Source organism: Kribbella sp. NPDC051936 (genome assembly GCF_040680955.1).
GTDB lineage: Bacteria > Actinomycetota > Actinomycetes > Propionibacteriales > Kribbellaceae > Kribbella.
This window is the reverse complement of sequence record NZ_JBFAXS010000005.1, coordinates 621,688-676,952: the sequence shown is the minus strand read 5'-3', so window position 1 is coordinate 676,952 and position 55,265 is coordinate 621,688. Positions and strand designations below refer to the sequence as shown.

General features: G+C 69.5%; 57 protein-coding genes (2 of these 57 only partly in view). 26 read left to right on the top strand and 31 right to left on the bottom strand.

Features of this window, described 5'->3' with window-relative positions; all coding sequences use genetic code 11:
• Positions 1–971 carry the 5' end (the start) of a M64 family metallopeptidase gene (locus AB0L64_RS20940; RefSeq protein ID WP_363712325.1) on the bottom strand. 1,267 nt of this gene lie to the left of the window's left edge, so only the first 971 of its 2,238 coding nucleotides appear in the window; its start codon is at positions 969–971; its stop codon lies off the left edge, out of view.
• A gap of 167 nt (positions 972–1,138) precedes the next feature.
• Between AB0L64_RS20940 and AB0L64_RS20935 the strand changes: the two genes are divergently transcribed.
• Together AB0L64_RS20935 and AB0L64_RS20930 are read left to right on the top strand one after the other, a co-directional pair.
• On the top strand, positions 1,139–1,936 hold the full coding sequence (locus AB0L64_RS20935) for a lysophospholipid acyltransferase family protein (RefSeq protein WP_359937830.1): 798 nt from the start codon (positions 1,139–1,141) through the stop codon (positions 1,934–1,936).
• A 39-nt stretch (positions 1,937–1,975) separates the two neighbouring features.
• Positions 1,976–2,854, top strand: coding sequence for a prephenate dehydratase (locus tag AB0L64_RS20930; RefSeq protein ID WP_355689308.1), 879 nt, complete (start codon positions 1,976–1,978; stop codon positions 2,852–2,854).
• A 244-nt stretch (positions 2,855–3,098) separates the two neighbouring features.
• Here the strand turns inward: AB0L64_RS20930 and AB0L64_RS20925 are convergent, their stop codons facing one another.
• Complete coding sequence (locus tag AB0L64_RS20925; protein ID WP_363712322.1) at positions 3,099–3,527, bottom strand: NUDIX domain-containing protein; 429 nt, start codon at positions 3,525–3,527, stop codon at positions 3,099–3,101.
• Positions 3,528–3,760: 233 nt separating this feature from the next.
• On the opposite strand from AB0L64_RS20925, the gene AB0L64_RS20920 reads away from it, so the two are divergent.
• On the top strand, positions 3,761–4,684 hold the full coding sequence (locus AB0L64_RS20920; protein ID WP_363712319.1) for a GNAT family N-acetyltransferase: 924 nt from the start codon (positions 3,761–3,763) through the stop codon (positions 4,682–4,684).
• A gap of 1 nt (position 4,685) precedes the next feature.
• Here the strand turns inward: AB0L64_RS20920 and AB0L64_RS20915 are convergent, their stop codons facing one another.
• Positions 4,686–5,297: a DedA family protein gene (locus tag AB0L64_RS20915; protein WP_363712317.1), complete on the bottom strand. Its 612-nt coding sequence runs from the start codon at positions 5,295–5,297 to the stop codon at positions 4,686–4,688.
• Positions 5,298–5,562: 265 nt separating this feature from the next.
• Here AB0L64_RS20915 and AB0L64_RS20910 point away from each other — a divergent pair, with 265 nt between their 5' ends.
• From AB0L64_RS20910 to AB0L64_RS20890, 5 genes are all read left to right on the top strand, one after another.
• On the top strand, positions 5,563–7,818 hold the full coding sequence (locus AB0L64_RS20910) for a M43 family zinc metalloprotease (protein ID WP_363712315.1): 2,256 nt from the start codon (positions 5,563–5,565) through the stop codon (positions 7,816–7,818).
• 110 nt (positions 7,819–7,928) lie between these two features.
• Complete coding sequence (locus tag AB0L64_RS20905) at positions 7,929–8,102, top strand: hypothetical protein (protein WP_363712313.1); 174 nt, start codon at positions 7,929–7,931, stop codon at positions 8,100–8,102.
• Between the two features lie 24 nt (positions 8,103–8,126).
• On the top strand, positions 8,127–9,461 hold the full coding sequence (locus AB0L64_RS20900) for a M20/M25/M40 family metallo-hydrolase (protein ID WP_363712311.1): 1,335 nt from the start codon (positions 8,127–8,129) through the stop codon (positions 9,459–9,461).
• 161 nt (positions 9,462–9,622) lie between these two features.
• Complete coding sequence (locus AB0L64_RS20895; protein WP_363712309.1) at positions 9,623–10,936, top strand: HAD-IA family hydrolase; 1,314 nt, start codon at positions 9,623–9,625, stop codon at positions 10,934–10,936.
• A 46-nt stretch (positions 10,937–10,982) separates the two neighbouring features.
• Positions 10,983–11,360, top strand: a complete 378-nt coding sequence (locus AB0L64_RS20890; protein WP_363712307.1) for a hypothetical protein — start codon at positions 10,983–10,985, stop codon at positions 11,358–11,360.
• Here AB0L64_RS20890 and AB0L64_RS20885 read toward each other — a convergent pair whose 3' ends face one another.
• The 3 genes from AB0L64_RS20885 to AB0L64_RS20875 form a co-directional block, all read right to left on the bottom strand.
• Entirely contained in the window at positions 11,361–13,292 is a 1,932-nt protein-coding gene (locus AB0L64_RS20885) for a TIGR03960 family B12-binding radical SAM protein (RefSeq protein WP_363712305.1), read from the bottom strand.
• A gap of 66 nt (positions 13,293–13,358) precedes the next feature.
• Positions 13,359–14,102, bottom strand: a complete 744-nt coding sequence (pcaD, locus tag AB0L64_RS20880; RefSeq protein WP_363712303.1) for a 3-oxoadipate enol-lactonase — start codon at positions 14,100–14,102, stop codon at positions 13,359–13,361.
• Positions 14,103–14,112: 10 nt separating this feature from the next.
• Positions 14,113–14,568, bottom strand: a complete 456-nt coding sequence (locus tag AB0L64_RS20875) for an Lrp/AsnC family transcriptional regulator (RefSeq protein ID WP_363712301.1) — start codon at positions 14,566–14,568, stop codon at positions 14,113–14,115.
• Positions 14,569–14,647: 79 nt separating this feature from the next.
• On the opposite strand from AB0L64_RS20875, the gene AB0L64_RS20870 reads away from it, so the two are divergent.
• Complete coding sequence (locus AB0L64_RS20870) at positions 14,648–15,052, top strand: DUF2000 domain-containing protein (protein WP_363712300.1); 405 nt, start codon at positions 14,648–14,650, stop codon at positions 15,050–15,052.
• Here the strand turns inward: AB0L64_RS20870 and AB0L64_RS20865 are convergent.
• The 12 genes from AB0L64_RS20865 to AB0L64_RS20810 all read right to left on the bottom strand — a co-directional run bounded on the left by AB0L64_RS20865 (position 15,035) and on the right by AB0L64_RS20810 (position 25,863).
• Positions 15,035–15,916: a sigma-70 family RNA polymerase sigma factor gene (locus AB0L64_RS20865; protein WP_363712298.1), complete on the bottom strand. Its 882-nt coding sequence runs from the start codon at positions 15,914–15,916 to the stop codon at positions 15,035–15,037. The two genes, AB0L64_RS20870 and AB0L64_RS20865, sit on opposite strands and share 18 nt — an antisense overlap.
• Positions 15,865–16,296: a carboxymuconolactone decarboxylase family protein gene (locus tag AB0L64_RS20860; RefSeq protein WP_359937880.1), complete on the bottom strand. Its 432-nt coding sequence runs from the start codon at positions 16,294–16,296 to the stop codon at positions 15,865–15,867. Before AB0L64_RS20860 ends, AB0L64_RS20865 begins: the two co-directional genes overlap by 52 nt.
• Before the next feature lie 67 nt (positions 16,297–16,363).
• Positions 16,364–17,071 carry a hypothetical protein gene (locus AB0L64_RS20855; RefSeq protein ID WP_363712295.1) on the bottom strand — a complete coding sequence of 236 codons (708 nt, stop codon included), beginning with the start codon at positions 17,069–17,071 and terminating at the stop codon, positions 16,364–16,366.
• Positions 17,072–17,141: 70 nt separating this feature from the next.
• A complete protein-coding gene (gene rodA, locus AB0L64_RS20850) occupies positions 17,142–18,308 on the bottom strand; it encodes a rod shape-determining protein RodA (RefSeq protein ID WP_363712293.1) in 1,167 nt (388 codons plus the stop codon).
• A 1-nt stretch (position 18,309) separates the two neighbouring features.
• On the bottom strand, positions 18,310–20,361 hold the full coding sequence (mrdA, locus tag AB0L64_RS20845) for a penicillin-binding protein 2 (protein WP_363712291.1): 2,052 nt from the start codon (positions 20,359–20,361) through the stop codon (positions 18,310–18,312).
• Between the two features lie 76 nt (positions 20,362–20,437).
• Positions 20,438–20,971 (bottom strand): rod shape-determining protein MreD, encoded by a 534-nt coding sequence (gene mreD / locus AB0L64_RS20840; RefSeq protein WP_359937892.1) that lies wholly within the window; start codon positions 20,969–20,971, stop codon positions 20,438–20,440.
• A gap of 1 nt (position 20,972) precedes the next feature.
• Positions 20,973–21,917 (bottom strand): rod shape-determining protein MreC, encoded by a 945-nt coding sequence (mreC, locus tag AB0L64_RS20835; protein WP_363712288.1) that lies wholly within the window; start codon positions 21,915–21,917, stop codon positions 20,973–20,975.
• A gap of 11 nt (positions 21,918–21,928) precedes the next feature.
• Positions 21,929–22,945, bottom strand: coding sequence for a rod shape-determining protein (locus AB0L64_RS20830; protein WP_167219028.1), 1,017 nt, complete (start codon positions 22,943–22,945; stop codon positions 21,929–21,931).
• Positions 22,946–23,087: 142 nt separating this feature from the next.
• A complete protein-coding gene (locus tag AB0L64_RS20825) occupies positions 23,088–23,735 on the bottom strand; it encodes a CatB-related O-acetyltransferase (protein WP_363712286.1) in 648 nt (215 codons plus the stop codon).
• The gene (gene ndk / locus AB0L64_RS20820; protein ID WP_359937901.1) at positions 23,732–24,142 is read right to left on the bottom strand and encodes a nucleoside-diphosphate kinase; all 411 of its coding nucleotides are present in this window, start codon (positions 24,140–24,142) and stop codon (positions 23,732–23,734) included. The genes AB0L64_RS20825 and ndk overlap by 4 nt, the downstream gene beginning before the upstream one ends.
• 3 nt (positions 24,143–24,145) lie before the next feature.
• A complete protein-coding gene (locus tag AB0L64_RS20815) occupies positions 24,146–24,508 on the bottom strand; it encodes a DUF4233 domain-containing protein (RefSeq protein ID WP_359937904.1) in 363 nt (120 codons plus the stop codon).
• The gene (locus tag AB0L64_RS20810) at positions 24,505–25,863 is read right to left on the bottom strand and encodes a folylpolyglutamate synthase/dihydrofolate synthase family protein (protein WP_363712283.1); all 1,359 of its coding nucleotides are present in this window, start codon (positions 25,861–25,863) and stop codon (positions 24,505–24,507) included. The genes AB0L64_RS20815 and AB0L64_RS20810 overlap by 4 nt, the downstream gene beginning before the upstream one ends.
• Before the next feature lie 74 nt (positions 25,864–25,937).
• Here AB0L64_RS20810 and valS point away from each other — a divergent pair, with 74 nt between their 5' ends.
• The 3 genes from valS (at position 25,938) to AB0L64_RS20795 (ending at position 31,060) form a co-directional block, all read left to right on the top strand.
• Positions 25,938–28,478 carry a valine--tRNA ligase gene (gene valS / locus AB0L64_RS20805; RefSeq protein WP_363712281.1) on the top strand — a complete coding sequence of 847 codons (2,541 nt, stop codon included), beginning with the start codon at positions 25,938–25,940 and terminating at the stop codon, positions 28,476–28,478.
• Between the two features lie 158 nt (positions 28,479–28,636).
• Positions 28,637–29,569 carry a hypothetical protein gene (locus AB0L64_RS20800; RefSeq protein WP_363712279.1) on the top strand — a complete coding sequence of 311 codons (933 nt, stop codon included), beginning with the start codon at positions 28,637–28,639 and terminating at the stop codon, positions 29,567–29,569.
• A 69-nt stretch (positions 29,570–29,638) separates the two neighbouring features.
• Positions 29,639–31,060, top strand: a complete 1,422-nt coding sequence (locus AB0L64_RS20795) for a DUF234 domain-containing protein (RefSeq protein ID WP_363712277.1) — start codon at positions 29,639–29,641, stop codon at positions 31,058–31,060.
• A 14-nt stretch (positions 31,061–31,074) separates the two neighbouring features.
• Here AB0L64_RS20795 and AB0L64_RS20790 read toward each other — a convergent pair whose 3' ends face one another.
• The gene (locus AB0L64_RS20790) at positions 31,075–32,001 is read right to left on the bottom strand and encodes an AEC family transporter (RefSeq protein ID WP_363712275.1); all 927 of its coding nucleotides are present in this window, start codon (positions 31,999–32,001) and stop codon (positions 31,075–31,077) included.
• A 69-nt stretch (positions 32,002–32,070) separates the two neighbouring features.
• Positions 32,071–32,586, bottom strand: a complete 516-nt coding sequence (locus AB0L64_RS20785) for a MarR family transcriptional regulator (protein WP_363712273.1) — start codon at positions 32,584–32,586, stop codon at positions 32,071–32,073.
• A 71-nt stretch (positions 32,587–32,657) separates the two neighbouring features.
• Between AB0L64_RS20785 and AB0L64_RS20780 the strand changes: the two genes are divergently transcribed.
• From AB0L64_RS20780 to AB0L64_RS20765, 4 genes are all read left to right on the top strand, one after another.
• A complete protein-coding gene (locus AB0L64_RS20780) occupies positions 32,658–33,086 on the top strand; it encodes a PPOX class F420-dependent oxidoreductase (RefSeq protein WP_363712271.1) in 429 nt (142 codons plus the stop codon).
• The gene (locus AB0L64_RS20775; protein WP_363712269.1) at positions 33,083–33,541 is read left to right on the top strand and encodes a nitroreductase/quinone reductase family protein; all 459 of its coding nucleotides are present in this window, start codon (positions 33,083–33,085) and stop codon (positions 33,539–33,541) included. The genes AB0L64_RS20780 and AB0L64_RS20775 overlap by 4 nt, the downstream gene beginning before the upstream one ends.
• Positions 33,542–33,615: 74 nt before the next feature.
• Entirely contained in the window at positions 33,616–34,905 is a 1,290-nt protein-coding gene (locus tag AB0L64_RS20770) for a phosphodiester glycosidase family protein (RefSeq protein WP_363712267.1), read from the top strand.
• Between the two features lie 12 nt (positions 34,906–34,917).
• Positions 34,918–35,454: a YbhB/YbcL family Raf kinase inhibitor-like protein gene (locus AB0L64_RS20765; RefSeq protein WP_363712265.1), complete on the top strand. Its 537-nt coding sequence runs from the start codon at positions 34,918–34,920 to the stop codon at positions 35,452–35,454.
• On the opposite strand, the gene AB0L64_RS20760 is transcribed toward AB0L64_RS20765, so the two are convergent.
• On the bottom strand, positions 35,448–35,945 hold the full coding sequence (locus AB0L64_RS20760; protein WP_363712263.1) for a hypothetical protein: 498 nt from the start codon (positions 35,943–35,945) through the stop codon (positions 35,448–35,450). The two genes, AB0L64_RS20765 and AB0L64_RS20760, sit on opposite strands and share 7 nt — an antisense overlap.
• Before the next feature lie 88 nt (positions 35,946–36,033).
• Between AB0L64_RS20760 and AB0L64_RS20755 the strand changes: the two genes are divergently transcribed.
• Positions 36,034–36,534, top strand: a complete 501-nt coding sequence (locus tag AB0L64_RS20755; RefSeq protein ID WP_363712261.1) for a sigma-70 family RNA polymerase sigma factor — start codon at positions 36,034–36,036, stop codon at positions 36,532–36,534.
• Entirely contained in the window at positions 36,531–37,142 is a 612-nt protein-coding gene (locus AB0L64_RS20750; protein WP_359937939.1) for a zf-HC2 domain-containing protein, read from the top strand. The genes AB0L64_RS20755 and AB0L64_RS20750 overlap by 4 nt, the downstream gene beginning before the upstream one ends.
• A 1-nt stretch (position 37,143) precedes the next feature.
• On the opposite strand, the gene AB0L64_RS20745 is transcribed toward AB0L64_RS20750, so the two are convergent.
• The 4 genes from AB0L64_RS20745 to AB0L64_RS20730 form a co-directional block, all read right to left on the bottom strand.
• Positions 37,144–38,382, bottom strand: coding sequence for a hypothetical protein (locus AB0L64_RS20745; RefSeq protein ID WP_363712258.1), 1,239 nt, complete (start codon positions 38,380–38,382; stop codon positions 37,144–37,146).
• A gap of 2 nt (positions 38,383–38,384) precedes the next feature.
• Positions 38,385–39,932: an alkaline phosphatase D family protein gene (locus tag AB0L64_RS20740; RefSeq protein ID WP_363712256.1), complete on the bottom strand. Its 1,548-nt coding sequence runs from the start codon at positions 39,930–39,932 to the stop codon at positions 38,385–38,387.
• A gap of 126 nt (positions 39,933–40,058) precedes the next feature.
• Entirely contained in the window at positions 40,059–40,433 is a 375-nt protein-coding gene (locus tag AB0L64_RS20735) for a DUF1304 family protein (RefSeq protein WP_363712254.1), read from the bottom strand.
• A gap of 7 nt (positions 40,434–40,440) precedes the next feature.
• Positions 40,441–40,887 carry a cupin domain-containing protein gene (locus AB0L64_RS20730; protein ID WP_363712253.1) on the bottom strand — a complete coding sequence of 149 codons (447 nt, stop codon included), beginning with the start codon at positions 40,885–40,887 and terminating at the stop codon, positions 40,441–40,443.
• A 122-nt stretch (positions 40,888–41,009) separates the two neighbouring features.
• Here AB0L64_RS20730 and AB0L64_RS20725 point away from each other — a divergent pair, with 122 nt between their 5' ends.
• Positions 41,010–42,041 carry a helix-turn-helix transcriptional regulator gene (locus tag AB0L64_RS20725; RefSeq protein WP_363712251.1) on the top strand — a complete coding sequence of 344 codons (1,032 nt, stop codon included), beginning with the start codon at positions 41,010–41,012 and terminating at the stop codon, positions 42,039–42,041.
• Here AB0L64_RS20725 and AB0L64_RS20720 read toward each other — a convergent pair.
• On the bottom strand, positions 42,028–42,927 hold the full coding sequence (locus AB0L64_RS20720) for an AraC family transcriptional regulator (RefSeq protein ID WP_363712249.1): 900 nt from the start codon (positions 42,925–42,927) through the stop codon (positions 42,028–42,030). The genes AB0L64_RS20725 and AB0L64_RS20720 overlap by 14 nt on opposite strands.
• A 121-nt stretch (positions 42,928–43,048) precedes the next feature.
• On the opposite strand from AB0L64_RS20720, the gene AB0L64_RS20715 reads away from it, so the two are divergent.
• Positions 43,049–43,900: an SDR family oxidoreductase gene (locus tag AB0L64_RS20715; RefSeq protein WP_363712247.1), complete on the top strand. Its 852-nt coding sequence runs from the start codon at positions 43,049–43,051 to the stop codon at positions 43,898–43,900.
• Positions 43,901–43,986: 86 nt separating this feature from the next.
• Here AB0L64_RS20715 and AB0L64_RS20710 read toward each other — a convergent pair whose 3' ends face one another.
• From AB0L64_RS20710 to AB0L64_RS20690, 5 genes are read right to left on the bottom strand one after another with little or no spacing between them, the layout of a single operon-like run.
• Positions 43,987–44,733, bottom strand: coding sequence for a sugar isomerase domain-containing protein (locus tag AB0L64_RS20710; protein WP_363712245.1), 747 nt, complete (start codon positions 44,731–44,733; stop codon positions 43,987–43,989).
• Complete coding sequence (locus tag AB0L64_RS20705) at positions 44,730–45,557, bottom strand: fumarylacetoacetate hydrolase family protein (RefSeq protein ID WP_363712243.1); 828 nt, start codon at positions 45,555–45,557, stop codon at positions 44,730–44,732. The genes AB0L64_RS20710 and AB0L64_RS20705 overlap by 4 nt, the downstream gene beginning before the upstream one ends.
• A complete protein-coding gene (locus AB0L64_RS20700) occupies positions 45,554–47,068 on the bottom strand; it encodes a hypothetical protein (protein ID WP_363712242.1) in 1,515 nt (504 codons plus the stop codon). Before AB0L64_RS20700 ends, AB0L64_RS20705 begins: the two co-directional genes overlap by 4 nt.
• A gap of 27 nt (positions 47,069–47,095) precedes the next feature.
• Positions 47,096–47,944 (bottom strand): carbohydrate ABC transporter permease, encoded by an 849-nt coding sequence (locus AB0L64_RS20695; protein WP_363712240.1) that lies wholly within the window; start codon positions 47,942–47,944, stop codon positions 47,096–47,098.
• Positions 47,944–48,825, bottom strand: coding sequence for a sugar ABC transporter permease (locus AB0L64_RS20690; protein WP_355689376.1), 882 nt, complete (start codon positions 48,823–48,825; stop codon positions 47,944–47,946). Before AB0L64_RS20690 ends, AB0L64_RS20695 begins: the two co-directional genes overlap by 1 nt.
• 190 nt (positions 48,826–49,015) lie before the next feature.
• On the opposite strand from AB0L64_RS20690, the gene AB0L64_RS20685 reads away from it, so the two are divergent.
• The 6 genes in view from AB0L64_RS20685 to AB0L64_RS20660 are tightly spaced (at most 2 nt apart) and all read left to right on the top strand, a layout consistent with a single transcriptional unit that may run on beyond the window.
• Positions 49,016–50,320, top strand: coding sequence for a sugar ABC transporter substrate-binding protein (locus tag AB0L64_RS20685; RefSeq protein ID WP_363712237.1), 1,305 nt, complete (start codon positions 49,016–49,018; stop codon positions 50,318–50,320).
• Between the two features lie 2 nt (positions 50,321–50,322).
• Positions 50,323–51,363, top strand: coding sequence for a Gfo/Idh/MocA family oxidoreductase (locus AB0L64_RS20680; protein ID WP_363712235.1), 1,041 nt, complete (start codon positions 50,323–50,325; stop codon positions 51,361–51,363).
• Positions 51,360–53,498, top strand: coding sequence for a heparinase II/III family protein (locus AB0L64_RS20675; protein ID WP_363712233.1), 2,139 nt, complete (start codon positions 51,360–51,362; stop codon positions 53,496–53,498). The genes AB0L64_RS20680 and AB0L64_RS20675 overlap by 4 nt, the downstream gene beginning before the upstream one ends.
• Positions 53,491–54,264: an amidohydrolase family protein gene (locus AB0L64_RS20670; RefSeq protein ID WP_363712231.1), complete on the top strand. Its 774-nt coding sequence runs from the start codon at positions 53,491–53,493 to the stop codon at positions 54,262–54,264. The genes AB0L64_RS20675 and AB0L64_RS20670 overlap by 8 nt, the downstream gene beginning before the upstream one ends.
• The gene (locus AB0L64_RS20665; protein ID WP_363712229.1) at positions 54,261–55,067 is read left to right on the top strand and encodes an amidohydrolase family protein; all 807 of its coding nucleotides are present in this window, start codon (positions 54,261–54,263) and stop codon (positions 55,065–55,067) included. The genes AB0L64_RS20670 and AB0L64_RS20665 overlap by 4 nt, the downstream gene beginning before the upstream one ends.
• Positions 55,064–55,265, top strand: partial view of a hypothetical protein gene (locus AB0L64_RS20660; protein ID WP_363712227.1) — the beginning only. It continues 1,157 nt past the right edge of the window; the window shows 202 of its 1,359 coding nt (coding positions 1–202); it begins with the start codon at positions 55,064–55,066; its stop codon lies beyond the right edge, outside the window. The genes AB0L64_RS20665 and AB0L64_RS20660 overlap by 4 nt, the downstream gene beginning before the upstream one ends.

The following is a 55,265-nucleotide window of genomic DNA, read 5'->3' as shown; positions in this document are numbered from 1 at the left end:
TGGTCGACCGGATGCAGCGTCTGCAGCCAGACGACCTGGCCAGGAGCGACGCGGCCGGCCGGGGTGCTGTCCTGGAACAGATTCGCCTTCGCGGAGAGGCGCTGCGTCATCCGCTCCCGCGACGGCTGGTCGAAGTAGTACCCCAGGGCTTTCATCATCGAGTGGGCGCTGGGCCGCCAGACGCCCGATCCGGCGTACATCCCGCCCTCGTACCGGCCGATCATCCCGCCGGACTCGGACGGCTCGCCCAGCCAGCGGTACCACTTCTTCTGCTGCGCCAGCATCTGCTGCTCGGTCAGCAACGTGTGGTGGATCGAGGACGGCTCGGGCCCTTGGTACGGCGCTCCGCGCTCGCCGCGGGCGTAGTAGTCGTACTCGTCCTGCAGCCCGCCGAGCGAGTGGCCGAGCTCGTGCGGCGTGATCAGGGCGGAGAGCGCATTGCCGCCGGACGCTGTGGCGTACGTCCCGCCCGCACCGCCGTACGTGTCGCTGTTGCCGATAGCAAGAATCTGCCGGTTGGCGCTGGTGGTGCCGGGGACCAGGTCGGCGTACTGGGTCGCGGCCGCCTGGCTGACCGTCAGCAGCCGCTGCACGCTGCCCGGGTTGCAGCCGCCCCAGAACCCCATCTGCAACGGGGTGTCGCGCTTCGGGTCGGTGAGGCCCGGATCGCAGTCGACGCCGGACTCGGGCGAGGCGATCTCGACGGCGTACACGTTGACGTAGTTCCGGTACGACTTGAACGGCTCGATGCTCCAGAGGATGTTCAAGTGCTTGTCCAGCTGCTCCCGGAACTTCGGCAGCTCGGCCGCGGTGTAGCCGTCGCCCATCACCACCAGGTTGAACCGTGACGCGGCGGGGCCGGTGACCTGGATCGGTACGACGGTCGCGTCCGGCGCGGCTGCCCGCGCGGGCAGCGCCGCGAGGACGCCGGCGAGCAGCGCGAGGACCGCGGTCAGGAGCTTGATGCGCATGGTTCTCTCCCCCACCTGGGCGACGGTGCCGTCAGCAGCTTACGAAGCTCCGGCCGGGCGTGTGAGGAGTTCCCGCGTGGCGACGTACGAGCCAAGCGGGCGATCGTGCGGCATCATGAGGGGTCGGGGAAGCGTGAGGCCGCGTCCTCTCAGATGAAGGGAATTCGATGACGGAACCGGCACAGTCGCCGCGGCGGGAGCCGGACCCTGCGGTCGTGGATGCCGGTGACGGCGACGGCAAGGGCATCTACTGGGTGCTGAAGAACGTGATCGTCGGACCGCCGGTGAAGCGGATCTTCCGGCCGAACGTGGTCGGCGCCGAGAACGTCCCGGAGACCGGGCCCGCGATCATCGCCAGCAACCACCTCTCGTACTCCGACTGGATCTTCATGCCGCTGGTACTGCGCCGGCGCGTCACGTTCGTCGCGAAGTCCGACTACTTCACCGGCGCCGGGATCAAGGGCCGGTTCCAGCGCGGGTTCTTCAAGGGCACCGGCCAGGTGCCGATCGACCGGTCCGGCGGGTCGGCGTCCGAGGGCGCGATGCGGGCGGGGATGAAGGTGCTCGAGCGTGGCGAGCTGTTCGGGATCTACCCGGAGGGCACGCGCTCGCACGACGGCCGGCTGTACAAGGGCCGGACCGGGGTCGCGCGGCTGGCGCTGGAGGCCAAGGTGCCGGTGATCCCGTGCGGCGTGATCGGCACCGACGTGGTCGCCCCGCCCGGAAAGGTCGTAGCGTCGTTCGCCTCGCCGACGGTGAAGTTCGGCGAGCCGCTCGACTTCTCGCGGTACGAGGGCATGGAGGGCGACCGGCTGATCCTGCGCGCGGTCACCGACGAGATCATGTACAAGATCATGGAGCTGTCCGGCCAGGAGTACATCGACATGTACGCCACCAAGGCCAAGGCCCTCGAGGGCCGCGCGGTCACCGGGGCGCCGGAGAAGGTCCGCAAGACGGACACCTGATCCGGTTGGTGAGATCGGGTGGGTCTACCCTGGGAGATCGTGGACGGACCGATCGCTTACCAGGGTGAGCCAGGCGCCAACTCGGCGATGGCGTGCACCGACATGTTCCCGGACCGCGAGCAGCTGCCCTGTACGACGTTCGAGGACGCGCTCGAGGCGGTCAGCAGCGGCCGGGCCGGGCTGGCGATGATCCCGGTGGACAACTCGATCGCGGGCCGGGTCGCGGACATCCACCACCTGCTGCCGGAGTCCGGGCTGCACATCGTCGGCGAGTACTTCCTGCCGATCCACTTCCAGCTGCTCGGCGTCCCGGGCACGTCGCTCGACCGGATCCGGACCGTGCGCAGCCACGTGCACGCGCTCGGGCAGTGCCGCAAGATCATCCGCGAGCACGGCTGGTCGACGGTCGTCGCGGACGATACGGCGGGGGCGGCGCGCGAGGTGTCCGAGCTCGGCGACCCGACCGTCGCGTCGCTGTCACCGCGGGCCGCGGCCGGGCTGTACGGGCTCGAGACGCTGGCCTCGGACGTCGAGGACGAGCACCACAACACGACCCGCTTCCTGGTCCTGTCCCGCGAGCCCGACGTACCGCCGGTGGACTCCGGCCCGGTGATCACGTCGTTCGTGTACCGCGTGCGGAACGTGTCGGCGGCGCTCTACAAGGCGCTCGGCGGATTCGCGACCAACGGCGTGAACATGACCAAGCTGGAGTCGTACCAGCTCGGCGGCATGTTCTTCGCCACCCAGTTCTACGCCGACATCGAAGGCCACCCCGAGGACCCCAACGTCGCCCTCGCCCTCGAGGAACTCGCCTTCTTCTCCGTCGAGGTCCGCATCCTCGGCGTCTACCCCGCCAACGAGTTCCGCGCCCAAATAGCCGAACCCGCCGCCAACCGAGCCCTCCGCCCCCACCACTAGCCTTGCGCGTCGTGCTGGTCTCCACCGACCAGCCCGGCCGGCATCCCGGGCGGCCGTGGACCGACCCCGGGCGGGAGGTCCCGGCACATGTCGTCGAGCACTACCAGTCGCAGCAATTGGCATTGAACCACCTGGACGTGACCGCACCCCGGTCCCCCGAGCACATCGCAGACGACTTGCTTCAGCTGCCGCCCAGCTGTCGTCCCTCCGGGGAAGACAGCTCCCGGGGTCTGTGAACAAGCTATTACTTGTTCACAGACCCCGGCAGCTGTTCCCGGAGGACTGCGCGTACGGCGGCGCTCAGGCGCGTCCTGTCGTCGGTGTGGAGGTCGAACCACTCGTGGCCGGCGGTGTCCGGGGAGGTGACCGCTGCGGGTGGTGAGAGGAGGGTGAGGTCCAGGACCACGCCGTGGTGGTGGAAGTCGATCGGAGTGCCGGTGGACGACTGCCGGACGTGAATCGCGAAGGGCCGGAAGTCACCGATGGGGCTGACGGTCAGGCCGAGTTCTTCTTGCAGCTCGCGTTCGAGGGTTTGTGGCCAGGTTTCGCCGGGTTCGGGGCGGCCGCCGGGGAGGTCCAGGAGACCGGTGTACGGCCCTCGGGTCTTCTGAACCAAGAGGAGCCGGGCGGCGTCGCGGATCCGTGCGTACACCCCGAAGTGGTACTGCGGCATTCGGGGATGCTAGCTCGGGTGTGCGGCCCGACAGGAGGTGTCGGTCCGTCGGGTAGTGCACCTGAGCGTGAAGCTGGTCGCGCGTACGGTGTCTCGGCGGTGCACTACCTGTCCGCCGTGCACGCCGCAGGTGTAAATGGGGAGCAGGGCGTGGGGTGGGTGCGTAGGGTCGGCGGGTGGAGATCATCAGGGTTGACGGGTCGGATGCGGATGTGTTTCGGCGGTTTTATGCGGTGAAGTTCGGGGTGCGGCGGGAGGAGTTGGAGTTTCCGGCCGGGATGGGGGTGGAGGAGGCTCGGGTGGTGATGGCTCGGGAGCATGCCGAAGTGCGGGCGGACGGGCTGGGGCTGGTGGACGGGGACGCGTGGCTCGGGATCGCGTGGCTCGACTGGTGGCTGGTGGGGAACACCGACACCGTCGACGTGGAGCTGGCCGTCGCGCCGGAGTACCGGCGGCGCGGGGTCGCGACGAGGCTGCTCGACGCCGCGATCGACCGTGCGAAGGCCGAGGGCCGGAGCATCGTGTCGGGGACGAACATGGCCGGCGATCCGGTGACCGGTGAGAGCCCGGGTACGGCGTTCGCCGCGGCGCGCGGGTTCGTGAAGAAGCATGCTGAGCTGCATCAGGTGGCCGAGCTGCCGCTGGCGGGCCTCCCGGAGCATTCGGTGGACGGGTACGAGATCGTCCAGTGGCGGGAGCACGCGCCGGACGAGTGGATGCCGCAGTTCGTCGAGCTGCTCAGCGGGATGAGCGAGGACGTACCGACCGGCGACCGCACGACCGCGGCGCTGCGGTGGACGCCCGAGCTGGTCCGCGACACCGAAGAGCGGCGGCTCGCCCAGGGCCGGTTCACCTACACTACGGCCGCCGTCCACACCGCCTCGGGCGAGCTCGCGGCGTACACCCAGATGGGCGGTACGCCGGAAACGCCCGAGCGCCTCAACCAGTACGACACCTACGTACGCCGTACCCACCGCGGCAAGGGCCTCGGCATCGCGGTGAAGGCCCCGAACCTCCGCGCCCTGCAGGCCGGCGTCCCGCTCCCCGCCGTACTCCACACCTGGAACGCCCCCGAGAACGCGCCGATGATCGCCGTCAACACCAAGCTCGGCTTCCGCCCGGTGGCCCAGCGCACGATGTGGGAACGCGCGATCTGACCTACCGCACCCGTTCGGCCCGGTGCCGGCGGACCCGCCAGGCCACGATCGCGGCCACGACGACGCCCGCCACGACCAGAGCCGCGACGCGGCCGAACGTCTTCTCCACGCGGGAGTACGAGTTGCCGGCGAGATACCCGAGCAGGACTACGGCCGTGCCCCACACGATCCCGCCGGCCGCGTTGAACGCGAGGAACTTCAGGTACCGCATCCCGGACATCCCGGCCAGGGCGGGCATCGTCGCGCGCAGGAACGCCACGAACCGCCCGAGGAACACCGCCGCACCGCCCCGCTCCGCGAGCTGCTTCCGCGCTGCCTCGAGTCGTCCCGCCCGTCGCTGCAGCACGCGGTGCGTGAGCAGGTGCGGCCCGAAGTACCGCCCGACCTCGTAGCCGACGCTGTCGCCGAGGATCGCCGCCCCGACGACGACCACCAGGATCACCGGCAGTGACGTGTGCCCGAGCGCGGCCGTCACCCCGCCGAGCACCGCCGCGGTCTCCCCCGGCAGCACGAACCCGACGAACAACGCGTCCTCGGCGAAGACCAGCAAGCCGACCATCCCGTACACGGCGATGCCGTGCAGACCCAGCAACCAGTCGGTCAAACTCTTCACCCTGCCAGGGTCCCACCTCCCACCAGGCCGCTGCTGAAATTCTCCAACCGCGACAAGGGTTCCGGCGAAGTTGACTGCCGGGTGTACGAAGCCTTGTGCGCGGTCGGTGATCGGCGGATCGTGAATCGCAGAGCAGGGCGTTTGGGGGCCGACTGTTCGGTGGGGGAAGACGGCAGGGCCGTCTTCGATCGAGGGCGCGCTGGGGGTGATCGCTTCGGTTCGGCGTACGCCGGCCTGCTCGGGTGCCCCCGCGGAAGGGGGAAAGATGCCGAGGAAGGCCAACGGGCGAGCGGACAAGCACCGCGACGAGCACCGGATGCCGGGCGAGTCACCGGCGACCGAGCCGGACGTGCAGACCGCGAACGGACAGCCCGCGGCGGACGGCATGCCGACGGCCGGGATGAACAGCCCGGCCGCATCGAGCGGTACGGCGAACATGACCAGCAGCGGATCGCCCGCGGCCGGCATGGGCGGTGGCGGGTCGCCGGCCGCGAACATGAGCGGCGGCCAGGCCGGTGGTGCCGGTATGAGCGGCGCGACCGACGGCGGGCGGACCGAGTACCCGACCCGTCGCGAGTGCGGTGTGATGGACGTGCACCGGCGGCTGCTGTCGACCTCGCCCGGGTACGCCGCGGCGCGGTCGGCGCTCGAGACCGCGACGATGGCGTACGTCGCCGGCGAGGAGCGCTTCACCGGGATCGCGCGCATCCCGGTCGTCGTGCACGTCGTCTGGAACACCAACGCGCAGAACATCTCGCAGGCCCAGATCGACAGCCAGATCGACGTGCTGAACCGCGACTACCGCGCCACGAACCCGGACACCAGCATCGTGCCGGGTGTCTTCAGCGGTCTGATCACGGACTCGAGGATCGAGTTCTACCTGGCCACCGAGGACCCGAACGGGAACCCGACGACCGGCATCACCCGGACCCAGACCACCAGCACGAGCTTCGGCACCGACGACAAGGTGAAGTCGTCGGCGACCGGCGGCATCGACCCCTGGGACACGGCGCACTACCTGAACATCTGGGTGTGCCAGCTCGGCGGCGGCCTGCTCGGGTACGCGCAGTTCCCGGGCGGACCGGCGAACACCGACGGCGTCGTGATCCTGCACAGCGGGTTCGGCACGAACGGCACGGCGGCGGCGCCGTTCGACCTCGGGCGCACTGCCACCCACGAGGTCGGGCATTACCTGAACCTGTTCCACATCTGGGGTGACGACGGCAGCGGCTGCAGCGGCAGCGACGAATGCGCCGACACCCCGAACGCGGCCGGCCCGAACTTCGGCGTACCGACGTTCCCGCACGTGACGTGCAGCAACGGGCCGAACGGCGACCTGTTCTACGACTACATGGACTACACCGACGACCGCGGCATGGTCATGTTCACGGCCGACCAGGTGACCCGGATGCAGGCCTGCCTGGACACCGTCCGCAAGGACCTGCCGGACTTCGGCGGCGGCGGCGCCGGGACGCCGGAACCGGCCGGATCGGTGGTGGCCTGGGGCGCGAACCGGCTGGACGCGTTCGTGCTCGGCACCGACCTGGCGATGTATCACAAGTGGTGGGACGGATCGGCCTGGGGACCGTCCGTCGCGGGTTACGAGTACCAGGGTGGGATCTGCATGAGCGCTCCTGAAGTCGCGTCCTGGGGGCCGAACCGGCTGGACGCGTTCGTCCTCGGCACCGATCACGCGCTGTACCACAAGTGGTGGGACGGCTCGTCGTGGAACGGCTACGAGTACCTCGGCGGCGTCTGTACGAGCCCGCCGCGGCTGGCGACCTGGGGCCCGAACCGGCTCGACGCGTTCGTCCTCGGCACCGACCGGGCGCTGTACCACAAGTGGTGGGACGGCTCGTCCTGGAACGGCTACGAGTACCTCGGCGGGATCTGCATGAGCCCGCCCGAAGTCGTTGCCTGGGGCGAGAACCGGCTGGACGCGTTCGTGCTCGGCACCGACAACGCGGTCTACCACAAGTGGTGGGACGGCTCGTCCTGGAACGGGTACGAGTACCTCGGCGGGGTCTGCGCCTCGCCGCCGCGGGTGGTGGCCTGGGGCGAGAACCGGCTCGACCTGTTCGTGATCGGCACCGACTCCGCGCTGTACCACAAGTGGTGGGACGGCTCGTCCTGGTCGGGCTACGAGTACATGGGCGGCGTGTGTACGTCGGCGCCGACCGTCGTCTCGTGGGGCTCCGACCGGCTGGACGTGTTCGTCCTCGGCACCGACTCCGCGCTGTACCACAAGTGGTGGGACGGCTCCGCGTGGGGACCGTCCGTCACGGGGTACGAGTACATGGGCGGGATCTGCACCGACGAGCCGCGCGTGGTCTCGTGGGACGCGAACCGGCTGGACGTGTTCGTCACCGGCACCGACAAGCAGCTGTACCACAAGTGGTGGGACGGCTCGGCCTGGGGACCGTCGGTCACCGGGTACGAGGCGCTCGGCGGCGTGATCAGCGACTTCAAGGTCACGATCCCCGAGACACCCGCCGCGATCGGACAGGAAGTGAAGATCTGACCGCCTCACCGATCGGGCACTGGACGCATTCCGCCGAGGAGGACCACGACGGGATCAGCGTCTACCGCCGCGACGACTTCGCCTTCCCGCCGGCCCGCGGCCGGCGGGGGGTGGAGTTCCGCGCCGACGGCACCTTCGTGGAGTACCTGATCGGTCGCGGAGACGCCCCCGAACCCGGGCCGACAGGACGCTGGGCGGCCGACGGCCGCCTGACCGCCGGCTCCGGCACGCCCGCCCACTTCACCACCACAGCCGACCGCCTCGACATCACCTGGCAGCACTGAAGTCCCGGGGCGGGGAGGAGTGACATGACCGCTGGACCTGTGCGTTATCTCGTCGTACCGACCGCGGATGCCGCGGGAGGGGCGCGGGCGGCGCGGTTCGGGGACAAGACCCTGCTCTGGGTGCCCGCGGACCAGCGCCTCGGCCGCGCCTCGCGCACCGCGCCCGGCCTGCTGCTCGTCACACAGATGGGCCGGAGCTTCCAGAACGACTACCCGGACGTCGCCCCCGTGCTCGATCACGGTCGGCATCTGGTGATCTCGGCCGCCGACAAGCCGCGTCGACGGTCCAACAACTGCTGGCGGATCGAGCCCCTCCGCGCCGGCACCACGGTCGTCGACGTCCCTCCCGTCGTCCCCGCGCGCGCGGATCCGTTCGTCGCGGACCTGGTCGCCGACGTGTCCACGGCGTCGTACCAGAACGACCTGACCTGGCTCGCGAACCTGCCGACCAGGCACTCGCTGAGCGCCGGATTCACGCAGGCGATGGACTTCGCCGCCGACCGGATGGTTGCCCTCGGCTACCAGACGGGCCGGACGCCGATCACGGTCGGCGCCGGGCAGTCGGCGAACCTGGTCGGCGACCGGGCGGGCGCCGGCACCAACCGCGGACTCGTGATCGTCACCGCGCACCTGGACTCGATCAACCTCGCCGGCGGCTCGGCCGCGGCGGCGCCGGGCGCCGACGACAACGGGAGCGGTTCGGCCGGTGTGCTCGAACTCGGCCGGCTGCTGGCGGGCAGCACCTGGCAGCACGACCTCCGGCTGATCCTGTTCGGCGGCGAGGAGGAGGGCCTGTTCGGCAGCAAGCAGTACGTCGCGGCGCTGCCGCCGGCCGAGCGGACCCGGGTCCGCGCGGTCCTGAACATGGACATGATCGGCACCCGGAACACCGCGACACCGACCGTCCTGCTCGAAGGCGCGGCGGTGTCGTCCGCACAGATCGGCGCGCTGGCGACCGCCGCCGCGACGTACACCGGCCTGCACGTCGAGACCTCGCTGAACCCCTTCGCCAGCGACCACGTCCCGTTCATCACCGCGGGGATACCCGCCGTGCTGACGATCGAGGGCGGCGACAGCGCGAACGGCCACATCCACTCCGCGAACGACACCCTCGCCTTCGTCGACTGGGCGTTCGCCGCCGAGATCCTGCGGATGAACATCGCCGCGCTGGCCGGCTGGCTGGAGCTCGCGGCCGCTCGCCGGCGTCCGCAACCGGCGGGTTCGGTGGTCGCCTGGGGGCCCGGCCGGCTCGACGTCTTCGCGGTCGGCACGGATTCCGCGTTGACCCACAAGGCGTTCGACGGAAGCTGGCACGACTTCGAGTCCTTGGGAGGCGTTGTCCTAGGTCCTGTCTGGTGATCCAGCGCCGTAGCGAGGAGGTGCTCGGTGCGGTGCATCGGCGTGCGGGGGCGAAGGTCTCGATGCGGAGCATCGTGGCCTTTGCACCCGTGCGGCGAGGTGCCGTGCCGAGTGCCCCGCAGTAGGCGATGGATCACCAGACAGGGCCTAAGCTGACGGGCATGTGGAGCCCGAATGCGCGTGACGTCGGCGGACTTCCGACCCGGTACGGCGTACCGACGCGCTCGCGGGCGCTGGTGCGGACCGACGCGCTCGGCACCGTGCACGACGAACTCGTCGCTCTCGACGCGGGGCTCGTCCTCGATCTGCGGTCCGACTGGGAGCTGAAGCAACCACATCCGCTCGACGGCACACCGGCGTACCGGCGGATCCCCTGGATCGACCCGGACGCCGAGCGGCTGCGGGATCCGGAAGCCGAGCCGCGGCTGCTCGACGTCTACCGCAACAGCCTGACGCGGAACGCTGCCCACGTCGGCCGCATCTTCGCCGCGATCGCGGACGCGCCCGCGGACCGGCCGGTGGTGGTGCATTGCAAGGCGGGCAAGGACCGGACCGGTCTGACCGTCGCGGTGCTGCTCGAGCTGGCCGGCGTGCCGCGCGCCGAGATCGCCGCCGACTACGCGATCAGCGAGGTCCACCTCGGCACGCAGGACGGGCCCGAGTTCTCCCGGACCCGCCCGGAGACGATCATCGGATCGCTCGAGCATCTCGACGAGCTCGGCGGCGTGCGCGCGTACCTGTCCTGGCTGGGGTTGAGCGCGGCCCAGATCCATCGGCTGGCGACCCGGCTGGTGCCGGTCGACGTACCGGCGATCGTCTTCGACTTCGACGGCCTGCTGATGGACACCGAGACGACGATGGTCGAGAGCTGGCAGGCCGAGTGGGCCCACCACGGCCTGGAGCTCGACCTGACCGGCTTCTGGCCCGGCCACGGCGGCGACATCACCGAGGAGCGGTACGCCGTCCTCGCCGCGGCCGTCGGCGCCGGCTTCGACCGTACGGCGAGCCACGCCCGGCGCGTCGCGCACCGGAACCGGTTGCACGCCGAGCTCGACTTCCGGGCCGGGATCCGGGACTGGATCGCGACCGCGCGGGAGCTGGGCCTCCAGGTCGCGATCGCCAGCAGCTCACCGCGTACGTGGGTGCGGCCGCACCTGGAGCGGGTGGGCGCGGTCGACCTGTTCGACCACATCGTCACCGGCGACGAGGTGGCCGCGCACAAGCCCGACCCGGCGATCTACGAGCTGGCCCTGCGGCGGCTGGGCGTGCCGTGGGCGGTCGCGGTGGAGGACACGGCGCACGGCGTCGCGGCGGCGCAGTCGGCCGGGATGTACGCGGTCGCCATCCCCAATCCGTACGTGCAGGCCACCGCGGTGGCGGCCGCCGACCTCGTTCTGGGCAGCGCTGACGATCTTTTGCTCACGGAACTGCTGCTCCACGCCACGCCGAAGGACTCGACGGTTGTAACCGAGTGACCTAATCTGCTGACACTCTGTAGGTTTCCAACTGAAGGGTGCTCAGATGCGGAAACTCGTTGGTGCGGTCGCGGCCGCTGCTGCTGCCGTCGCCGGTCTGGCCGTGGCGACGCCGGCCCAGGCCTCGACCTCCGGCACGCAGGCGTGCGATCTGGTGACAGCCAAGTCGGTCGGGTACTCGGCGTTGATGCTGTACGTCGCCGTCGGTCTCGAGGGGTGCTCGAACAGCGTGACCGAGGTCCGGGTCGAGCTGCAGAAGGGCTCGAGCGCGTCCGGCCCGTTCACCACCGTCGCGGAGACGTACGCGTACTCCGGCGGCGGCGCCTGGTTCGACGAAGGCACCGGCTGCGGGTACTACGTCGGCGTCGCGCACTGGCAGGACCAGACCGAGACGACGCCGACCCCGGCGTACTACTGCAACTAGCTAAACGACGGAGAGCGGGAGGAGCTTCTTCCCGGTCGGGCCGATCTGGATCTCCGTGCCCATCTGCGGACACACGCCACAGTCGAAGCACGGGGTCCAGCGGCAGTCCTCGACCTCGATCGCGCCGTCCTCCTCGAGCGAGTCCTGCCAGTCCTCCCAGAGCCAGTCGCGGTCCAGCCCGGAGTCCAGGTGGTCCCAGGGCAGCACTTCGGCGTACTCACGCTCGCGCGTCGTGTACCAGGCGAGGTCGACCGGCTCGTCGGCGAGGGCCTTCTCGGTGCACTCGACCCAGCGGTCGTACGAGAAGTGCTCGCTCCAGCCGTCGAACCGGCCGCCGTCACGCCAGACCGCCTCGATCACCCGGCCGACGCGGCGGTCACCGCGCGACAGCAGGCCCTCGATGATGCCGGGCTTGCCGTCGTGGTACCGGAAACCGATCGCCTTCGCGTACTGCTTCTCCGAGCGGATCGCGGCGCCGAGCTTCGCCAGCCGCGCGTCGGTCTCCTCGGGGCCGAGCTGCGCCGCCCACTGGAACGGCGTGTGCGGCTTCGGCACGAACCCGCCGATCGACACCGTGCAGCGGATGTCGCGCCGGCCGGAGGCCTCCCGCCCGGTGGCGATCACCTTCTTCGCCAGGTCGGCGATCGCCAGCACGTCCTCGTCGGTCTCGGTCGGCAGCCCGCACATGAAGTACAGCTTCACCTGCCGCCAGCCGTGGCTGTACGCCGCCGCGACGGTGCGGATCAGGTCCTCCTCGGTGACCATCTTGTTGATCACCTTGCGCATCCGGTCCGACCCGCCCTCGGGCGCGAACGTCAGGCCGCTGCGCCGGCCGTTGCGGGAGAACTCGTTGGCCAGCGTGATGTTGAACGCGTCGACCCTTGTCGACGGCAACGACAGCGAGACGTTGCTGCCCTCGTACCGGTCGCCGAGGCCCTTCGCGACGTCGGCGATCTCGCTGTGGTCGGCGCTCGACAGGCTGAGCAGGCCGACCTCCTCGAACCCGGACTGCTTCAGCCCGTTCTCGACCATGTCGCCGATCGTGGTGATGCTCCGCTCGCGCACCGGCCGGGTGATCATGCCCGCCTGGCAGAACCGGCAGCCGCGGGTGCAGCCGCGGAAGATCTCCACCGAGTACCGCTCGTGCACGGTCTCGGCGAGCGGGACCAATGGCTTCTTCGGGTACGGCCACGCGTCCAGGTCCATGACCGTGTGCTTCGCGGTCCGGAACGGTACGCCCGGCCGGTTCGGCGTCACGCGCTGGATCCGGCCGTCGGCGAGGTAGTCGACGGTGAAGAACTTCGGGATGTACACGCCGCCGGACTTCGCCAGCCGGAGCAGGACCTCGTCGCGACCGCCCGGGCGGCCCTCGTCCTTCCACTCCCGGATCACCTCGGAGATCGCGAGCACGATCTCCTCGCCGTCACCGAGCACCGCGGCGTCGAGGAAGTCCGCGATCGGCTCCGGGTTGAACGCGGCGTGTCCGCCGGCCAGCACGATCGGGTCCTCGTCGGTCCGGTCGGCGGCGTGCAGGGGGATTCCGGCCAGGTCGAGCGCGGTCAGCATGTTCGTGTAGCCGAGCTCGGTCGAGAACGACAGCCCGAACACGTCGAACGCCCGCACCGGCCGGTGGCTGTCCAACGTGAACTGCGGGATCGCGTTGTCCCGCATCACCTTCTCCATGTCCGGCCAGACGGAGTACGTCCGCTCGGCCAGGATGTGGTCCCGCTCGTTCAGCACCTCGTACAGGATCTGCACGCCCTGGTTCGGCAGCGCGACCTCGTAGGCGTCCGGGTACATCAGCGCCCACCGGACACTGACCGCGTCCCACTCCTTGCTGACCGAGTTCAGTTCACCACCGACGTACTGGATCGGCTTCTGCACACTCGGCAGCAACGCCTCCAGGCGCGGGAACAGGGATTCCACAGTCATAGACAACTTCCAGTCAGCGATTCGGAGCGCCTACCAGCCTAACGCCGGAGGGCCCGTACGCCGCATTCAGGCGAGGTGGGCGAGGAGGAGGGGGTTGATGACGTCGGGGTGGGAGTAGGTGACCAGGTGGGCTGCGTTCTCGATGACTTCGAGGTGGGCGCCGGGGATCTGGCCGGCCAGGGGGACGACGGTTTCCGGTGGGACGGAGGTGTCGGAGTCGGTGGTGATCAGGAGGACGGGGGCGGTGATGGTGCTCAGGCCCGGGAGGAGGTCGAGGTTGCTCAGGGCCTCGCAGCAGGCGGCGTAGCCCTCGGCGGGGCAGTTCAGGAGCATGTCGCGGATGGGCTCGATGTCCTTGAACTCCGGCAGGAACCAGCGGCCCAGGGTCGCGTCGACGATGGCCTGGGTGCCGTCGGCGCGGACCTGCGCGGCGCGGTCGGTCCACGGCTGCGGGTTCGCGGCCAGGTTCGACGGCGGGCAGATCGCGACGAAGCGGTGGAACCGGTCCGGTGCGTTCTGCGCGAGCCACAGCCCGACCGCGCCGCCGAGCGAGATCCCGACGTACGACGCCTGCTTTACCTCGAGCTTGTCCAGCAGCTCGACGACATCGCCGCCCAAGTCCTCGATCGCGTACGGCCCGTCGGGTACGTCGGAGCCGCCGTGACCGCGATGGTCGAACGCGATCACCCGGAACCGCTTCGCCAGCACCTCGACCTGCGGCGCCCACATCCCCTGGTCCGCACCGAGCGACGACCCGAGCAGTACCACGGGCGCGTCGGCCGAACCGGTCTCCACGTAGTTGAGTCGCATGTCCCCCACCCTACGAACTCAGCGGCATGATCGTCGTGCGCCGGTGGTGTTCGAAGACGACCGAGCTGCGGATGTCGGCGATCTCCTGGCGTTTGGCGAGGGCCAGGACCAGGTCGCGGAGCGCCTCGGTGTCCTTGACGGCGACGTGGGCGAGGAAGTCGGCGCCGCCGGAGACCATGAACATATCCAGCGTCTGCGGCAGGTCCATCACGTACGCCTGGAACGCCGTCGCCACCGCCATCGCCTGCGGCCGGAGCTTGATCGAGATGATCGCCTGGGTGGACCGGTCGATCGCCTTCAGGTCGACGGCCGCGTGGTACCCGCTGATCACGCCGCGGTCGCGCAGCCCGCGGATCCGCTCCAGGCAGGTCGACGGCGCGATCTTCAACTCGGCCGCCATGTCGCGGTTCGTGCGGCGGGCGTCGTTCTGCAGCATCCGCAGCAGCGCCGTATCAAGTTCGTCCATGCCGCCCAGTTTCCCAGATCCACCGAACGATGTTCGGGATCAGCCGCGAATCATCGGCCAACGGGCTACGGTTTTCGCCGTGCTGACGAACAAGATGGTCGTGATCATCGCGACCGAGGCTCCCATCGGCGTCGCCCTCAACACCGCCGCCCTGCTCGGCGTCGGCCTGGGCAGCCATCACGACGACACCGTCGGGCCCGACACCGCCGACGCTTCCGGCACGCCGCACACCGGCATGTGCGCCCACCCGATCCCGATCCTCCGCGGGGACGACCTGCAGGCCCTCCGCGCGCAGGCGGCCGCCCGCCCGGACGTCACCGTCCACGACATGCACCAGGTGGCCCAGCGGGCGCGCACCTACGAACAGATGTCCAGCACGCTCGCCGGGACGAAGCCCGAGGACATCCAGTACCTGGGCCTCGCGCTCTACGGCCCGCGCCCGTCGATCGACTCGCTCACGGGCGCCTTACCGCTCTACCGCTGACAGCTTCTCCGGGTTGGCCTGGAGGTGGATCGCGGTGATCCCGGAGCCGTCGGTGTACACGGTGAGGACGTGCGGCTCGCCGCGGACGAGGACCTTCAAGGCAGGCCCGGTGGCCAGGTCCACCGCGGTGACGGTGAAGCCGGGGCGGGTGTAGATGTGCGCGAAGAAGCGCGCGACCCTCTCGCGGCCGATGACCGGCCTGCGGGCGGCACGGAGGCGCCCGCCGGAGTCGGTCCAGGACGTCACAGAGTCCTTGAGCATCGACTCCAGACGTGCGAGATCACCCTCGCGGGCGGCGGCCACGAAGTCCAGGAGCAGGCGGCGTTGCTCGGTCGCGGACGGGCGGAACCGCGGCCGGTCGTCGTCGAGAGCCTGCCGGGCCCGGCGGTGCAGTTGACGACAGTCCTCCGGCGTACGGTCGAGGATCTCGGCGATCTCCTCGTACGGGAGGGTGAACGCGGTCCGCAGCACATAGACGGCGCGTTGCGGAGGAGTGAGGCGCTCCATCAGGTGCAGGAGCGCCAGCGACACGTCGTCCAGCTCGAGGGTGTCGGCCGGCACCGGCTCGGGGAGCCACTCGCCGATGTAGCTCTCGCGGCGCGCCTGCCGGGTTCGCAATACGTCGACCGACAGCCGCGTCACCACTCGGGTCAGGTAGCGGCGCGGCTCAGCCACGTCGGTACGGTCCGCGGCCGACCAGCGGACGTACGCGTCCTGCAGCACGTCCTCCGCGTCGTGCCAGCTCCCCAGCATCCGGTACGCGAGCCCGGCGAGCATCCCGCGCGCCGACGCGAACTCGGTCAGCGTGCTCGTCAGCCCGTGACCTCCGGCAGCTTCCGGGTCGCGATCATCAGGCGGTTCCACAGGTTGATCATGCCAATCGCGAGCAGCACGTGCGCGGTGCCCTCTTCGCCGAACTGCGCGACTGCGGCGTCCCACACGTCATCGGGCACGCCGCCGCGCCCGAGCAGGGTGACCGCGTCCGTCAGGGCCAGGGCAGCCCGCTCGCGCTCGTCGTAGAAGGGCGACTCGGTCCACGCGGCGAGCCCGAACAGTCGCTGCGTGGTCTCGCCGTCCTTGAGAGCGTCGGTGGTGTGCATGTCCACGCAGAACGAGCACTCGTTGACCATCGACGCACGCACCTTGATCAGGTGCAGCAGCGTGTGGTCGACCTGACTCTGGGCATAGCTCTCCACGCCGAACACGGCCCGGAAGGCGGCCGGGGCGATCCTGCTGAAATCCATTCGTTGTTCCATGCCAACACGACGGTCCGCCCCACGGCCGGCGTGACGACGAGGGTTGTGACGCCGGTCACGCCGGCTCCAGCACGTGGCGGGCCTTCGTGACCGCTGCCTCGGTGGCCGCGTCGAGCTCGGTGCCCTGGCCGGCGAGAACGCCGACCGACACGATCACGTCGTCGACGCCGGTCACGACAGCGGCGTACTCGAGTCCGCGCTTCGGGCCGCTGGTGCCGGTGAGCCGGAACGCGAACGGCTTCGAGCCGTACTCCGGGGCGGTGATCGCCTCGACCTTCATCGACGTGCTGCCGGCGCCGTCGGTCTTGAGCGTCACCTTCGGGCACGACTCGACCGCCTCGGCGTATGAGTCGCGCAGCTCGGCGACCTGCTCGGCGGTGCTCATCGAGTCGAGGCCGAAGTCGATGTACGGGCCTTCCTGACCGCCGGTGAACGTCCGCGCCACGCTGGCCTTGGAGCCGGGCGCCTTGGTGGCGTTCAGGTACTTCACGAGCGTCTTGCAGCGGCTGCTCGGCGAGGAGAACGGCTTGGCGTCCTCGTCGGGCTCTTCCTTGTCCTCGGTGAAGCCGCCCGGCAGATCGGCCAGCTCCAGCAGCGCCTTGGTGAGCTCGGCGGTCGTCCGGGCGACGGGCGCGGCCGGTGTCGAGGCCGTCGGGCTCGGCGTCGGAGTGGCGGCCGGCGGCGCGGCGCTCTGCTTGTCGTCACCTCCGCCGCAGGCGGACAGCGACAGCACGAGAACGGCGAGCATCACAAACCTCGTCATGGGGCGGACCTTCCGAGCTCCGGGCGGGGGCCGAGCAGGGAGCAGCGTACCTGACCTGTCAGTCGGCGGGTCAGTAGCGGTGCGAGCGGAGGTGGATGTTCTGCAGCAGGCCGATCGCGAGCAGGCAGGCGAACATCGACGAGCCGCCGTACGACACGAACGGCAGCGGCAGGCCGGTGACCGGCATGATGCCGAGTGTCATCCCGATGTTCTCGAACGCCTGGAACGCGAACCAGCAGACGATCCCGGTCGCCACCAGCCGCCCGAACACGTCCCGCGCGTTCACCGCGATCCGCAACCCGCGGAACAGGATGATCGCGAACAGCACGATGATCGCGCCGGCGCCGATCAGCCCGAGCTCCTCGCCGGCGACCGTGAACACGAAGTCGGTGTGCTGTTCGGGGACGAACGCGTTCTGCGTCTGGCCGCCGTGGAACAGGCCCTGCCCGAACACACCGCCGTTGCCGATCGCGATCCGCGCCTGGTTCACGTTGTATCCGATGCCCTGCGGGTCCGACGACGGGTGCATGAACGCGGTGAAGCGGTCGATCTGGTAGGTCTTCAGCACCTGCAGCTTGATCGCGATCGCCGCGACCAGCACGCCCGCGGTGAGCAGCCCCAGCATCCAGCGTTTCGGGACGCCGGAGACCGCGATGATCCCGAACACGATCGACCCGAGCACCATCACCGTGCCGAGGTCCGGCTGCAGCATCACCAGCACCACCGGCACGGCGGCGACCGCGACCGCCTGCGCGACGTCGAGGGTGCGGGCGTCCTCGTGACGGTCGGTCTCGCTCTTCTCCGCGATCAGCAGCGCCATGCCGACGATCACCGCGAGCTTGGCGAACTCGCTCGGCTGGATCGACATGAACGGCAGCTGGATCCACGACCGGGACCCGTTGATCGTCGAGCCGACGCCGGGCACAAGCACCAGGATCAGGCCGATCACCGAGGCGACGTACAGCAGCGGGGCGAGGATCCGGACCCGGCGGTGGTCGGTGATCGCCGCGCCGACCGCGAGCACCAGGCCGATCGCGAAGTTCAGCGCGTGCCGGATCAGGAATGCGTCCGGGTTGCCCTCGGTCAGCGACGTCCGGTTGTGGGTCGCGGACCAGATCAGCATCGCGCCGAGGAACGACAGCGCAACCACGCTCAGCACCAGGACCCAGTCGACGTGCCAGACCGTCGACCGGCGGTCCATCCGCGGCCGGGTCCGGATCGGAGTCAGGAGCGCCATCTCACTGCCCCGGCTTCTGCTGGGCGGGCGGCGCCGGCTTGATGTCGTACAGGGTCTCGTAGATCTTGCGGACCGCGTCACCGCCGGCGCCCGAACCGGTACCGGCCTGGCTGATCATCATCACCACGGCATACCGATCGGTGTACGACGCGAGCCACGACGTGGTCTGCTTCCCGTAGACCTCGGCCGTCCCGGTCTTGGCGCGGACCGGGATCTTGTCGAGTGGGAAGCCCTGGAACTTCCACGCCGCCGTGCCCGACACCGTGGTCTGCTTCAGCGCGGTGTCGATGTACTTCAAGGTGTTCCGCGGCACCGGGAGCTTCGCCTTCACGACCGGCTTGATCTCGTGCGGTTTGCCGTTCGCGCCGATCCAGGACTGGACGACGCGCGGCTCGTACAGCGTGCCGCCGTTGGACAGCGCCGAGTAGACGGTCGCGAGCTGCAGCGGGGTGAGCGTGGTGTCGCCCTGGCCGATCGCGAAGTTCACCGCGTCACCGGCGCGGTACTTGTACCCGTCGACGCAGAACTCGCGGGCGAACTGCTTCAGGAACGCCGACGTCCCGGCGGGTGGATTGTCCGCGATCTTGCAGTAGTAGTCCTTCTGCGCGTCGTAGTACGTCTTCTTCCACTTGCGGTCCGCGATCCGGCCGCTGACCTCGCCGGGCAGGTCGATCCCGGTCGGCTTGCCGAGCCCGAACTTCTGCGCCATCTCGACCAACGGGTCGCGGGTCGTGACGTCGCTGGAATTGCCGCCCTCCTTGAGCCACAGCGCATACGCGATCCGGTAGAAGAACGTGTCGCAGGACAGCGCCAGCGCCTGGTCGAAGCCGATCATCCCGTACGACGCGGACTCGTAGTTCTTGAACTTGCGGTTGCCGACCTCGAAGAACGACGAGCAGTCGAGCCGCGTCTTCGGGCTGTACCCGGCGCCCATCGCCGCGGCCGTGGTGATCGGCTTGAACGTCGACCCCGGCGCCAGCTGGCCCTGCAGCGCGCGGGACACCAGCGGCGTCCCGGACTTGGTCGAGTAGAGCGCGTCCAGCTCGCGCTGGGTGATGCCGCCGACCCAGACGCCCGGGTCGTACGTCGGGTAGCTGGCCATCGCCACGATTCGGCCGGTCTTGGTGTCCATCACGACCGCGGCGCCGGAGTCCGCGACGTACTTCTTCTTGGTGATCTTGTCGTACTGCTTCCGCGCGGTCATGATCGCGTTCTTCAGCTGCGCCTCGACCGAGGCCTGGATCCGCGCGTCGATCGTGGTGACGAGCGTGGCGCCCGGGACCGGAGCGGTCTGCTTCTTGATGCCGGTGGTGTACCCGACCGCGTCGACGATCACGTCCTTCTCACCGGGCGTGCCGCGCAGCAGCTTGTCGTACGACCGCTCGACGCCGGCCCGGCCGACCAGGTCCGAGCGGTGCGGCACCGAGTCCTGCCCGGCCTTGTCCATGTCCTCGAGCTCTTCGGTCGTGATCGGCGACAGGTAGCCGAGGATGTGCGCCGCGTTCACCTTGAACGGCGAGGGGTAGGCGCGCAGCGTCTGCGAGTCGGCGGCGATCCCCGGGAAGTCCTCGCGGCGCTCCATCACCTCGATCGCGACCTGCTCGCTGACGTCCTTCGCGACCGGGATCGGCTGGTACGGCGTGCCGTTCCAGCAGGCGGGCGGTTTGGACGCGCCCGGCTCACCGCACAGCATCGTGCGCGCCTTCAGGTCCTTCGGCTTCTGGCCCAGCACCTTCGCGAGCCGGGCGAGGACGACGTTCTGCTGGCTGTCCGGGAGTTTGGCGAGCACGGACCGGTCGACCGTGATCACCACCGAGACCCGGTTGCCGACCAGCGTCCGGCCCTGCGAGTCGACGACAGTGCCGCGCGGGGCGGGGATCAGGACCTGGCGGATGTGCTGCTGGGTTGCCGCCTGGCTGTAGTCGGCGCTCGACATCACCTGCATGTACCAGAGGCGGCCGAACAGCGTGCACAGCAAGGAGAAGACCAGCACCCCGATCACGAGCAACCGCAGCCGCGCCTTCAGCGGCGCCTCGAAACCGTCCCAGCTCATCCGCGTCCTCGCTTCGCTCCGGGCGCGGATGAGGCACGAGACGCACTGTGTTTGATGATGAACTCGCTTCGCTCGTTCATGGCGTGACTCGCCTGCGCTCACGAGCTGGTTTGAGGCGGCCCATGAGCCACATGACCAGCGGGATCACCACGATCGCGCCGACCACGTCGTACCCGGCGGCGATGCCGAGGCGGACGCCGAACTCGCTCCAGTCGACCGTCGGGTCGTGCAGCAGCGATCCGGTGGCGCAGTACAGGAAGAACGAGATCGCGGTCCCGAGCACGACCGTCAACGCGACACCGAGCGGCCCGACCGGGCTGCCGGACGTCTCGCGGCGGATCAGCCCGGCGACGTAGCCGGCGATGGCCAGGCCCAGCGCCCAGCGGCCGGCGGTGTGGTCGGCCGGTGGCACGACGTCGAGCATCAGGCCGCCGGCGAACCCCGCGATCGCACCCCACTCCGGGCCGCGGGACAGCGCCAGCGCGATCACCACGATCAGCGTCAGGTCGCAGGTCACGCCGGCGACCGCGATGTTCGTCAGCACGGACGTCTGCACAGTGACGGCGATCATCAGGAACAGGGCAGCCAACCCGATGCGCAGTGCTATCACGTCAGTTCCCCTTCCCGGTGAGTTGTGCGCGCGGCGGCCGGGCGGGAGGCCCGGTCACCACGCCGACGGTGTCGATCCGGGTCGGATCGACATACGGCTTCACGGTCGCGGTGGACCCGAGGGCGCCCTGGTTCGGCGTCACCGAGGTGACGACGCCGATCGGGACACCCGGCACGTACGGCGCGTTGCCGCTCGAGCCCCAGGTGACGATCCGGTCGCCGGCCTTCGGCCGCGCCTTCGGGTCGACCAGCTTGTAGTCGAGGGTGCCGGCCACGTCTCCCCGTCCGGAGACGAAACCGAGCGCCATCGTCGCATTCAGCCGGCCGCCCACGGTCGAGTTGCGGTCGCCGATCAACAAGACGGTCGCGGTCCCCTGGGTGACCCGCACCACCCGGCCGACCAGACCGGTCCCGTTCAGCACCGTCATGTCGGTGCGCACACCGTCCGCCGTCCCGGCGTCGATCGTCACCGTGTGGCTGAAGTTCTGCGCGCCACCGATGCCGATCACCCGGGCCGGCGTCATCGTGTACGCCGGGGCGACCTTGAGCAGCTTGTCCAGCTCCTGCGCCCGGTTGCGGGCGTAGTCGGAGGTGTTCAGCTCCCTGGTCAGTTCCTCGTTGTCCTTCTTCAGTTTTTCGTTCTCTGCTTTCAACCTATCCATTTCCGCGAAGCGGTCGCGGAGGTTGTCCACAGGCTGCCGGGCCGAGGTGGCGGTGGACTCGAGCGGGCCGAAGACACCGGCCGCGGCCTCCCGCAACGGCTCGACCGGGGATCCGGCCGAGCGGCGGGCGTCCAGCACGATCAGCGTGAAACAGGCCAGGACCACCAGCAGCAGAACGGTCCGGCGGCGGCGCACTTCGCGCGGCGTACCCGCCGAACGCAGCGGGGCCTCCCCGGCCGAGCGGAACGCGCTCCGGGTCGACGGCGTACCGAGGTCTTTGAGCATCGCCTGCTACCTCAGCGCCGGTTGTCGGTGACCAGGATGCGGTTGAGGGTCTCGATGTTGTCGACGCACTTGCCGGCGCCCAGCACGACGGCGTCCAGCGGGTTCTCGGCGACGTGGATCGGGATGCCGGTCTCGTGCCGCAGCCGCTCGTCCATGCCCTTCAGCAGCGCGCCGCCGCCGGTCAGCACGATGCCCCGGTCGACGATGTCGCCGGCCAACTCCGGCGGGGTCTTGTCCAGCGTCGCCTTGACCGCGTCGACGATCGCGGTGATCGGCTCCTCGATCGCCTGCCGCATGTCCGCCGACGACACCTTCACGGTGCGCGGCAGGCCGGAGACCATGTCCCGGCCGCGGATCTCACTGTCCGGGCCGTCGGTGGTCGGGAACGCCGACCCGATCGTCATCTTGATCTGCTCCGAGGTGGCCTCGCCGAGCAGCAGCGAGAACTCCTTCTTGCAGTAGTTCACGATCGCCTTGTCGATGGCGTCGCCGGCCACCCGGATCGACTGACTCGTCACGATCCCGCCGAACGAGATGACCGCGACCTCCGTCGTCCCGCCGCCGATGTCGACGACCATGTTGCCGGTCGCGTCGCGGACCTCGAGATTGGATCCAAGCGCGGCGGCCATCGGCTCCTCGATGATGTACACCTTGCGGGCGCCGGCCATGTACCCGGCGTCGCGGACCGCGCGCTGCTCGACCGCGGTGATCCCGGACGGCACGCAGACCACGATCCGCGGCTTCGCGAAGTACCGCCGGCGGTGGACGCGCTGGATGAAGTACCGCAGCATCTGCTCGGCGGCGTCGAAATCGGCGATCACGCCGTCCTTCAGCGGCCGGATCGCGGTGATGTTGCCCGGCGTCCGCCCGATCATCTTCTTCGCCTCGTGACCGAACGCGACCGCCTCCTGCGGCTCGTCGGTCCGGGTCGCCACCACCGACGGCTCGTTCAGCACGACGCCCCGGCCACGCACGTAAACCAGCGTGTTCGCCGTCCCGAGATCGACCGCCATGTCGCGGCCCAGCATGCTGTTCGCCACCGCGGCACCTCCCACTCGACCCCCGACCAGGCTAAACGCGCCCCGCGCACAGCCCGTGGACCGACACGACCCGTCCGCCCAAGACAGATCGTATCGGTCCGAGCACCTGCAGTCCGCAACGGCCTTGCAATTACAGCGATTCGGCGGCCTTCTCCAGGTCGTCGACGGTGCCGGACATGACGGTCGGGAGGTACTTGGTGAGGTGGTCCAGGGGCCAGTTCCACCAGGCGATCGCGAGCAGGCGGTCGACGTCGGCGTCGCTGTAGCGGCGGCGGACGAGTTTGGCCGGGTTGCCGCCGGCGATGCCGTAGTCGGGGACGTCGGTGGTCACGACCGAGCCGGAGGCGACGATCGCGCCGTGGCCGATCCGCACTCCGGGCATCACCAGGGTCTGGTAGCCGAGCCAGACGTCGTTGCCGATCACGGTGTCGCCGCGGCCGGGTAGGCCGGTGATCAGGTCGAAGTGTTCGGACCAGGAGCCGCCCATGATCGGGAACGGGAACGTCGACGGGCCGTCCATCCGGTGGTTGGCGCCGTTCATGACGAAGCGGACGCCTTCGCCCAGTGCGCAGAACTTGCCGATGACCAGCTTCTCCGGGCCGTAGTGGTACAGCACGTTGCGGGTCTCGAACGCGGTCGGGTCGTCCGGGTCGTCGTAGTACGAGAACTCCCCGACCTCGATCAGCGGCGAGGTGACGAGCGGTTTCAGGAGCACCACCCGGGACTGGCCGGGCATCGGGTGCAGGACGCCGGGGTCGGGGAGTCCGGGCTGGTTCACGGCAGGTCGGGGAACCAGATCTTGATCTCGCGGGCGGCGGACTCCTCGGAGTCGGAGCCGTGCACGAGGTTCTCGCGGTTGGACAGCGACAGGTCGCCGCGGATCGTGCCGGGCGCGGCCTTGCGGCCGTCGGTGGCGCCGTTCAGCGCGCGGACGACCTCGATCGCCTCGTCGCCCTCGAGGACCATGGCGACCATCGGGCCGCTGACCACGAAGTCCCGCAGCGGCGGGTAGAAGGCCTTCTCGACGTGCTCGGCGTAGTGCTGGTCGGCCAGCTCGCCGTCGATCGTGCGCAGGTCCATGGCGACGATCCGGAGCCCCTTGGCCTCGAACCGGCCCAGCACCTCACCGATCAGGCCACGGCGTACCGTGTCGGGCTTGAGCAGGACCAGGGTGCGCTGCGACATCTGTCAACTCTCTTTCGAAGTGGTCTGGCCGGCTGAGCCTAGCTGCTCCTGCGCTCTCTTGGTCTCCTCGATGCGGCGGCCGAGGACGATCGCGGCGACCCAGAAGGCCGCGAAGGCGAGGCCGAGGACGAACATCACCGGGACGACGAAGCCGAGCCCGACCGCGCCGACCTGGACCAGCGAGCCGAGCACGTAGCCGGCCCGGAACCGGAGCAGACCGGTCGCGACGAGCGCCAGCGCGAACAACCCGACGCAGACCGGGACGGCCACCGCGGGGCGGACGTCGGCGACCGAGATCATCACCGGGGTGACCAGGGCCAGGACGACCGACTCGAACGCGAGCACGATCGACGCGAGCGACCTCATGTCTGGTCCTTGCCCTTGCGGACCAGCAGCGCCCGCGCCTCACCGGCGGTGATGACGGAGCCGGTGATCAGTACGCCGCCGCTGCCGAACGCGACCGCGTTCTCCTCGGCGAGCCGGATCGCGTCGTCGATCGCGTCGATCAGGTGCGGGCGGACCAGCACCCGCTCCTCGCCGAACACCTCGGCCGCCAGCTCGGCGAGCTCCTCGGCCGGCATCGACCGCTCGACGAAGCTGTTCCGGGTGCAGATGACGGTTTCCATGATCGGCTCGTAGGCCTCGAGGACGCCGTACACGTCCTTGTCCTTCATACAGCCGAGGACGCCGATCAGCGGCTGGAACTGGAACGCCTCCGACACCGCGGCCGCGGTCGCCTCGGCGCCGTGCGGGTTGTGCGCGGCGTCGACGACGATCGTCGGGCTCTGCCGGACCACCTCGAGGCGACCCGGGCTGGTGATCTGCTCGAAGCCGGCCTGGAGGAGCTCGGTCGTGACCCGGCCCTCGGTCTCCGGGCTCGCTCCGAGCAGGGCCTCGACGGCCGCGACCGCGGTGGCGGCGTTGTGCGCCTGGTACTCGCCGTGCAGCGGGAGGAACAGCTCGTCGTACTCACCGCCGAGGCCCTTGATCGAGACGACCTGGCCGCCGACCGCGAGCGTCCGGCTGACGACGCCGAACTCGATCCCCTCGCGGGCCACCTGCGCGCCCACCTCGGCGGACCGGCGGAGCAGGACCTCGAAGACGTCCAGGCTCTGCTGCGCCATCACCGCCGTACCGCCGGGCTTGATGATGCCGGACTTCTCGCCGGCGATCGTAACCGGATCCGCGCCCAGCAGGTGCGCGTGGTCGACCGCGACCGGGGTGATCACCGAGACCGTCCCGTCGGCGACGTTGGTGGCGTCCCAGGTCCCGCCGAGGCCGACCTCGATCACCGCGACGTCAACCGGGGTGTTCGCGAACACGGCGTACGCCATCCCGACCATCGCCTCGAAGAACGTCAGCGGGTGCTCCTGCTCGGCGTCGACGAGGTCCAGGTACGGCGCGATCTCCTCGTACGCCTCGACGAACAGTTCCTCGCTGATCGGCTCGCCGTCGAGCGTGATCCGCTCCCGCACCGACTCCAGGTGCGGGCTGGTGAACCGGCCGGTACGCAGCCCGGCCTCGCGCAGCAGGGTGTCGATCATCCGGGCCGTGGACGTCTTTCCGTTGGTGCCTGTCAGGTGCACCACCGGGTAGGCCTTCTGGGGGTCGCCGAGCAGCTCGACGAGCCGCTGGACGCGCTCCAGAGAGGGCTCGATCTTGTGCTCCGGCCAGCGCTGCTGGAGCCGTGCCGACACTTCGGCGAAGGAGAGGTCGCTCATCAGGAGGCCAAGTCTAGGAGGGCGTGTGGATAACCGGTCGGAAGCACCCCTTGACAACCACTAACATTGTGCGCATGAGCCAGACGTCCCGCGTTCCAGACAAGCCCAGCCTCGACGGCCTCGAGGAGAAGTGGGCTGCCGTATGGAAGGAGCAGCAGACCTACGCCTTCGACCGCAGCGCCGAGCGTGCCGATGTGTATTCCATCGACACCCCGCCACCGACGGTCTCCGGGTCGCTGCACGTCGGGCACATCTTCAGCTACACCCACACCGACCTGGTCGCCCGCTTCCAGCGGATGCGCGGCAAGAAGGTCTTCTACCCGATCGGCTGGGACGACAACGGCCTGCCGACCGAGCGCCGCGTTCAGAACTACTACGGCGTCAAGTGCGACCCGTCGCTGCCCTACGACGCGGACTTCACGCCGCCGGAGAAGCCGGACCCGAAGAAGCAGCTCCCGATCTCCCGGCAGAACTTCGTCGAGCTGTGCGGTGAGCTCACCCACATCGACGAGCAGGCCTTCGAGGCGATGTGGCGCCGGGTCGGCCTGAGCGTCGACTGGGAGCACCTCTACACCACGATCTCCGAGGACTCCCGGCGGACGTCGCAGCGCGCGTTCCTGCGCAACTTCGCCCGCGGCGAGGCCTACCTGTCCGAGGCGCCGACGATGTGGGACGTCACGTTCCAGACCGCGGTCGCGCAGGCCGAGCTCGAGGCCCGGCCGTATCCGGGCGCCTACCACCGGATCTCGTTCCACGGCGCCGACGGCCCGATCTACATCGAGACCACGCGGCCGGAGCTGATCCCGGCCTGTGTCGCGCTGATCGCACACCCGGACGACGAGCGCTACAAGCACCTGTTCGGGACGACGGTGACGTCGCCGCTGTTCGGTGTCGAGGTCCCGGTCCTGGCGCACGAGGCCGCCGAGATGGACAAGGGCGCCGGCATCGCGATGTGCTGCACGTTCGGCGACCAGACCGACATCCAGTGGTGGCGTGAGCTGCAGCTCCCGGTCCGCACGGTCATCGGCCGCGACGGCCGGCTGCTGCGCGACACCCCGGCGTGGCTCGAGGGCTCCGAGTTGTACGGCGAGCTCGCCGGCAAGACCGTCTTCAGCGCGCGCGAGCTGATCGTCCAGAAGCTGCGCGACAGCGGCGACCTGGACGGGGAGCCGAAGAAGACCGAGCGGATGGCGAACTTCTACGAGAAGGGCGACAAGCCGCTCGAGATCGTCTCCACCCGGCAGTGGTACATCACCAACGGCGGCCGCGACGCGGGCCTCAAGCAGGAGTTCATCGAGCGCGGCAACGAGCTGGCCTGGGTCCCGGAGCACATGCGGCACCGCTACCTGAACTGGGTCGAGGGGCTGAACGGTGACTGGCTGATCTCCCGCCAGCGCTTCTTCGGCGTCCCGTTCCCGGTCTGGTATCCGATCGACGCCGACGGCGAGGTCGACTACGACCACCCGTTGATGCCGTCCGAGGCCGAGCTGCCGATCGACCCGACCTCGCAGGCTCCCCGTGGGTACGACGAGGCGCAGCGCGGCAAGCCGGGCGGGTTCGAGGCCGACCCCGACGTGATGGACACCTGGGCGACGTCGTCGCTGACCCCGCACATCGCGTGCGGCTGGGAGCGGGACGAGGACCTGTTCCGCCGAACCTTCCCGATGGACCTGAACACGCACGCACACGAGATCATCCGCACCTGGCTGTTCTCCCGCGTCGTCCGCGCGCACTTCGAGAACGGCTCACTGCCGTGGGCGCGGTCGATGATCTCCGGGTTCGTCGTCGACCCGGACCGCAAGAAGATGTCGAAGTCCAAGGGCAACGCGATCGTCCCGTCGGAGATCCTGGAGAAGTTCGGCTCCGACGCGGTCCGCTGGCGGGCGGCGATGGCGCGGCCAGGCCTGGACTCGCCGTTCGACGAGTCGCAGATGAAGGTCGGGCGCCGGCTCGCGATCAAGGTCCTGAACGCGTCGAAGTTCGTCCTCGGGTTCGGGGCGACCACGGTCGACACGTCCGCGGTCACCGAGCCGGTCGACCTCGCGATGCTGCAGCGGCTGCGCGCGGTCGTCGCCGACGCCACCGCGGCCTTCGAGCGGTACGACTACACCGGCGCGCTGGAGATCAGCGAGCGATTCTTCTGGACCTTCTGCGACGACTACGTCGAGCTCGTCAAGGAGCGGGCATACGGCGGTCAAGGCGAGGCGCCGGCCGCCTCCGCGAAGGCAGCGCTGGCGGTCGCGTTGTCGGTCCAGCTCCGGCTGCTCGCGCCGTACCTGCCGTTCGCGACCGAGGAGGTCTGGTCGTGGTGGCAGGAGGGTTCGATCCACGTGGCGTCCTGGCCGACGCCGGACGGTGACGTCGCGGTCGCAGCGCAGGAGCCCGAGGTGCTGGACGCGGTCTCCGAGGTGCTCGCGGGGATCCGGGGTGCGAAGTCCGAGGCGCAGGTCTCGATGAAGACCGAGGTCTCCAAGGTCGAGGTCACCGGTCCCGCCGCGCGACTGTCGCTGGCCGAGCGGGCCGAGCCCGACCTGCGCGCCGCCGGCCGGATCACCGGCGAAATCGTCTGGAACGCGGATGACTCCGATGCGGTCAAGGTCGTCGCGACACTCTGACCGGGTTCGCCGAATGCCCGCCGCCCCGGCCCGGGGAGGCGGGCACTCGCGCGTTCCGGGTGAATCCTCACCCTGTGAGATCGGTTTGTCATCATGTGGAACCATCGGGGCGAGCCAAAAGCTGCACCCCGTGACCCGACCGTCCGAGGAGCCAACCGATGAGCGACCCCACCAACCCGGCGCATCCAAAGGACCAGCCCACCACCCCGCCCAGCACCCCCGCCGCGGCCCCATCTGACGGCCCGACCGACACCGCCGCCGACACCGCCGAACTCCCCGCAGTCCCGGCCACAGCCCCCGCCTCCCCCGAGCCGTCCGATCCCCCGACGCCGGATCCTGGCTCGGGCGCAGGTACGGCGGGCACGGGCACGGCGGGCGCAGGTACGGCGGTTGGTGCTGGCGGGATGGGGACGGGCGCCGGCGCCGCGGACGCGGGCTCGCGTGAGCAGGTGGGTAGTGGCGGGGTGGCGACCGTGACTGCGGAAGCTGACGGGCCGGCGGCTGGGAAGAGCGCTGCAGATGAGGAGAAAGCTGCGGACGGGCAGGCGGGGAAGAAAGGGCTGCGACGGTTCAAGGTTCGTGGGCCCTGGGTGACGGTCGGTGGGGCTGTTGTGGTGTTGGGGGTGCTGGCTCTGCTCGGGTACGTGTGGGGTCTCGGGCCTTTGAGCAGGCTGAACGCCGAGCGTGCCATCACCCCGCCGGCGAAAGTCGCGGGGCTGGACCGGATCACCGATCCGAAGATCCGCACGGAGGCACAGCTCGACCAGATCCGGGACCGGCTGAGTCAGATCAACGACGGCAAGAAGGTGATGGTCGAGGCGTACGGCAGCCTCGAAGGTGACCGGTTCTACGTCGTGATCGCGTTGCGCGGCCGGGTCGACGTCGACAAGGTGGTCGCGGACTCCGGTGCGAGTCCGGACAACATCAAGAAGATCGGCCATTCCACCTGTATCGACGCGGTCGGCAACCTCCTCACCCAGTGCTACCGCGGCTCCAACAGCCTCACCGTCATCGCCCAGGTCGCCAACGAAGGCGTCACAGTCGACCAGGTAGAACCCGTCGCCGAAGAAGCCTTCAAAGCCATGCGGTAACAAAGACAACCAAGTTTGGTACGTTCATTTTTGGTTGTATCATGTGTGGGTCTCTGAGGGACGGTGCACATGGATCACTTCTACGGCCGGATCCCGGAACTCGAAACGCTCAACAGGCTGCTGCGTCGGGTCGAGGACCGCGGTCGGACAGGACGTCCGGGCAAGGCTGTGCTCATGCGTGGGCGCCGCCGGGTCGGCAAGTCGCGGCTCGTCGAGGAGTTCATCGAGCGTTCCGGGCTCCCCAGCCTGTTCTTCACAGCGTCCGCCCAGTCGAACGCCACCACAGACGTCCGACTGTTCGTCGAGGCAGGAGCCGGCTCAACACTCCCGCAGGCCAAACTGTTCGCCGGACAGACGCCGCACGACTGGGACGCGGCTCTGCGGCTGCTGGCGGCCGCATTGCCCGCAGACCAGCCCAGCGTCGTCGTCCTGGACGAAATGCCGTACCTCATCGCGAACGACCCAGGCTTCGAAGGCACGCTGCAGAAGCTCTACGACCGTGAACTGTCCCGCAAACCGGTGCTGTTGCTGTGCGTGGGGTCGGACCTCGCCATGATGGAGCGCCTGAACGACTACGACCGGCCGTTCCATCAGCGGGGGACGGAGATGGTCGTGCCCCCGCTGAGCCCGGCCGACGTCGCGGACATGCTGCGGCTGGAGCCGGCCGAGGCGTTCGACGCGTACCTCATCTCCGGTGGTCTCCCACTGATCCTCGAGGACTGGCCGGCGAACGCCGGAATCTTCGACTACCTCGGATCGGCACTCGCCGATCCGACAACAGCGCTGATCGTCAGCGGCGAACGCTCGCTCGCCGCCGAGTTCCCCGCGGACGCCCACGCCAGGCTGGTGCTCTCGGCCATCGGATCCGGCGAACGGACCCACACGATGATCGGCCGGGCCGCCGGCGGCCTGCCCGCCACCAGCCTCAATCGCGCACTGCACCTCCTGACCGCCAAGCGGGTGGTCGAGGCGGTAACGCCGCTGTCCACCCGCCCGTCGAAGGAGACGCGGTACTACGTCGCCGATCCACACCTTCGTTTCTGGCTGGCCTTCCTGGGCCCGCACCTCACCGAGGTCGAGCGCGGGCGCGGCGACCTCACGCTGGCACGCATCCGTGAGTCCTGGCCGTCATGGCGCGGCCGAGCCATCGAACCCGTGGTGCGCGAGTCCTTGTTCCGCCTGCCGGCCGAGGGGCTCCCCCACGGCACCGGCGCGATCGGCGGCTACTGGACGAGAACCAACGATCCCGAGATCGATCTGGTCGCTGCGGATCGCGGCCCGGTCGCCAAGCACATCACCGCCGTCGGCTCGATCAAATGGCTGGAGCGCAAGTCCTTCGACGCACACGACCTGAGCCGGCTGCATGTCCACCGATCTCAGCTCCCGGGCGCGAACGAGGCGACCCCGCTGATCGCGGTCGCCCGCGCGGGGGTTGCGGTCGAGGGCGTCCAAGCGGTCGGTCCTGAGCAACTCCTGTCCGCCTGGCGCTGAGCCAGTCAGCCAGGTCAGGTGAGGAGGCCGGCGATGAGGATCATGACGGGGATGGAGAGCAGGGTGCTGAGGAGGACTGCGCTGCGGGCGAGGGTTCGGCTGGCTCGGTAGTGGACGGCGTAGACATAGACGTTCTGGGCCGTGGGGAGGGCGGCCAGCAGGGTCGGGGCTAGTAGGGCGGGGCCGTGCAGGTCGAGGACCCAGTGTGCAACCGCGTAGGCGACCAGCGGCTGTGCGAACGTCTTCAGCCCGACGGCAAGTACGACGTCACGCCGCAAGGTGATCGAGTCCTTCGTCCCGGCGCTGAGGCTCAGCCCGTAGGCAATCAGCGCGACCGGTACCGCCGCCGCGGCGATCAGGTCGATCGGGCGCATCACCAGCTCCGGCAACCGCACCCCGAGCAGCGACACCAGCAGCCCGAGCAGTGACGCCACGGTCAGCGGATTGCGCAGCGGTCGCGTGACGACGGTCCGCAGCGACACGCGCCGCCCGGTCCCCTGCCGGTCACCGTCCAGTACGGCGAACGCGACCGGCGCCATCACCAGCACCTGGAACAACACGATGGGTGCGACCAACGCACCGTCGCCGAGCACGTACGCCGCCACCGGTACGCCGAGGTTGCCCGCGTTCACGTACGACGACGCGAGCACACCGATCGTCGCCTGGGACCTGCTCCGCCGCCAGATCACCGCCGCGATCAGCAGGAACACCACCTGCACCACGAACAGGCTGATCAGGTTGGTGACGAGGACGACCGAGAAGATCGCCTGCAGGTCGGCCCGCGCGACGGTCGTGAACAGCAGCGCCGGCGTCGCGACGAAGAACGCCAGCCGGGACAGGACGAGCTCGTCCTGTGAGCGCAGTACGCCGAGGACGCCGACGACGTACCCGAGCACGGCCACCGCGACCAATGCGCCGAAGGCACCGACGACGGCGGACATCTCAGGTACTCAGCGGGCTGGACACGCTGTCGATGGTAGAGGTAAGCGCTGTCCGTCGAACCCGGATGCTCAGGAGCTGGACGGTGACGTGCGGCACCTCGCGACGATCCCGGCGAGGACTGCCCGGAAGTGTTCCCGGTCGGCTGCACTGAGCTGCCCGACCAGGTCATCGAGGGCCTTGCCGACCTCCGCATGGAACGCGGTGGCAGCGCGGCGGCCAGGCTCGGTGAGGGTCACCCGCACGGCCCGCCGGTCACCAGGAACGGGCGACCGTTCGGCCAGGCCGCGCTTCTCGGCGCGGTCCATCAGGCCGGTCAGCGCCGCCTTCTCGACGCCGAAGCACTGCGCGAGCTCGGCCATCCCCTTGGGGCCGTCCAGCAGGACGCACAGCAGCCTCGCCTGCTGCGGTGTCAGGTCGTGGCGCTCGGAGATGCCGCCGTAGAGGCCCTGCACCAGACCGGTCACCTGCACGAGCCCAGTCACCGCATCCATCTCCGCAGGGTCCAGGTCCGCGCCGTGCACCTGCGCCAATCCGGCGAAGCGCCGCCCGCGAGCCGCGTCCGGCGGCGTCTCCGTCTCACTCACCACTCCACGGTACATGGGATGTATAGTTAATGACGCATACAGTAAATGCCATGAACTATCGAGGAGGATCGATGTCCTTCAGCGAAGCGGAGACCGCCTATCTGCGGTCGCAACCCCTGGGCCGGCTCGCCACTGTCGCGGACAACGGCCAGCCGGACGCCGTCCCGGTCGGCTTCGAGTACGACGGCACGCACCTCTACATCGGCGGGATCGACCCGGTCCGGACCCGCAAGTACCGCAACGTCCGGGACGGGAACACGAAGGTCGCGTTCGTGGTCGACGACCTGGTGTCGGCCCGCCCGTGGATCCCCCGGTACCTGCGGATCTACGGCGAGGCGGAGCTCGTCGAGCGGGACGGCCAGTTCGGCACCGCGGCGTACCTGCGGATCACGCCGACCGTGTCCTGGAGTTTCAACCTGGACGGACGCCCCTTCACCCACGACGAGAAGGTCGTCACGACCCGCACCGTCCACACACCGGAAGGGGTGCCGAGCCGATGAGTTTCGACACCCGGCCAGGGACCCGCGGCGCCCGGCAGCCGAAAGGCCGCATGCTGCGCTGGATCAACACGCTGCTGGCCCGCCGGATCCGGCGCCGCGGCGGCAAGTTCATGGGCTTCGACGCTCTGGTCCTGCACACCGTCGGGCGGAAGACGGGTGCGGAGCGCATGACCCCGGTCGGCTGGTTCCCGGCGGCCGACGGCAGCCGGTTGATCGTCGCCTCCGCGGCCGGCGCCCCGGGCAATCCAGCCTGGTACTACAACCTCGCCGCCAACCCAGATCAGGTCCGGATCGACGTCGACGGGCAGACCGTCGCGGTCCGCGCGGAGCAGTTGCACGGAGCGGAGCGCGCCGCGGCCTGGGAGCGGATCGTCGAGGCGGCGCCGCGCTTCGCCGAGTACCAGGTGAAGACCGATCGGGAGTTGCCGGTGATCCGGCTGGTCGAGCGGCGCTGAACCGTCACCTGGAAGATGCTTACGAGTCGGGGCGATGTCTAGAAAGATTCCACCGCATCCTTCGAGGATGGGGTATGACTACTTCCGCTCGAGTCTTCACGACCGCCCTGGCAGCGGCCGCGGTGTTCGGATCCCTGACCGTCGGCGCTCCCACCGCCACCGCGGCTCCCACCGCAGAGCAGGCCACGCAGGGTTTGCCGCTCGGCGACGCCGATCTGGCCGAGACGCGTACCGACCGGACGCTGGCGCGCGGCGTCACGCTGACCCGGATCGTGCGCGGTACCGACCCGGCGCCGGCCGACCAGATCAACACGACGCCGCGCGGCCCGTGGGTCGTCAACGTGCTCACCATCGACCCGCGGACGGCCCGCGGTCACCTGAAGGCGACGTACGGGCCCGACCTGGCCCGCGTCGAGAAGACCTCCGACCTGGTGAAGTCGGCCGGCGCCCTGGCCGGCGTGAACGCGTCGTTCTTCACGTTCACCGCGAACCCGCAATACCCGGGCGATCCGGTCGGCCTCGGCCTCTTCGACGGCAAACTGCTCAGCGAGCCGCTCACCGACCCGACCGAGGCCAATCTGGTGATCGATGCCAACAGCAACAGAGTCGTGACCGGCCACCTGCGCTGGACCGGCACCGTCCGCAACCGCGCCACCGGCGCCGAGCTCCCGCTCGAGTTCCTCAATCACCCGGCGGTGGTTCCGACGGCCTGCGCCACGCTGCCCGATCAGACCGCGTGCACGGTGCCGGGTGACGTCGTGCGGTTCACGCCGGAGTTCGGCGCCGCGACCCCGGCCGGCGCCGGCGTCGAGGTCGTGCTCGACCGCCGCGGCTGCGTCGTCCGTACGGCGACCACGCGCGGCACGACGCTCAGCCCGAGCCAGACGTCGTTGCAGGCGACCGGCCAGGACACCGTCGCGCTGCTCCAGCTGGCGAAGGGCTGCCTGCGCACGGACCTGGCGGTGTCGGACGAGAGCGGCCGCAAGGTAGCGCTGCGCAGCGGACTGTACGGCGTGACCGGCCGCTACCAGCTCACGAAGAACGGCGAGATCGTCGTACCGGACGGCACCGGCAGCTTCTTCGACCGCAATCCGCGCACGATCGCCGGGACCACGCGCGGCGGGACGATCGTCCTGGCCACGATCGACGGCCGGCAGACCACGAGCGTCGGGACCACGATGGCCGAGACCGCGGCGGTCGCGAACGCGCTCGGCCTGCACGACGCCATCAACCTCGACGGCGGCGGCTCGACGGCGATGGCGCTCGGCGACGGCACCGTCGTCAACCACCCGAGCAGCACCGGCGGCGGCGAGCGAGCCGTCGGCGACGCAGTCGTCTTCGTCCGGGGGCCGGTGAACCGGTAGTACGTTGAACGTATGCGACTGGTGCTGTGGGCTGCCGTGCTGGTGAGCGCGGCAGCCTGCGGTGCCGACCAGTCGAGGAAGGAGCCGGCCGTGACCGCACCGGACAGCATCACCGTCACCAGTTCGGCGTTCCGCGACGGTGAGACGATCCCGCGCAAGTACACCTGCGACGGCGAGGGCGTGGCTCCACCGCTCACCTGGAAACAGATCCCGGCCAACGCCGCGGCGTTGGCCGTGGTCGTCGACGACCCCGACGCACCGCGCGGTACGTTCACCCACTGGGTCGTGCTCGATCTCGAGGCGACCGCCGCCACGCTCGCGGAGGGCGGCGTGCCGCCGGGCGTGAAGCAGGCGAAGAACTCCGGCGGAAAGACCGGGTACTACGGGCCCTGCCCGCCGAGCGGCACGCACCACTACCGCTTCACCGTCTACGCGTTGTCCGGGCCGACCGGTCTTCCCAACGGCGCCGACGTCGGCGAGGCGCTGGAGGCGATCGACGGCAAGAGCATCGCCCGCGGCCGGCTGACCGCGGTCTACGCGCGTCAGTAGCCGTAGCCGCCGCCCGACGACGACGGTGCCTTGGTCGGGGCTGCGGCCGCCGTCGTGGTGGCCGCGTGCCAGGTGAAACCGACGCCGGAGAAGGCGTCGGAGAAGTTGTTGCCCTTGGCCTCGCCCGCGGCGGTGTCGAGCTTGAAGGTGTAGAGCGGCTTGCCCTGGAACGTGAGCTGCTCCGCACCGGTGTCGGACCGCTTGATCGTAGCCAGGCCCTGCACCGCCTGCGAGTTCCCGGTCGCGGGAATCCAGAAGCTCAGGCAGCTGCCCGTGCACTTGAGCGCGCCGCCGGCCTCCTGGTCGGCGAAGTACAGCGTCTTTCCGGAGGCGTCGACGAGTGTCTGCCCGACGCCGTTGACGTCCTTGACCGAGACCGCGGCGCCCGCCGGCGCCGCGCCGCCTCCCGCGGCCGGCTGGGAACCGCCGCAGGCAGTCAGCCCGGCCAGCGCCGCCACCGTTGCGCCTAGCAACAAGATTGTGGTTTTCATCAGGATCTCCTCTCCCCCAGCAGATACGCGGGATCCGGCGTGACGGTTCAGTTGAACCTTCCACCGCCGCCGTGCGTACTCCTTGGGTGTGGATGACGACACAGTGATCCGCGCGCTGTACGACAAGTACCGGCGGCCGTTGTTCGGATACGTCCTGCGCTCGGTCGGCGACCGGCAGTACGCCGAGGACATCGTGCAGGAGACGATGACGCGCGCCTGGACGCACGCGGCCGACCTGGATCCGGACCGGGCCGGGCGCTGGCTGTTCACGGTCGCCCGCAACCTGGTGATCTCCGGGCGCCGCCGGCAGGGGGCCCGGGTGACGGAGGTGCCGCTCGACGACCGCGAGTTCCCGGCGCTCGGCGACGACATCGACCGGGTGCTGCAGGTGTGGCAGGTGGTCGACGTACTGCGGGGGCTCAGCCCGGACCACCGGCAGGTGATCGTCGAGCTGTTCTACCGCCGGCGCACCGTCAACGAGGCGGCCGCCCTCCTCGGCGTACCGCCGGGAACGGTGAAGTCACGCAGCTACTACGCACTGCACGCGCTGCGCGCAGCACTGGAGGAACGAGGTGTGACCGGATCATGACCTGCCCGGAGACGATGTCGATCGGCGCCTACGTGCTCGGTGCACTGGAGGCGTCCGAGCGTCGTGCGGTGGAGGAGCATCTCGTGTCGTGTACGGCGTGCCGCGAGACCCTGCTGCAGTTCGCGCATCTGCCGGGGCTGCTGCACGCAGTGCCGGTCGAGGACATCGAAGCGGATCAGCCGGAGCCTGCGCCGCTCCAGCTGAGCAAGAAGCGTGCGCGACGTAGGTGGGCGGCGCCTGTCGCCGCGTCGGTGGCGGCGGTCACTACTGGTGTCCTCAGCTGGGGTCTGCTGACCGCACCGGCGTCAGCGACCTGGACCGCGACGGACGGGGTCGGTGGAATCGACACGACAGCCCAACTGACCAGTCGGGGCTGGGGCACAGACATCCAGCTCCGGCTGACCGATCTGAAGCCGTACGAGCACTGCGTGCTGGTCGTCCACGGCCGCGACGGGACCGTCGAGAAGGCCGGCTGGTGGGCAGCGAACGGCAGCTACAAAGCAGACGTCCCGGTCAGTACGTCGATCCCGCTCGGCGACATCGACCACCTCGAGGTGGTCGACGCAGGGAACACCGTGCTGAGCACGGTGTCCCCCACGACGCACTGATTCACCAGCTGTTGTTGGAGATTCCCGTGCCCAGGTAGACCTGGTCGTAGGTGTTGCTGTCATGGTCGTCGGTGTAGGCCACAGCAACTTCGGCGTACGGCGAGACCGCCACTGTCATCTGCTCCTGACGACCTTCCGGCACCGAGCTCAGCCGCTGCGACGACAGTCGTCCTGTGTCGGTCCCGTCGGCCCCGTAGCCGCGCACCCAGACGTCGGGGTCGGCACCCGGGACTGTCCAGCCGACCACGGTCTGCGCCTGGTCATCGATACCGATCGACGGCCCGGCACCTGCCGCCGCGACTTGTACGTCGCCGTACCTGGCCGTGCCCGCGCTGTTGAACAGGCGCGTCCAGACGCCCGCCGACTCCCACGCGACCGCGAAGTCGCCGTTGAAGTTGGCCGCCGCGGCCGGATGGGTCTGCTGGCCGGTGGTGTTCACGTTGGCGACCCGGCGCGACAGCGTGGCCGCGCCGTTCGTGCGCGCCAGCCGGATCAGTCCGATGTTGTAGTCGCCGTTGGCGTCGCCGTCCTCGTCCCACACGACAACCGCGTCACCGGACGCCGATACGGCCACATCCGGGTTGTGGTGCTGGCCGGTCGTCTGCGAGGCGGTCACCTCCCAGGCACGTGTGGTCGGACCGGTGTAGCCGGCTGCCTTCACAGTGGCCGGCGTACCGGTCTGGATGTCTTCCCAGGCGACGGTGAACGCGACGGCAGCACCGGACGGCGCGCCGTCCGGGTCCACAGCGACGCGTGGGTTGATCTGCTGACCGGTGGCGCTGCTGTTGGCGTTGCCGGAGGCTGTGACGGTGCCGGCAGTGTTCACGACGCGGTACGGGATGTTGTAGTACCCGTTGCCGTCCGGGTCGTCCTGCCAGACGACGACAGCGTTGCCCTTGTCGTCCAGGCCGACGTCCGGGTGCAGGTGCCGCCAGTTCGTCACACCGCTGCTGCCGCCGGCCGACAGCTTCGTCTCGTACACAGCTGTGCCGTTTCGGAACAGGCGGAGGTAGATCTCGCTGTGCACGGGGTCGGTCGCGTTGTCCGTGTCGCGGTCGTCCTCCCACGCCACAGCGACGTACCCGTTCCGGTTGATCGCGACGGATGCGGCGTCCTGGTCGCCGGTGGACACACTGTTCGCCGTCACCCAGGTGGGCGCGGCAATGTGCGCGGCGGCCGTGGCCGCGGTGAAGGTCAGCGCGGTGGCTGCCAGTGCGGTGATCGCCAGAGTTCTCTTCATCGTCACACCGCCTGCAATCCGGGCCGGCCTTCTTCGATGACGAACGACTTCGCCGTGCTGACCGCGGCGTCGTGCTCCGACACCTTCGCGACCGCACGGAAGTCGGCCCGCAGCTGCGTCGGGCTGATCGTCGTCCGGATGTAGCCGCGACGGTTCTGGTAGAACTTCAGCCACGGGTTCTCCGCCAGGTTCGGAATCGTGGTGGATCCGTCGCCGTCACCGCTCGAGGTGACCGAGCTGGTCACCAGTTCGGCGCCGATGACGGCCGAGCTCGCGTTGCTGTAGTCGGCCTTCAGGTCGCTGGCCCAAGCCCGGTGGACGTCGCCGGTCAGCACTACAGGGTTGCGAGTGCCGCGGTCGATCCAGCCTTGCTGGATGCGGGCCCGGGAGGCGCGGTAGCCGTCCCACGAGTCCATGCTCCCGGCACCGGCCGAGTCGAACCGGCGGGCGAAGAACACCTGCTGTCCGAGGATGTCCCACGTGCCGTAGTGCTGGTTGAGACCGTCGAGCAGCCAGGTCTCCTGGGTGTTGCCCGGCAGGCTGCGCGTGGCGAGATCGGCGTCGGAACACACCTTCCAGCCGTCGCCGCAGGCCTGGTCGTTGCGGTACTGCCGCGTGTCGAGCATGTGGAACGTCGCGAGACTCCCCCAGCGCAACCGGCGGTACAACGGGATCGAGTTGCCGCTGTTGGCCTGTGCCGACCGCAGCGGCATGTTCTCGTAGTACGCCTGGTACGCCGCCGTCCGGCGCGCGGTCCACTGCGCCGTGGTGAGCGAGGGCGTACTGTCCGCCCGCACCATGTTCGCGTAGTTGTTCTCCACCTCGTGGTCGTCCGGTACGACGATCCACGGCGCGACCGCATGCGCTGCCTGCAGGTCGGGATCCGACTTGTACTGCGCGTACCGGCGGCGGTAGTCCGCCAGCGACACGATCTCGCTCGTGCCCGCGTGCAGACGGGGCCGGCCGGTGGTCGCGCCGTACTCGTAGATGTAGTCGCCCAGGAAGAGGATGAGGCCCGGGTTCTCCTCGGCCATCCGCCGGTAGACGGTGTAGTAGCCCTCCTCGTAGTGTGCGCACGAGGTGAACGCCATCACCAGGTCACGTCCGTTGGTGCCCACGGCCGGCGCGGTCCGCGTGCGGCCGACCGGTGAGAGATGGCCCTGGGCGCGGAAGCGGTAGTAGTAGTCGGCGTCCGGGCTGAGGCCGCCGGCGACGACGTGCACCGAGTGGGCGGAGGCGTACTGCGCCGTGACCGTTCCGGATGCGACCAGGGTGCTGAAGGTGTCGGTGGTCGACACCTGCCAGTCGACGGCGACGTCGGCGTTCGCCATCCCGCCCTGGCCGTCGGCGTTCAGCGGCGACGGCGCCAGACGGGTCCAGAGCACGACGCTGGTGGCGTCCGGCTCGCCGGACGCGATGCCGAGCTGGAACGGATACGGGACGGCGGCGGTGGCGGTGATCACGGATGACTGGGCGGCAGCCGGGAGGGCGCCGGCCCCGGCCGCGGCGAGTCCGCCGAGAACTAGGGTCCTGCGACTGATTGGGCTCATGAGCCTCACCTTCACGGGTACTCAGGGCGGTAGGCCCCCGAACCGGTCGAACTCCTGGTGACCGTTCGGGAACCTTGAGTGTGCGTGGTGCTCCGTGCCCATGATTGCGCAGAATTGGTAAATTTCCTACAGCAGGACGAGCAACAGCAGAACGGCGGCCGGAACGCCCTCGAGCAAGGTGTTCAACCAGAGTCGCCGCTCCGTTGCGAGCAGCACGAGCGCAAGGAAGACGTGCTGCCCGGCGGTGAACGCGACCAGCGCCTCACCCTGCGGTACGTGCCCGGTCCGGGCGAGGACGACGCCGAGCGCCAGCGCGACGCCGGTCGTGAGGTTGTAGAAGCCGAGGTTCACGATCCACAGCCGGACCGCGTCGAAATCCCGCCGCTCGAGCAGGAACATCGGGTACAGCCGCGGGTGGCGGTAGAAGAACGACTCCATCAGCCACACCGATCCCAGCATCACCGCGATCGCGATTGCCAGGACCTGCGCGGCGGTACTCACAGCGACCTCACAGCGACACCGCGACGCCGTGCCGGCTGGTGATCTCGCCGAGCGCCGCGTAGTCGGCCGGATCCGCGCCGGCCAGGTCCGCGAAGAACGCGCCCATCCGGCCGGTCTGGCTGATGGCCAGGAACTTCGCCGACGGCGTGAGCACCGAGAACGTGTTCACGGTTCCGGCCGGGATGCTGATCGAGGCGCCGGGCCCGAGGTCGTACCCCTGATCCCCTGCCTGCACGAGGATTCGGCCCTGCAGGACGTAGAACGCCTTGCTCCACGACTCGGTGTGCGGCGGCGAGGCGTCGGCGCGCGGGGCGTCGATCTCGAACAGCTCGTACTGACCACCGGTGTGCTCGGCACCGATCTTCACGGTCGCGGTCGCGTCCGGCGCGACGTACTCGACGCCGCTGCCCGCGTTGCTGAGGTGCACTGTCTCGTTCCTGGCTGTCTCGTTCATGGCTGCGACGGTAGGGAGCGCCGTCCGCCGGTGGTATCCCGTGCGGACGGGCTCCGCGGGGCCGCCGGAATCCCCACATTTCAGGGATAGGCGGCACCGGGACGGCGGCGCATACTGAGCGCATGTGGGAGGGCCGGGCGCGGGCCGCGCGCCGGGAGATCGCGGCACTCGCAACCTCGGGGATGGGGGTCGCCGAACTGCACGCTGCCGCGATCGAGGTGGTCGAACAAGTCGTCGGCAGCGAGCTCACCTGCTGGGCCGGGATCGACCCGGGGACGCTGGTGATCAGCTCGATGACCAGCGGCGCGGCCCGGACCCCACCGGAGTACGAACCGCTCCTGGCGGAGACGGAGTACGCCGGAACGGTGCCGAACTCGTTCGCCGAACTGGCCCGCACGTCCCACCAGGTCGCCCGGCTGTCGGACCTGCCGTACCGCGAGGTCGTCGGGCACCGGCGGCTGAACGAGGTGTGGCGGCCTCTCGGGATCGAGCACGAGGTCCGGACGACGTTCGTCGTCGACGGGGACTGCTGGGGCGCGGCCGGGTTCGTCCGCAGCGGCCCGGACTTCAGTGACCGGGAGGTGGAGTTCCTGGGGTCGGTGGCGCCGGTCATCGGCGCGGCGACGCGGGTTGCCGTTCGCACGGACGCGCACGGGTACCGCGGAGGGGTCGGCCCGTCGATCGTCGTCACCGGCCCGGCGGGCCGGCCGCGGGCGATCACCGCGGCTGCCCGCACCTGGCAGGACGAGCTGGACGAGATCGCGCCGGGCCGTTTCGGCGTACTGCTGCGGGCAGTCGTCACCGGAACGCGCGCAGCGTCGTCCGGGACGTTCCAGGCACGGGTGCAGACCGCGGCCGGCGAATGGGTCCTGCTGCAGGGCAGCCGGCTGCTCGGTGACAGCGCCGACGAGGTCGTCGTCACGATCGAGCCGGCGAGCGGTCACCACCTGCTCGGCATGCTGCTCGCGGCGTACGGCCTGACCACGCGGGAGCGGGAGATCTGCCTGGAGGTCATCTCCGGGCACGGCACCGGCGCGATCGCCGACCGGCTGTCGATCTCGCCGCACACGATCCAGGACCACCTGAAGTCGGCCTTCGCCAAGGTCGGCGTCCGCAGCCGCGGCGAACTGGTGGCGACCCTCAGGCCGGAATGAGCTGCTTGCGATAGGTCCCCGGGGGTACGCCGAAGTCACGCTTGAACGCCTTCGCGAACGCGAACTCCGACGTGTAGCCGATCTCCTTCGCCACCGCGGCGAGCGGGCGGTCGTGGTCGCGCAGCAACCGCGCCGCGGTCGTCATCCGCCAGCGGGACAGGTAGGTCAGCGGCGGCTCCCCGACCGCTTCGGTGAACCGCCGGGCGAACGCGGCCCGCGACAACCCGACGCCGGACGCCAGGTCGGCCACCGTCCACGCCGCACCGGGCTGCTCGTGGATCAGCTCCAGCGACTGCACGACCGCCGGATCGGTCAGCGCACGTGCCCAGCCGCGATCCGTCGGGCAGTCGTTGTTCTCGAACCAGGCCCGCAGGATCAGCACCAGCAACGCGTCGACCAGCGCCGGCACGACCGCGGCCGCGCCGGGCCGCTGCGCGTCGAGCTCCTCGCCGAGGATACTGATTGCCGTGTGCAACGACCGGTGGCGTGCCGGGCTCGCCGGGACGACGACCACGTCGGGCAGTCTGCTCAGCACCGGGTGCGGGCGCTCGCGGTCGAGCCGGTAGGTCCCGCACAACAGCAGCGACCGCGCGCCCTGCCCCTGCTGCGGCTCCTCGACCGAGGGGTCGAAGTCGACCAGCGGCGAGTCGGGGTGGTCGGCCAGCGCGTGCTCGGCCCCCCGCGGCAGCAGCACCGCGTCGCCCGGCCCCAGCGGGATCGGGTCGCCGTCCGGCGGCAGCAACCACGCCGTACCTTGCAGGATCAGGTGGAACGTCGCGCCGAACGAGTGCACGAAGCGCAGCCCCCACGGACCCCGGACGTCGGTGCGCCCGGACGTGGCCGGACCGGTCCGCATCGCGGCGACGACATCGGCGAGTACATCCATACCTGTCATGATACGCGCACCGATCAAGACGATCGGACATAAATCAGCGCTCTATGGACATAGATCGGCTCGCACACGCGGCCTACTGTCGATGACAGAACGTCAACGACAAGGAGCAGGAATGAGTATCGTCGTCACCGCCGCCACCGGTCATCTGGGCACGCTCGTCATCGACGAACTGCTACAGCGGGTGCCCGCCGAGCAGATCGTCGCGGTCGCGCGGAACGCCTCGAAGGCGGCCCCGATCGCGGACCGCGGCGTCGAGGTCCGGATCGCCGACTACAACGACCCGGACGCGCTGGCGAAGGCCTTCGGCCCCGGCGACACGGTCCTGCTGATCTCCAGCAGCGAGGTCGGCAACCGGCTCGCTCAGCACCAGGCCGTCATCGACGCCGCGAAGCACGCCGGCGTCGCGCGGATCGCCTACACCGGCATCCTCGGCGGCCCGGAGGCCGACCTCGCCCTCGCCGCCGACCACAAGGCAACCGAGCAGGCGATCCTCGACTCCGGCCTGACCTACACCTTCCTGCGCAACGGCTTCTACAACGAGGTCTACACCGAGCAGCTCGCGACGCAGCTCGAGCACGGGGTCGTCGGCAGCACCGGCGACGGCCGGCTAGCCACTGCCTCCCGGCGCGACTTCGCGGCGGCCGCGGCTGTCGTCCTCAGCACGGACGGCCACGACAAGGCGGCGTACGAGCTGAACGGTGACACCGACTGGTCGCTGGCCGACTACGCCGCCGAGCTCTCGCGGAAGACCGGCAAGGAAGTTGCCTACAACAACGTGCCCGGCGAGGTGCTGCTCGGCATCCTGACCGGCGCCGGCCTGCCGGAGCCGCTCGCCGAACTGCTCGTCGACATCGACAAGGCTGTCGAGCGCGGCCTGCTGACCGGTCGCGGCAGCGACCTCACCCGCCTGATCGGGCGTCCCACCACCCCGCTCGCCGACAGCATCGCCGCGGCTGTGCACTGAGGACAGGAGGTATCCAGGCCCCGGCCCGTCTTCGCGGTCTGTCCCACGCTCACGGCGACGTATACGTAGACGACTACGTCCTGTCGTCAGAGCCACTTGACCCGATGCCGGAAGTTCTCCAGGAACTCGGCGTTCGCCTCGTCGCCGCCCGGGGCGTTGCCGCTGCGCCAGATCGGCGGCGTGACGCCGCGGGCGACGAGTTCCTCGAGGGTTCGCAGCACGATCGAGTTCAGCGCGAAGGCGTTCGCGAATGTGGAGACCGCACCGACCCGCTGCGGCAGTCCGTCGAGCTCGATCACCGCGTCGCCGATCGGCACCAAGGTGTCGACGGCGACGTCGACGAGGTCGTGCAGGTTCGCCCGCGACGGGTGCCGCGCCGGATGGTCCGGCGCGGTCCGCTGCGCGTGCTGCCGCGAGCTCACCCCGATCGTCCGTACGCCGCGCTCCTTCGCCGCGAGCGCCGCATCGATCAGGGCCGCGTTGATCCCGTACGCGTTCGCCAGCACGAGAACGTCGTCCGCGCCCAGGCCCGCGGTGTCGATGACGATCCGGCCGTACCCCGGCGTACGCTCGACCGCCATCGAGCGCAGAGCGCCGTTCGACAGCAGGGTGCCCTCGTCGAGGATCGCGGAGACGTGCATCAGCCCGCCGGCCCGGAAGAAGATCTCCTGCGCCGCCAGGTTCGAATGCCCGCCCGGACCGTAGACGTGGACGAGCCGGTCGGCGGCGATCTGGTCCGCGAGGACAGCTGCGGCCGCCGTGATCGACTCCTGCTCCTCCGCCTCGATCCGCCGGAGCAGCTCGGTGATCGCGGTCAGGTACGCGCTCGTCACGGTGCCGCGACGAGCTTGTTGTGTTGTTCGCCCAGGCCGTCGGCCCAGACCCGCAGGACGTCGCCTTCGCGCAGGTACCGCGGTGGTTTCTGGCCCGCGCCGACACCGGCCGGCGTCCCGGTGCTGATCACGTCGCCCGGGTAGAGCGTCATGAACTGCGAGATGTAGTGCACCAGGTGCGCGACGCCGAAGATCATCTCGGCCGTCGAACTGTCCTGCAGCGGCTCGCCGTTCACATCCAGCCCGAGCTTGAGCTGTTGCGGGTCCGGCACCTCGTCGGCGGTCAGGATCCACGGTCCGAGTGGGCAGAACGTGGCCGAGTTCTTGCCCTTGTCCCACTGCCCGCCGCGCTCGAGCTGGAAGTGCCGCTCGGACACGTCGTTCACCAGGACATATCCGGCGACGTGGTCGAGCGCCGTCGCCTCGTCTGCGATGTACGCCGCCGTCCGGCCGATCACGACGCCGAGCTCCACTTCCCAGTCGGTCTTCTCGCCGCCGCGCGGAATCACCACGTCGTCGTACGCACCGACCACGGTGTCCGGAGCCTTCAGGAACAGGATCGGCTCGGCCGGGGCCTGCTGCCCGCCCTCGGCCGCGTGGTCGGCGTAGTTCAGCCCGACGCACACGATCTTCCCGGGGCTGAGCGGTGCGGCGAGCCGCACCGCCCCGAACTCCACCGGCGCGTCGGTGGCCGCGGCGGCGCGTTCCCGCCAGCGGTCCGGGTCGAACGCCTCGGACGCTCCCGGCAACGTCACCACCCGGCCGTCGTCGGCCAGTACGGCGTCGCGCAGTCCGTCGTCGGCGTGGATCCGGAGCAGTCTCACTTGTTCCTCCAACCAGAGTTCTTGGCCCAGTTCAGGTAGGCGATCCCCAACGCGTGCGAGCCTTGCACCGGAACCAGCTGGACGGCGTCGTACACGCGCAGGGACTGCTGGTACACGAGCAGATCCTGCTCGGCGTACTCGCCCCAGCGCGCGCACTGCACCGCGTTCGCCGGAACCGCGACACCTGTCCCGTCGACCCGGTACCAGACCTCGGTCGCCGACCGGACCAGCTTCTGCGTGAACGTCTTCGTGAAGCGCTGGATGTCGGTCGCGGGCCCGCCGTCGATCCCCGCGTCGTACGCCGCGTGCACGAACTCGGTGCTGATCGCGGCGTGGCTCAGGTCCTCGATCTGCTTCGCGGCCGGGTACGACGGCGTGTACTCCGAGATACCCGCGGTCTTCGCGTACCCGGCGTACAGCTCGCTGTACGGCGGCCAGTAGGTCCACACATAGGCATCGTCAACGAGTCGCAGCGCGGGCTCGTACGCCTTCAGCATCTGCAGCACGCGCGTCCGGTACTTCGGCTGCTTGGTCACGCGGAACAGTTCGACCAGCACCTGCCCGATGCCCTGGCTCTGGTTGTACGGCTGGATGGTGCCGTCGAACGGGATCGGCGCACCCTTCGGCCACACGTAGTCGCCAGTGCCGTCCGCGCGCGAGACCCACTCCGGCTCGTGGAACTCGACGGCCCCCTTGGCCGCATCCAGGACCTCGCGCGCGAAGTCGCCTCGCTCGCCGCGGAGCTTCGCCGACTGCAGCACCATCCGGGCGTAGCGGGCCAGCGGGAACGCGATCATCCCGGTGTGCACCGCGAAGACGTAGTACTGCGACGTGAACGTGATCGTGGCCGCCGCCGGTGCGGGCGCCGCGGCGGGAGTCGTGCGGAGGTCGACCGCCGTCCAGCGCAGGGACGCGTTGTAGGCGTTGTTGACCGCGGTCACGACGTACGCCGGGGAGGCCGGATCGAGGCTGACCGCCGGCAGCGTGACAACGGTCGTGGTAGCGGGGTTGCGGAGCACGAGGTCGAAGGTGCCATCGGCAACGTTCAGGACTGCGGCGGTCGACTCGGCCGATCTGGTCCCGGCCCAGCGGAGCTGCACCGCGGGGGCGCCGTTCCAGTCCGGGAGGACACCGTGGCCGGCGGTGTAGTTGCCCGCGGTCCGCCAGACCGGGCCGGACCTGCCCTTGTAGTCCTTGACCCTCCGGGAGTGGTCGGTGGTCCGCATCAGGTGCCGAGCGCGGTCCTCGAACGTGCGCAGGTAGCGCTCGTCCTGGTAGGCCTCGTACATCCGGAGCAGGCCGAGCAGGAAGTAGGACTCACCCCAGGCGTAGAGCCCGGCCTCGTTGTCCTGGGCGTTGGAGGCGAGATAGCCGGCCTGCGCGGCGTCGAACGCCTCTGGGGAGTCGTAGACCAATGGATCGGCGGAGGCCGACAGGGCGGGGAGACCGGCCCAGGCGGCGACACCGCCCGCTGTGGTTCCGAGAACGAACGTGCGGCGGGTGGGGTTCATGATTGCCTCACAAGGGTGGTGGGGAGGTCAGCCTTTGACTGCGCCGCCCATGCTGTTGAGGATGCGTTTCTGTAGCAGGAGGAACACGATGACGACCGGCACCAGTGAGATCACGGTGCCGGCGGCGAGACCGCGGACGTCGGTGCCGGCGACGCCGCTGAGGTAGGCGATCCCGAGGGCGATCGGGAATTTGGACTGGCTGGTCAGCACCACCAGCGGCCAGATGAAGCTGTTCCACACCGAGACGAAGCCGAGGATCGCCAGCACGGCGAGCGTCGGCGCGACGATCGGCACGCAGATCCGCCAGAAGATCGCGAACTCGTTCGCCCCGTCGACGCGGGCGGCCTCGACGATCTCGTCCGGGATCTGCGAGAACGCCTGGCGGAGCAGGAAGATCCCGAGCGACGACAGGACGGCCGGCAGGATCACCGCGGCGAACGTGTCGGTCAGGCCGAGCTGGCTCATCACCAGGAACCGCGGGATCAGCATCAGCTCGCCGGGCAGGAACATGATCGACAGGAACAGCATGAAGAAGACCCCGCGGCCGCGGAACGCGATCCTGGCCAGCGGGTACGCCGTCAGCGCGGACACCACGAGGTACACCGGGACCGTGATGCCGACGTAGATCACCGAGTTCACCAGGAACCGCGCGTACGGGATCGTCGTCCAGGCTTCGCGGAACCAGTCGGCCACCGGAGGCCGCGGGATCAGGTCGGGCGGGAAGCCGAACACGTCCTGACTGGCGGGCTTCGTCGCCGCGCTGAGCAGGATCAGGAACGGCCCGACGAACAACGCCGCGACCGCGATCAGCAGCACGTACAAACCGATCCGCCGGCCGTTGATCCGCGGCTTCGGTCGGTACAACCTGCGGGCCATCAGACGTCCCTCCGCCGGGTCACCAGGAGGTTGAAGCCGGCCAGGACGATCATGATCGCCCACAGCAGCAGGCCGACGGCGCTCGCGTAGCCCATGTCGTAGTCCTCGAAGGCTTTCGACCAGATGTAGTAGCCGAGGGTCAGAGTGGAGTCGAGCGGCCCGCCCCGGGTCAGCACGTAGACGGACTCGAAGGCGCGCATCGCCTCGAGCATGCTGAGCACGAGCGTCACCGCGAACGTCGGCCGCAGCGACGGTACGACGACGTGCAGCAGCCGCTGCCAGGCGTTCGCGCCGTCGATCGTCGCGGCCTCGAGCTGGTCCGACGGCACCGCCTGCAGGCCGGCCAGGTAGATCATCATGAACAGACCGGCGTTCTTCCACGCCTCCAGCAGCACCACGGTCGGCAGCGCCCAGTGCCGGTCGAGCAGGAAGTCGGTCGGTCCGGCGCCGAACAGGCCGAGCAGCCAGTTGACGACGCCCTCGCGGTTGAACACGTACCGCCAGGCGACCGCCACCGCGACCATCGACGTGATCACCGGCAGGTAGTACAGCATCCGGAACGCCTGGATCGCGCGCAGCTTGAGGTTCACCAGCATCGCCAGGAACAGCGGCGCGACCACGGTCAGCGGCAGGAACATCAGCACGAACAGCAGCGAGTTCCGCAGCGCGATCCAGACCCGCGGGTCATGCGCCAGCCGGACGAAGTTGTCCAGCCCGGAGAAGCGCACCGGATGCACGATGTCGTAGTCGGAGAACGCCAGCTGGATCGCGATCACCGCGGGCCAGGCGAACATCGCGGCATAGAACAGCAGTCCGGGCAGCATGAACACGTACGGCGTGTACCAGTGCTGACCGACGACGCGGCCCTTGAGACCGGGCATGTTGCTCCTCGTGTCTGAAACCCAGATTTCAGATACCAAGCTGACGGGAACCGTAACGCACAACCTCCGACACCGGAAGCGGTAACTCCAGAAAATATTGGACAGTTTCCGTTGACTCTGTCGAACAGATGACGAACACTCTGGTGTCTGTAAGCCAGGTTTAGGACATTCCGTTCTGAAGGAGCCAATGATGGCCCGACCCCTGCTCAGACTCCGACTCGCTGTTGTTGCCACTCTCGTGCTGGCGCTGGCCGGCTGCGTGTCCGGCAGTCCGGCGGGCGGTGACGGCGACCAGAAACAGTCCGGCGACGCCTACTCCGGTGACGTCGAGTGGTGGACGATCAACCTGCAGAAGAACTACGGGCCGGACATCCAGAAATGGATCGACGCCTACCAGAAGGAGCACCCGAAGGTCCACATCAACTGGGTGGACGTGCCGGGGGCGGACATCACCACCAAGCTGCTGGCCTCGATCGCCAGTGGCAAGGTGCCGGACGTCGTCAACTTCACCTCGGCCACGACCGGGTTGTTCGCCGGCTCGATGGCCGACCTGAACTCGTTGTTCAGCAAGGAGGACGTGGCGGCGTACCTGCCGAACCTGACCGAGCCACTGGTCGTCGACGGCAAGCGCATCGCGATCCCCTGGTACAACGGCGGTACGTCGCTGGCGTTCTACAACAAGGACCTGCTGGCCAAGGCGGGCTTCGACCCGGCCAAGCCGCCGGCGACGTACGACGAGGCACTCGCGCTCGCGACGAAGTACCACGACGCGACCGGCAAGTCGGCGACCAACTTCATGGCGTACTCGAGCGTGGTGCAAGCCAACGGCATCCCGCTGCTGTCCGAGGACGGCAAGCAGGCCGCGTTCAACACCCCGGAGACGCTGGCCCTGCTGGAGAAGTTCAAGCCGCTCTACAGCTCCGGCGCGATCGCGCCCGGCAGCCTCGGCGAGAACCCGCGGGACCTGCCGCAGTCGCTGGAGAACAAGCTGATCGCGTTCAACCCGGCGGCCGTGTCCAGCTCACTGCTGAACGTCGAGAAGAACGCGCCGGCCGTCTACTCGTCGATCGTGGTCGGTCCGCCGGTGACCGGTGCCGACGGCAAGTTCTACATGCCGGGCCAGCAGGTGATGGGGATCCCGGCGAAATCGGACAACCAGGCCGCCGCGGCCGCGTGGCTGAAGTACGTCGCCGCGCCCGAGCAGCAACTCGCGCTGTGCAAGCTGGTGCCGATCTACCCGTCGTCGGTGAAGGCCCTCGCGGACCCGTTCTTCACCGACATCAGCGGAACCACACCGGCCGACCAGGCCCGGAAGATCCTCATCGACACCTTCAAGCAGAGCGTCGACGCGTCGATGGGCTCGGGTAACGACGAGCAGCTGCGGCAGTTGTTCGACGACCAGGTGCGCGCGTACATGTCGGGCACCAAGACCGCGAAGCAGGCACTGGACGACGCCGAGAAGGCGTGGAACGACACACTGGCGAAGGGTAAGTAGACGTGACGGACACACTGCGGATCGGGATCGTCGGCGCGGGGATCATGGGCCGCGGCAACGCGTTGTCGTTGTCCGGCCGGGCCGACGCCTCGATCACCGCGGTCACGAGCCGCTCGGCGGAGTCGGCCGAGCGGCTGGCCGACGAGATCGCCGGGCGGGGCGCCCGGCCGGTCGTCCATCCCGATCTCGAAGCGTTGCTGGCCAGTGACACCGTCGACGCGGTCGTGCTGACCACGCCCGACGACCTGCACGGCGAGATGATGGTCCGGGCCGCGGAGGCCGGGAAGCACATCCTGGTCGAGAAGCCGATGACGACCTCGGTCGCGGAGGCGGACGCGGCTGTGAAGGCGATCCGGGACAACGGCGTGATCGCGATGTGCCTGTTCAACCATCGCTGGGTGCCGGCGTACGCCCAGGCCTACGAGCTGCTCGACGGCCTCGGCGACGCCGCGGTCGCGTACGCCCGCAAGGACGACACGATCTTCGTGCCGACCGAGATGCTGTCCTGGGCCGACCGCACGACCTGCGCGTGGTTCCTGTCCAGTCACGACATCGACCTGGTCTCCTGGCTGCTCCGCGACCAGGTCAGCCGGGTCTACGCGACGGCACGCTGGGGCAAGCTCCGGTCGCTCGGGATCGAGACCCCGGACGCCATCCAGATCCAGGCCGAGTACTCGCGCGGCGCGGTCGCGACGTTCGAGTCCGCGTGGATCTATCCCAACACGTTCCCGACGACGGTCGACTCGTACGTCGCGGTGGTCGCCGACAACGGCGTCGTACAGCTCGACCGGCAGAAGGAGAACGTCGTACTGGCGCGTCCCGACGGCTACACGTACCCGCGGAACATGCTGCAACGCGTCATGCACGGCATCCCCGCCGGCGCCTACGCCGACGCGATCGCCCACTGGGTCGACTGCTGCCGCACCGGCCGCGACCCCCTCATCACCATCGAGAGCAGCCGCAACGTCACCGCCGTACTGGAAGCCGCTCACCTCTCCATCGAGACCCGCCAACCCGTCTACGTCTCCATGCTGGTCGCATGAGCGAGGGTCCTGAGAAGCCGCGGCACATCGACGGGCGGATCAATCGGATCGGGACGGACGACCTGATCAAGGCGTTCGGGTCGCCGGCTACTGATCTGGCGGGGCTGCGGGCCTTTGTCGGTGGGCAGTTGCAGCGGCCTGCCTGGCCGTTGCCCGAGTGGGCATCTGCGACGCGGCCCACTCCCGCGGCGGCTGCCGTACTGGCTGCGGCTGCTCCGTTGCTGGATGGTGTGGACGTCACGGGGAGTGGGCTGGGCCGGTCGCAGCTGTACGGCTTCCACTACCTCGGGTGGCTGGCTCCTGGTGTGCAGGCCTGGCAGCTGACCGGCGACATCCGCTATCTGCAAGCTTTTGAGCAGCATCTGGACGAGTGGGTGTCACGCCGGGACTCGGTGACTGGCGAATGGCCGGGGCTGGACGTCATCTGGTACTCGCTCGGCACTTGGGCCCGCTGCCGCAGCCTGCTGCCGGCACTCGAAGTGCTGACCGACTCGCCGCTGTCCGACCGCGTGTGGGGCCAGCTGGTCGCAACACTCGTCGGCGGAGCCCGCTGGGCGTACGACGAGCATGACGTGTTCCGGCACGGGAACTGGCAACTCGTGTGCGCCACGGAACTGCTGCACCTCAGCGCCGTACTGCCGTCGCTGGTGGAGTCGGCGGCGTGGGCGGAGCGTGCGCGGCAGCGGATCGAGGAACACCTGGTGCTGGACGTATATCCGGACGGTGGGCACTACGAGCGCTCACCTGGGTACCACCGGATGGTGTTGACGGCACTGCAGACCGCTGCACGGATCGACCCGGCGGTGGCGGCACATCCCCGGTTCGCCGCAATGCACACGTGGATGTGCGAGCTGGTGTCGACGGGCGGCTGGTTGCCGCATCTGCAGGACAGCGGGATCGAGTGGCCGGCAGCGTCGTTGCTGCGCGGGAGTTACCTGCTGAACGACCCGGTGCTCGCACAGATTGCGGGACAGTGGCTGTCGCCTTCGGAGTTCGCTGCCGAGGTGGCGACCTTTCCGACACGGCCGGACCGTGCGGAGTGGCTGTTGCCGGCAGCGGTTCCTGAGCTTCCGCCGGCAACCGTCCTGCCCGAGTCCGGGTACACGATCCTGCGCGGTCCTGACGTGCGTGCGGTGATCAACCACGGGCCGCACATCGAGCACGAGCTGGAGTCGCACTCGCATCGCGCCGTACTGGATCTGGTGCTCGACGGGTGGGGACAGCCGTTGCTCTGGGAGGCGGGTGGTCCCCCGAGCTACGACGATCCTCTGTATCAGACGTGGTACCAGTCAGGCCGCGGTCACAACACAGTGCTCGTGGACGACCAGGAGCTGTCTACTGACCGTCGCATCGCTGTCGACTCGCTGGTGGACGCCGACGTAGTAGCGATCTTCTCCGCCCGCCACCACGGCAACGGCCTTGAGCAGGCGCGGACGGTCGCGATGGTCCGCGAGGAACCGTCGTACGTCGTCGTCACCGACCACGCGGACGGCCGACACACGTTCCAGGCGAACTGGCACGCCCTGCATCCATGGCGCCAGGTAGGGCCTCTCGCTTACGACGCCGCCGGCCCTGACGGACCCGGCCTGCTGCTGGTCGAGGCGGCCGATCCAGCAACAACCACGGCCCGGGTCTCCGAGGGAGTCGCCCGTCGTCCGGTTCTCGCCCGTCGGGTCGGCGAATACGGCCCGCTGCATTCGCTCGGCCTCACGCGGTCGACCGGGAACTTCACGACCGTACTGATCCCGCACGCCGGCGCCGAACCGCCCGAGGTCTCAGTGCAAAGCATCGACGGCGAACTGGTCGTCACATCCGGCGAGACGGTCGACCGGATCGGTCCGTCGACCTGGACGCGGAACGTCGACGGACAGTTGTCGTGGGCAACCGGTTGGCGAGTCCGGGAGCTGCCCGAAGTGCTCCGGAGCACCGACGACGTCGACGTCGTGGCCAAGGTGAGCGGGGGCCACGTGCGTTTCGCGATCACCTGCGCGGGGCGATGCGGCCTGTGGGTCCGGGCGGGTGGCGAGATCCGGCTCGGCGGCACGATCATTGACACGACGACCGAGAACGAATGGGCTCACCTCACCCTCCCCTACGCCGGGCCCTGGACCGTTGACGGGGTGTGGCATGGGTGACCAGGTGACCGACGCGGCCACTGCAGGATGGTTCGACGCGCGGATCGTCAGCGGCGCGCACCCGGCTTCGCTGCTCCCGCCCACCGATCGGGACGCGATCGCCGCGCATCTCGATCGGTACGCGTTGTCCGGCGCCCTGGTGAGCGCGATGGCGTCCTGGCTGCACGACCCCATCGGCGGAAACGCGGAGGCGTCCGCGATCGCGCACAGCCTCGCCGACCGCGGCGTCCTGGCGTGCTGGACCGCCGTCCCGCCGACGCCGGGTGAGCTCGATTCCCTGACCGCACTGGTCGAACGCGCCGTCGACGACGGTGTCGCCGCCTTCCGGATCCACCCGGCGTCCCACGGCTTCTCCCCCGCGCTGCTCGACGAGTTGTACGACGCGCTGCAGGCCCGTCACCTGCCGTTGTGCGCGGACGCCGCGGAACTGCCGTGGCCGGACCTGACCCGGATCGCGCTCCGCTTCCCGGAGCTGCCGATCGTCGTGTCGAACCTCGGCTACCGGAAGCTGCGCGAGCTGTGGGCGGTGCTCGACGGGCACGCAGGCGTGTACGTCGATCTGGTCGACTTCGCCGCGCACCAGGGCCTCGAGTGGTTTGCCGCCAACAACCTCGCCGACCGGCTGCTGTTCGCGACCGGCCTGGGCGTCCGCGATCCCGGCGAGAGCGTCGTCCGGCTCGCGTGGTCGGGCCTCGACGACGCGACGGTCCGGCTGGTCGGGTCCGGCACCGCGGGCAGGCTGTTCCGGAGCGGGGTCCGGTCATGATCGGGCGCCGGCCGCAGCATCGAATTGTCGACGTGCACGCGCACCTCGGCCCGTACTCGCTGTTCTTCATCCCCGAGCCGGACGCCGCGACGATGGTCGCGGTGATGGACCGTACCGGCACCGACGTCACCGTGCTCTCGGCGAACCGCGCGATCCAGCAGGACGCGCACCTGGGTAACTCCCAGTCGCTCGCCGCGGTCGACGCGTACCCGGACCGGATCGCGGCGTACGCGGTCGTCAACCCGTGGCAGGACCCGGAGCGCGAACTCGAACGGGTCGCGAGCGACGACCGGTTCGTCGGGATCAAGGTGCACCCGAGCCTGCACCGCTACCCGGTCACCGGCGCGCGGTACGCCGCGGTGTGGAAGTTCGCCGAGTCCACCGGCTGCCCCGTCCTCAGTCACTCCGAGCACCAGTCGCCGTACGACGCCCCCGCGCTGTTCCGCACCGTCGCGGAGCGGTACCCGGGGACGTCGGTCATCCTCGGGCACGCCGGCATCACACCGGCCGGTGTGGACGAGGCGATCGAGGCGGCGAGCCGGTACGACTCGCTCTGGCTCGAGGTCTGCGGTTCGCAGATGACCGGGCCGCTGATCCGGTCGATGGTCGACCAGGTGGGCAGCGGCCGGGTGCTGTTCGGTTCGGACTTCCCGTTCATCGACCAGCGGATGTCACTGGGCCGGGTGGTCTGCGCACCGTTGTCGGAGAGTCAACGCCAAGATGTTCTCAGCGGGAACGCCCGCAAGCTGTTCCGGTGGCGGCCGTTGCCGGACGGGCCAGGAGAACGAGGGGTTGACCTATGACCGACGAGACACAGCAGACCGAGCAGGTGTCCGGCGAGCGCCTGCCGTCCGTGACGGTCGGTCTGTTCGGGCCGCGCCGGCTGGTGAAGACCATGTCGGAGGTCGGCCAGGAGGTCGCGGAGCGGTCTGCGCACGGCGTGCGGTTCCTGACCGGCGGGTACGACGACCTGTCGGAGGCCGAGGAACGGTATCTCCGGC

Excerpts from the sequence above, each read along its gene's own strand:
- AB0L64_RS20935 (WP_359937830.1), top strand. The coding sequence starts at position 1,139 with ATGACGGAACCGGCACAGTCGCCGCGGCGGGAGCCGGACCCTGCGGTC.
- AB0L64_RS20925 (WP_363712322.1), bottom strand. The coding sequence starts at position 3,527 with ATGCCGCAGTACCACTTCGGGGTGTACGCACGGATCCGCGACGCCGCC.
- AB0L64_RS20910 (WP_363712315.1), top strand. The coding sequence starts at position 5,563 with ATGCCGAGGAAGGCCAACGGGCGAGCGGACAAGCACCGCGACGAGCAC.
- AB0L64_RS20900 (WP_363712311.1), top strand. The coding sequence starts at position 8,127 with ATGACCGCTGGACCTGTGCGTTATCTCGTCGTACCGACCGCGGATGCC.
- AB0L64_RS20895 (WP_363712309.1), top strand. The coding sequence starts at position 9,623 with ATGTGGAGCCCGAATGCGCGTGACGTCGGCGGACTTCCGACCCGGTAC.
- AB0L64_RS20890 (WP_363712307.1), top strand. The coding sequence starts at position 10,983 with ATGCGGAAACTCGTTGGTGCGGTCGCGGCCGCTGCTGCTGCCGTCGCC.
- AB0L64_RS20885 (WP_363712305.1), bottom strand. The coding sequence starts at position 13,292 with ATGACTGTGGAATCCCTGTTCCCGCGCCTGGAGGCGTTGCTGCCGAGT.
- pcaD (WP_363712303.1), bottom strand. The coding sequence starts at position 14,102 with ATGCGACTCAACTACGTGGAGACCGGTTCGGCCGACGCGCCCGTGGTA.
- AB0L64_RS20875 (WP_363712301.1), bottom strand. The coding sequence starts at position 14,568 with ATGGACGAACTTGATACGGCGCTGCTGCGGATGCTGCAGAACGACGCC.
- AB0L64_RS20860 (WP_359937880.1), bottom strand. The coding sequence starts at position 16,296 with ATGGATTTCAGCAGGATCGCCCCGGCCGCCTTCCGGGCCGTGTTCGGC.
- AB0L64_RS20855 (WP_363712295.1), bottom strand. The coding sequence starts at position 17,071 with ATGACGAGGTTTGTGATGCTCGCCGTTCTCGTGCTGTCGCTGTCCGCC.
- rodA (WP_363712293.1), bottom strand. The coding sequence starts at position 18,308 with ATGGCGCTCCTGACTCCGATCCGGACCCGGCCGCGGATGGACCGCCGG.
- mrdA (WP_363712291.1), bottom strand. The coding sequence starts at position 20,361 with ATGAGCTGGGACGGTTTCGAGGCGCCGCTGAAGGCGCGGCTGCGGTTG.
- mreC (WP_363712288.1), bottom strand. The coding sequence starts at position 21,917 with ATGCTCAAAGACCTCGGTACGCCGTCGACCCGGAGCGCGTTCCGCTCG.
- AB0L64_RS20830 (WP_167219028.1), bottom strand. The coding sequence starts at position 22,945 with ATGCTGGGCCGCGACATGGCGGTCGATCTCGGGACGGCGAACACGCTG.
- ndk (WP_359937901.1), bottom strand. The coding sequence starts at position 24,142 with ATGTCGCAGCGCACCCTGGTCCTGCTCAAGCCCGACACGGTACGCCGT.
- AB0L64_RS20815 (WP_359937904.1), bottom strand. The coding sequence starts at position 24,508 with ATGAGGTCGCTCGCGTCGATCGTGCTCGCGTTCGAGTCGGTCGTCCTG.
- AB0L64_RS20810 (WP_363712283.1), bottom strand. The coding sequence starts at position 25,863 with ATGAGCGACCTCTCCTTCGCCGAAGTGTCGGCACGGCTCCAGCAGCGC.
- valS (WP_363712281.1), top strand. The coding sequence starts at position 25,938 with ATGAGCCAGACGTCCCGCGTTCCAGACAAGCCCAGCCTCGACGGCCTC.
- AB0L64_RS20800 (WP_363712279.1), top strand. The coding sequence starts at position 28,637 with ATGAGCGACCCCACCAACCCGGCGCATCCAAAGGACCAGCCCACCACC.
- AB0L64_RS20795 (WP_363712277.1), top strand. The coding sequence starts at position 29,639 with ATGGATCACTTCTACGGCCGGATCCCGGAACTCGAAACGCTCAACAGG.
- AB0L64_RS20790 (WP_363712275.1), bottom strand. The coding sequence starts at position 32,001 with ATGTCCGCCGTCGTCGGTGCCTTCGGCGCATTGGTCGCGGTGGCCGTG.
- AB0L64_RS20780 (WP_363712271.1), top strand. The coding sequence starts at position 32,658 with ATGTCCTTCAGCGAAGCGGAGACCGCCTATCTGCGGTCGCAACCCCTG.
- AB0L64_RS20775 (WP_363712269.1), top strand. The coding sequence starts at position 33,083 with ATGAGTTTCGACACCCGGCCAGGGACCCGCGGCGCCCGGCAGCCGAAA.
- AB0L64_RS20770 (WP_363712267.1), top strand. The coding sequence starts at position 33,616 with ATGACTACTTCCGCTCGAGTCTTCACGACCGCCCTGGCAGCGGCCGCG.
- AB0L64_RS20765 (WP_363712265.1), top strand. The coding sequence starts at position 34,918 with ATGCGACTGGTGCTGTGGGCTGCCGTGCTGGTGAGCGCGGCAGCCTGC.
- AB0L64_RS20760 (WP_363712263.1), bottom strand. The coding sequence starts at position 35,945 with ATGAAAACCACAATCTTGTTGCTAGGCGCAACGGTGGCGGCGCTGGCC.
- AB0L64_RS20750 (WP_359937939.1), top strand. The coding sequence starts at position 36,531 with ATGACCTGCCCGGAGACGATGTCGATCGGCGCCTACGTGCTCGGTGCA.
- AB0L64_RS20745 (WP_363712258.1), bottom strand. The coding sequence starts at position 38,382 with ATGAAGAGAACTCTGGCGATCACCGCACTGGCAGCCACCGCGCTGACC.
- AB0L64_RS20740 (WP_363712256.1), bottom strand. The coding sequence starts at position 39,932 with ATGAGCCCAATCAGTCGCAGGACCCTAGTTCTCGGCGGACTCGCCGCG.
- AB0L64_RS20730 (WP_363712253.1), bottom strand. The coding sequence starts at position 40,887 with ATGAACGAGACAGCCAGGAACGAGACAGTGCACCTCAGCAACGCGGGC.
- AB0L64_RS20725 (WP_363712251.1), top strand. The coding sequence starts at position 41,010 with ATGTGGGAGGGCCGGGCGCGGGCCGCGCGCCGGGAGATCGCGGCACTC.
- AB0L64_RS20720 (WP_363712249.1), bottom strand. The coding sequence starts at position 42,927 with ATGGATGTACTCGCCGATGTCGTCGCCGCGATGCGGACCGGTCCGGCC.
- AB0L64_RS20715 (WP_363712247.1), top strand. The coding sequence starts at position 43,049 with ATGAGTATCGTCGTCACCGCCGCCACCGGTCATCTGGGCACGCTCGTC.
- AB0L64_RS20700 (WP_363712242.1), bottom strand. The coding sequence starts at position 47,068 with ATGAACCCCACCCGCCGCACGTTCGTTCTCGGAACCACAGCGGGCGGT.
- AB0L64_RS20695 (WP_363712240.1), bottom strand. The coding sequence starts at position 47,944 with ATGGCCCGCAGGTTGTACCGACCGAAGCCGCGGATCAACGGCCGGCGG.
- AB0L64_RS20690 (WP_355689376.1), bottom strand. The coding sequence starts at position 48,825 with ATGCCCGGTCTCAAGGGCCGCGTCGTCGGTCAGCACTGGTACACGCCG.
- AB0L64_RS20685 (WP_363712237.1), top strand. The coding sequence starts at position 49,016 with ATGGCCCGACCCCTGCTCAGACTCCGACTCGCTGTTGTTGCCACTCTC.
- AB0L64_RS20675 (WP_363712233.1), top strand. The coding sequence starts at position 51,360 with ATGAGCGAGGGTCCTGAGAAGCCGCGGCACATCGACGGGCGGATCAAT.
- AB0L64_RS20670 (WP_363712231.1), top strand. The coding sequence starts at position 53,491 with ATGGGTGACCAGGTGACCGACGCGGCCACTGCAGGATGGTTCGACGCG.
- AB0L64_RS20665 (WP_363712229.1), top strand. The coding sequence starts at position 54,261 with ATGATCGGGCGCCGGCCGCAGCATCGAATTGTCGACGTGCACGCGCAC.